General features: G+C 42.5%; 59 protein-coding genes and 4 riboswitches (1 of these 63 only partly in view). Of the genes, 11 read left to right on the top strand and 48 right to left on the bottom strand.

Annotated elements, in window-relative coordinates:
* On the top strand, window positions 1-74 hold the 3' end of the coding sequence (locus AC25Y5_RS11900; RefSeq protein ID WP_488140487.1) for a YsnF/AvaK domain-containing protein. It extends 856 nt beyond the left edge of the window; 74 of the gene's 930 nt are visible here — the last part of the coding sequence; its start codon lies off the left edge, out of view; its stop codon occupies window positions 72-74.
* 59 nt (window positions 75-133) lie between these two features.
* Here the strand turns inward: AC25Y5_RS11900 and AC25Y5_RS11895 are convergent, their stop codons facing one another.
* The 3 genes from AC25Y5_RS11895 to AC25Y5_RS11885 all read right to left on the bottom strand — a co-directional run bounded on the left by AC25Y5_RS11895 (window position 134) and on the right by AC25Y5_RS11885 (window position 2,573).
* On the bottom strand, window positions 134-1,324 hold the full coding sequence (locus AC25Y5_RS11895; protein WP_488140486.1) for an MFS transporter: 1,191 nt from the start codon (window positions 1,322-1,324) through the stop codon (window positions 134-136).
* A gap of 12 nt (window positions 1,325-1,336) precedes the next feature.
* Window positions 1,337-1,765, bottom strand: a complete 429-nt coding sequence (locus AC25Y5_RS11890) for a MarR family winged helix-turn-helix transcriptional regulator (RefSeq protein WP_488140485.1) — start codon at window positions 1,763-1,765, stop codon at window positions 1,337-1,339.
* Between the two features lie 256 nt (window positions 1,766-2,021).
* The gene (locus AC25Y5_RS11885) at window positions 2,022-2,573 is read right to left on the bottom strand and encodes an RDD family protein (RefSeq protein ID WP_488140484.1); all 552 of its coding nucleotides are present in this window, start codon (window positions 2,571-2,573) and stop codon (window positions 2,022-2,024) included.
* Window positions 2,574-3,024: 451 nt separating this feature from the next.
* On the opposite strand from AC25Y5_RS11885, the gene AC25Y5_RS11880 reads away from it, so the two are divergent.
* Window positions 3,025-3,501: a VanZ family protein gene (locus AC25Y5_RS11880; RefSeq protein ID WP_488140526.1), complete on the top strand. Its 477-nt coding sequence runs from the start codon at window positions 3,025-3,027 to the stop codon at window positions 3,499-3,501.
* Window positions 3,502-3,634: 133 nt separating this feature from the next.
* Here the strand turns inward: AC25Y5_RS11880 and AC25Y5_RS11875 are convergent, their stop codons facing one another.
* Window positions 3,635-6,454 carry a bifunctional diguanylate cyclase/phosphodiesterase gene (locus AC25Y5_RS11875; RefSeq protein ID WP_488140483.1) on the bottom strand — a complete coding sequence of 940 codons (2,820 nt, stop codon included), beginning with the start codon at window positions 6,452-6,454 and terminating at the stop codon, window positions 3,635-3,637.
* Between the two features lie 124 nt (window positions 6,455-6,578).
* Here AC25Y5_RS11875 and AC25Y5_RS11870 point away from each other — a divergent pair, with 124 nt between their 5' ends.
* Window positions 6,579-6,821: a hypothetical protein gene (locus AC25Y5_RS11870; protein ID WP_488140482.1), complete on the top strand. Its 243-nt coding sequence runs from the start codon at window positions 6,579-6,581 to the stop codon at window positions 6,819-6,821.
* A gap of 256 nt (window positions 6,822-7,077) precedes the next feature.
* On the top strand, window positions 7,078-7,821 hold the full coding sequence (locus AC25Y5_RS11865; protein ID WP_488140481.1) for an SDR family NAD(P)-dependent oxidoreductase: 744 nt from the start codon (window positions 7,078-7,080) through the stop codon (window positions 7,819-7,821).
* Between the two features lie 345 nt (window positions 7,822-8,166).
* Here the strand turns inward: AC25Y5_RS11865 and AC25Y5_RS11860 are convergent, their stop codons facing one another.
* The 5 genes from AC25Y5_RS11860 to AC25Y5_RS11840 form a co-directional block, all read right to left on the bottom strand.
* Window positions 8,167-9,012, bottom strand: a complete 846-nt coding sequence (locus tag AC25Y5_RS11860; protein WP_488140480.1) for a 3-hydroxybutyryl-CoA dehydrogenase — start codon at window positions 9,010-9,012, stop codon at window positions 8,167-8,169.
* Window positions 9,013-9,077: 65 nt separating this feature from the next.
* Window positions 9,078-9,977 carry an NAD(P)H-dependent flavin oxidoreductase gene (locus AC25Y5_RS11855; protein ID WP_488140479.1) on the bottom strand — a complete coding sequence of 300 codons (900 nt, stop codon included), beginning with the start codon at window positions 9,975-9,977 and terminating at the stop codon, window positions 9,078-9,080.
* Window positions 9,970-11,151, bottom strand: coding sequence for an acetyl-CoA C-acetyltransferase (locus AC25Y5_RS11850; RefSeq protein WP_488140478.1), 1,182 nt, complete (start codon window positions 11,149-11,151; stop codon window positions 9,970-9,972). Before AC25Y5_RS11850 ends, AC25Y5_RS11855 begins: the two co-directional genes overlap by 8 nt.
* Window positions 11,152-11,300: 149 nt before the next feature.
* Window positions 11,301-12,803, bottom strand: a complete 1,503-nt coding sequence (locus AC25Y5_RS11845) for a class I adenylate-forming enzyme family protein (protein ID WP_488140477.1) — start codon at window positions 12,801-12,803, stop codon at window positions 11,301-11,303.
* Window positions 12,804-12,817: 14 nt separating this feature from the next.
* A complete protein-coding gene (locus AC25Y5_RS11840) occupies window positions 12,818-13,402 on the bottom strand; it encodes a TetR/AcrR family transcriptional regulator (protein ID WP_488140476.1) in 585 nt (194 codons plus the stop codon).
* A gap of 781 nt (window positions 13,403-14,183) precedes the next feature.
* A riboswitch (cyclic di-GMP riboswitch) is annotated at window positions 14,184-14,264 on the top strand.
* A gap of 50 nt (window positions 14,265-14,314) precedes the next feature.
* Between AC25Y5_RS11840 and AC25Y5_RS11835 the strand changes: the two genes are divergently transcribed.
* The 4 genes from AC25Y5_RS11835 to AC25Y5_RS11820 all read left to right on the top strand — a co-directional run bounded on the left by AC25Y5_RS11835 (window position 14,315) and on the right by AC25Y5_RS11820 (window position 16,750).
* A complete protein-coding gene (locus AC25Y5_RS11835) occupies window positions 14,315-15,052 on the top strand; it encodes a sensor histidine kinase (RefSeq protein ID WP_488140475.1) in 738 nt (245 codons plus the stop codon).
* Entirely contained in the window at window positions 15,052-15,693 is a 642-nt protein-coding gene (locus tag AC25Y5_RS11830; protein ID WP_488140474.1) for a response regulator, read from the top strand. Before AC25Y5_RS11835 ends, AC25Y5_RS11830 begins: the two co-directional genes overlap by 1 nt.
* Before the next feature lie 399 nt (window positions 15,694-16,092).
* Entirely contained in the window at window positions 16,093-16,410 is a 318-nt protein-coding gene (locus AC25Y5_RS11825; protein ID WP_488140473.1) for a hypothetical protein, read from the top strand.
* 142 nt (window positions 16,411-16,552) lie between these two features.
* Window positions 16,553-16,750 (top strand): hypothetical protein, encoded by a 198-nt coding sequence (locus tag AC25Y5_RS11820; RefSeq protein ID WP_488140472.1) that lies wholly within the window; start codon window positions 16,553-16,555, stop codon window positions 16,748-16,750.
* Between the two features lie 23 nt (window positions 16,751-16,773).
* Here the strand turns inward: AC25Y5_RS11820 and AC25Y5_RS11815 are convergent, their stop codons facing one another.
* From AC25Y5_RS11815 to AC25Y5_RS11770, 10 genes are all read right to left on the bottom strand, one after another.
* Window positions 16,774-17,502 carry a CoA-transferase subunit beta gene (locus AC25Y5_RS11815; protein ID WP_488140471.1) on the bottom strand — a complete coding sequence of 243 codons (729 nt, stop codon included), beginning with the start codon at window positions 17,500-17,502 and terminating at the stop codon, window positions 16,774-16,776.
* Entirely contained in the window at window positions 17,495-18,280 is a 786-nt protein-coding gene (locus AC25Y5_RS11810) for a CoA transferase subunit A (protein WP_488140470.1), read from the bottom strand. Before AC25Y5_RS11810 ends, AC25Y5_RS11815 begins: the two co-directional genes overlap by 8 nt.
* A gap of 78 nt (window positions 18,281-18,358) precedes the next feature.
* On the bottom strand, window positions 18,359-19,117 hold the full coding sequence (locus AC25Y5_RS11805; protein ID WP_482104157.1) for a CoA-transferase subunit beta: 759 nt from the start codon (window positions 19,115-19,117) through the stop codon (window positions 18,359-18,361).
* A gap of 2 nt (window positions 19,118-19,119) precedes the next feature.
* Window positions 19,120-20,139: a CoA transferase subunit A gene (locus AC25Y5_RS11800; RefSeq protein WP_488140469.1), complete on the bottom strand. Its 1,020-nt coding sequence runs from the start codon at window positions 20,137-20,139 to the stop codon at window positions 19,120-19,122.
* 13 nt (window positions 20,140-20,152) lie between these two features.
* Window positions 20,153-20,806: a methionine ABC transporter permease gene (locus AC25Y5_RS11795; RefSeq protein ID WP_488140468.1), complete on the bottom strand. Its 654-nt coding sequence runs from the start codon at window positions 20,804-20,806 to the stop codon at window positions 20,153-20,155.
* Complete coding sequence (locus tag AC25Y5_RS11790; protein WP_488140467.1) at window positions 20,796-21,797, bottom strand: methionine ABC transporter ATP-binding protein; 1,002 nt, start codon at window positions 21,795-21,797, stop codon at window positions 20,796-20,798. Before AC25Y5_RS11790 ends, AC25Y5_RS11795 begins: the two co-directional genes overlap by 11 nt.
* Window positions 21,798-21,802: 5 nt before the next feature.
* Window positions 21,803-22,624, bottom strand: coding sequence for a MetQ/NlpA family ABC transporter substrate-binding protein (locus AC25Y5_RS11785; protein ID WP_488140466.1), 822 nt, complete (start codon window positions 22,622-22,624; stop codon window positions 21,803-21,805).
* A 111-nt stretch (window positions 22,625-22,735) separates the two neighbouring features.
* Window positions 22,736-22,906 carry a YezD family protein gene (locus tag AC25Y5_RS11780; protein ID WP_488140465.1) on the bottom strand — a complete coding sequence of 57 codons (171 nt, stop codon included), beginning with the start codon at window positions 22,904-22,906 and terminating at the stop codon, window positions 22,736-22,738.
* Between the two features lie 286 nt (window positions 22,907-23,192).
* Window positions 23,193-23,303, bottom strand: a riboswitch (SAM riboswitch).
* 69 nt (window positions 23,304-23,372) lie between these two features.
* The gene (gene msrA, locus AC25Y5_RS11775; protein WP_488140464.1) at window positions 23,373-23,933 is read right to left on the bottom strand and encodes a peptide-methionine (S)-S-oxide reductase MsrA; all 561 of its coding nucleotides are present in this window, start codon (window positions 23,931-23,933) and stop codon (window positions 23,373-23,375) included.
* 99 nt (window positions 23,934-24,032) lie between these two features.
* Window positions 24,033-24,143, bottom strand: a riboswitch (SAM riboswitch).
* An 829-nt stretch (window positions 24,144-24,972) separates the two neighbouring features.
* Window positions 24,973-25,932 carry a nuclease-related domain-containing protein gene (locus AC25Y5_RS11770; RefSeq protein ID WP_488140463.1) on the bottom strand — a complete coding sequence of 320 codons (960 nt, stop codon included), beginning with the start codon at window positions 25,930-25,932 and terminating at the stop codon, window positions 24,973-24,975.
* A 242-nt stretch (window positions 25,933-26,174) separates the two neighbouring features.
* On the opposite strand from AC25Y5_RS11770, the gene AC25Y5_RS11765 reads away from it, so the two are divergent.
* The gene (locus tag AC25Y5_RS11765; RefSeq protein WP_488140462.1) at window positions 26,175-26,360 is read left to right on the top strand and encodes a hypothetical protein; all 186 of its coding nucleotides are present in this window, start codon (window positions 26,175-26,177) and stop codon (window positions 26,358-26,360) included.
* A gap of 124 nt (window positions 26,361-26,484) precedes the next feature.
* Here the strand turns inward: AC25Y5_RS11765 and AC25Y5_RS11760 are convergent, their stop codons facing one another.
* The 9 genes from AC25Y5_RS11760 to AC25Y5_RS11720 form a co-directional block, all read right to left on the bottom strand.
* Entirely contained in the window at window positions 26,485-26,862 is a 378-nt protein-coding gene (locus tag AC25Y5_RS11760; RefSeq protein WP_488140461.1) for a hypothetical protein, read from the bottom strand.
* Window positions 26,863-26,933: 71 nt separating this feature from the next.
* Window positions 26,934-27,497, bottom strand: coding sequence for a hypothetical protein (locus AC25Y5_RS11755; protein WP_488140460.1), 564 nt, complete (start codon window positions 27,495-27,497; stop codon window positions 26,934-26,936).
* A gap of 428 nt (window positions 27,498-27,925) precedes the next feature.
* On the bottom strand, window positions 27,926-28,075 hold the full coding sequence (locus AC25Y5_RS11750; protein ID WP_488140459.1) for a hypothetical protein: 150 nt from the start codon (window positions 28,073-28,075) through the stop codon (window positions 27,926-27,928).
* The gene (locus AC25Y5_RS11745) at window positions 28,053-28,787 is read right to left on the bottom strand and encodes a hypothetical protein (RefSeq protein WP_488140458.1); all 735 of its coding nucleotides are present in this window, start codon (window positions 28,785-28,787) and stop codon (window positions 28,053-28,055) included. Before AC25Y5_RS11745 ends, AC25Y5_RS11750 begins: the two co-directional genes overlap by 23 nt.
* 279 nt (window positions 28,788-29,066) lie before the next feature.
* Window positions 29,067-29,780 (bottom strand): hypothetical protein, encoded by a 714-nt coding sequence (locus tag AC25Y5_RS11740; protein ID WP_488140457.1) that lies wholly within the window; start codon window positions 29,778-29,780, stop codon window positions 29,067-29,069.
* A 155-nt stretch (window positions 29,781-29,935) separates the two neighbouring features.
* Entirely contained in the window at window positions 29,936-30,256 is a 321-nt protein-coding gene (locus tag AC25Y5_RS11735) for a hypothetical protein (RefSeq protein WP_488140456.1), read from the bottom strand.
* 215 nt (window positions 30,257-30,471) lie between these two features.
* The gene (locus AC25Y5_RS11730; protein ID WP_488140455.1) at window positions 30,472-31,170 is read right to left on the bottom strand and encodes a hypothetical protein; all 699 of its coding nucleotides are present in this window, start codon (window positions 31,168-31,170) and stop codon (window positions 30,472-30,474) included.
* 328 nt (window positions 31,171-31,498) lie between these two features.
* On the bottom strand, window positions 31,499-31,876 hold the full coding sequence (locus AC25Y5_RS11725) for a hypothetical protein (protein WP_488140454.1): 378 nt from the start codon (window positions 31,874-31,876) through the stop codon (window positions 31,499-31,501).
* Between the two features lie 71 nt (window positions 31,877-31,947).
* The gene (locus AC25Y5_RS11720; protein WP_488140453.1) at window positions 31,948-32,511 is read right to left on the bottom strand and encodes a hypothetical protein; all 564 of its coding nucleotides are present in this window, start codon (window positions 32,509-32,511) and stop codon (window positions 31,948-31,950) included.
* A gap of 111 nt (window positions 32,512-32,622) precedes the next feature.
* Here AC25Y5_RS11720 and AC25Y5_RS11715 point away from each other — a divergent pair, with 111 nt between their 5' ends.
* Window positions 32,623-32,793 (top strand): hypothetical protein, encoded by a 171-nt coding sequence (locus AC25Y5_RS11715; protein WP_488140452.1) that lies wholly within the window; start codon window positions 32,623-32,625, stop codon window positions 32,791-32,793.
* Here the strand turns inward: AC25Y5_RS11715 and AC25Y5_RS11710 are convergent.
* From AC25Y5_RS11710 to AC25Y5_RS11615, 20 genes are all read right to left on the bottom strand, one after another.
* Complete coding sequence (locus AC25Y5_RS11710) at window positions 32,782-33,339, bottom strand: hypothetical protein (protein WP_488140451.1); 558 nt, start codon at window positions 33,337-33,339, stop codon at window positions 32,782-32,784. The genes AC25Y5_RS11715 and AC25Y5_RS11710 overlap by 12 nt on opposite strands.
* Before the next feature lie 28 nt (window positions 33,340-33,367).
* Entirely contained in the window at window positions 33,368-33,832 is a 465-nt protein-coding gene (locus AC25Y5_RS11705; protein WP_488140450.1) for a DUF5085 family protein, read from the bottom strand.
* Window positions 33,829-34,275, bottom strand: a complete 447-nt coding sequence (locus tag AC25Y5_RS11700; RefSeq protein ID WP_488140449.1) for a hypothetical protein — start codon at window positions 34,273-34,275, stop codon at window positions 33,829-33,831. Before AC25Y5_RS11700 ends, AC25Y5_RS11705 begins: the two co-directional genes overlap by 4 nt.
* Window position 34,276: 1 nt before the next feature.
* Window positions 34,277-35,080 carry an ABC transporter ATPase gene (locus AC25Y5_RS11695; protein ID WP_488140448.1) on the bottom strand — a complete coding sequence of 268 codons (804 nt, stop codon included), beginning with the start codon at window positions 35,078-35,080 and terminating at the stop codon, window positions 34,277-34,279.
* The gene (locus AC25Y5_RS11690; RefSeq protein ID WP_488140447.1) at window positions 35,071-36,669 is read right to left on the bottom strand and encodes a ribonuclease YeeF family protein; all 1,599 of its coding nucleotides are present in this window, start codon (window positions 36,667-36,669) and stop codon (window positions 35,071-35,073) included. The genes AC25Y5_RS11695 and AC25Y5_RS11690 overlap by 10 nt, the downstream gene beginning before the upstream one ends.
* On the bottom strand, window positions 36,666-36,968 hold the full coding sequence (locus AC25Y5_RS11685; protein WP_488140446.1) for a YwqI/YxiC family protein: 303 nt from the start codon (window positions 36,966-36,968) through the stop codon (window positions 36,666-36,668). The genes AC25Y5_RS11690 and AC25Y5_RS11685 overlap by 4 nt, the downstream gene beginning before the upstream one ends.
* Window positions 36,968-37,333, bottom strand: a complete 366-nt coding sequence (locus AC25Y5_RS11680; protein ID WP_488140445.1) for a YwqH-like family protein — start codon at window positions 37,331-37,333, stop codon at window positions 36,968-36,970. The genes AC25Y5_RS11685 and AC25Y5_RS11680 overlap by 1 nt, the downstream gene beginning before the upstream one ends.
* A gap of 11 nt (window positions 37,334-37,344) precedes the next feature.
* Window positions 37,345-37,860 carry a type VII secretion protein EssA gene (essA, locus tag AC25Y5_RS11675; RefSeq protein WP_488140444.1) on the bottom strand — a complete coding sequence of 172 codons (516 nt, stop codon included), beginning with the start codon at window positions 37,858-37,860 and terminating at the stop codon, window positions 37,345-37,347.
* Window positions 37,861-37,864: 4 nt separating this feature from the next.
* Window positions 37,865-40,681, bottom strand: coding sequence for a type VII secretion protein EsaA (gene esaA, locus AC25Y5_RS11670; protein WP_488140443.1), 2,817 nt, complete (start codon window positions 40,679-40,681; stop codon window positions 37,865-37,867).
* On the bottom strand, window positions 40,678-45,159 hold the full coding sequence (gene essC / locus AC25Y5_RS11665; RefSeq protein ID WP_488140442.1) for a type VII secretion protein EssC: 4,482 nt from the start codon (window positions 45,157-45,159) through the stop codon (window positions 40,678-40,680). Before essC ends, esaA begins: the two co-directional genes overlap by 4 nt.
* Window positions 45,160-45,193: 34 nt before the next feature.
* Window positions 45,194-46,516 carry a type VII secretion protein EssB gene (essB, locus tag AC25Y5_RS11660; protein ID WP_488140441.1) on the bottom strand — a complete coding sequence of 441 codons (1,323 nt, stop codon included), beginning with the start codon at window positions 46,514-46,516 and terminating at the stop codon, window positions 45,194-45,196.
* Window positions 46,517-46,529: 13 nt separating this feature from the next.
* On the bottom strand, window positions 46,530-46,769 hold the full coding sequence (gene yukD / locus AC25Y5_RS11655; RefSeq protein ID WP_488140440.1) for an ESX secretion system protein YukD: 240 nt from the start codon (window positions 46,767-46,769) through the stop codon (window positions 46,530-46,532).
* A 76-nt stretch (window positions 46,770-46,845) separates the two neighbouring features.
* Entirely contained in the window at window positions 46,846-47,139 is a 294-nt protein-coding gene (locus tag AC25Y5_RS11650; RefSeq protein WP_488140439.1) for a WXG100 family type VII secretion target, read from the bottom strand.
* Window positions 47,140-47,285: 146 nt separating this feature from the next.
* The gene (locus AC25Y5_RS11645; RefSeq protein WP_488140438.1) at window positions 47,286-47,636 is read right to left on the bottom strand and encodes a hypothetical protein; all 351 of its coding nucleotides are present in this window, start codon (window positions 47,634-47,636) and stop codon (window positions 47,286-47,288) included.
* Window positions 47,637-47,653: 17 nt separating this feature from the next.
* Window positions 47,654-49,609: a DUF6792 domain-containing protein gene (locus AC25Y5_RS11640; protein WP_488140437.1), complete on the bottom strand. Its 1,956-nt coding sequence runs from the start codon at window positions 49,607-49,609 to the stop codon at window positions 47,654-47,656.
* A gap of 48 nt (window positions 49,610-49,657) precedes the next feature.
* Window positions 49,658-50,320, bottom strand: a complete 663-nt coding sequence (locus tag AC25Y5_RS11635) for a hypothetical protein (RefSeq protein WP_488140436.1) — start codon at window positions 50,318-50,320, stop codon at window positions 49,658-49,660.
* Window positions 50,321-51,261: 941 nt separating this feature from the next.
* On the bottom strand, window positions 51,262-51,795 hold the full coding sequence (msrA, locus tag AC25Y5_RS11630) for a peptide-methionine (S)-S-oxide reductase MsrA (RefSeq protein ID WP_488140435.1): 534 nt from the start codon (window positions 51,793-51,795) through the stop codon (window positions 51,262-51,264).
* Window positions 51,796-51,842: 47 nt separating this feature from the next.
* On the bottom strand, window positions 51,843-52,355 hold the full coding sequence (locus AC25Y5_RS11625) for a 1,2-dihydroxy-3-keto-5-methylthiopentene dioxygenase (protein ID WP_488140434.1): 513 nt from the start codon (window positions 52,353-52,355) through the stop codon (window positions 51,843-51,845).
* A 24-nt stretch (window positions 52,356-52,379) separates the two neighbouring features.
* Entirely contained in the window at window positions 52,380-53,054 is a 675-nt protein-coding gene (locus tag AC25Y5_RS11620) for a 2-hydroxy-3-keto-5-methylthiopentenyl-1-phosphate phosphatase (RefSeq protein WP_488140433.1), read from the bottom strand.
* A gap of 396 nt (window positions 53,055-53,450) precedes the next feature.
* Window positions 53,451-54,701: an MFS transporter gene (locus AC25Y5_RS11615; RefSeq protein WP_488140432.1), complete on the bottom strand. Its 1,251-nt coding sequence runs from the start codon at window positions 54,699-54,701 to the stop codon at window positions 53,451-53,453.
* Window positions 54,702-54,826: 125 nt separating this feature from the next.
* Window positions 54,827-54,917, bottom strand: a riboswitch (SAM riboswitch).
* Window positions 54,918-55,080: 163 nt separating this feature from the next.
* Between AC25Y5_RS11615 and AC25Y5_RS11610 the strand changes: the two genes are divergently transcribed.
* Window positions 55,081-57,117: a molybdopterin oxidoreductase family protein gene (locus AC25Y5_RS11610; protein WP_488140431.1), complete on the top strand. Its 2,037-nt coding sequence runs from the start codon at window positions 55,081-55,083 to the stop codon at window positions 57,115-57,117.
* Window positions 57,118-57,252 lie beyond the last annotated feature (135 nt).

Genomic DNA, 57,252 nt, shown 5'->3' with positions numbered 1-57,252 from the left:
AGCGAAGTGATTTAAATGACAATCCTTTGACCGATCCTTTGAATGATCCTTTGAATAAGCGTAATCGACTTTAATCTTTTGAAAAGGAGTTTGCTTAGGCAAGCTCCTTTTTTTGCGTAATCAAATTTGGTTCCTATGTGAGAGTTCTTCTTTCTGCACTTTCTTTTTTACCATGCAAGAAATAGTACAATACGGCAGTCCCCAAAATGACAAAGGCTAAAATGACAAATAACATTCTGTAACCCGTAACTGGTATGACGAAGCCCAATAAGAATGGTCCAAAACCAAGGCCAGCATCAAGGGCAATGAAGAATGTCGATGTGGCAAGACCTAATCGATGTGGTGACGTTAATTTAACAGCGATGGCTTGGGTGCTTGATTGCATATTACCGAACCCAAGGCCAATCAGGCCACCTGCTATAAGTAATGTAGCCCCCGTACCAACTGAACTTAGTAATAACATTCCAGCTGCAAAGAGGATGAAAGCGGGATACATCACGAAATTGGCACCTTTATTATCCATTAAGCGGCCCGTGAATGGACGGGATAATAGAATCACGACTGCATAGACAACGAAGAAAAAGCTTGCAGTTTCTACTAAATCAATTTCGATGGCATAGAAATTGATGAACGAAAGGATGCTAGAGTAGCAAAAAGAAACCATCAATGTGATGAATGCGATAGGTAACGCTTTGGGTTCAATGAAATTCGAGAACTTGAATTTTTTGGATTCTTTCACTTTAGTTACTTCAAGTTTCGGTACATGTACGAAGAATGCAACAATTAAAGAAATGACTCCTAAAATAAGACAGAAAGTAAAGATCATTTGGAAGCTCGTAACCCGGCTCATATAAAGCCCTATAAAGGGTCCAATCGCGGTAGCCAGTGTCGCACTCATGCTGAAGTAGCCAATCCCTTCTCCCCTTCGTCTTGCTGGGATAATCTGTGCCACAATGGTGCCGGCTGCCGTACTCGCCATCCCAAGTGACATCCCGTGGATTAACCGGTTAAACAACAGGAAAGGAACGCCTAGATTTATGAAATACAATGCTGTTGTCAAAGTGAACAGGACTAACCCGATTATCAAGGTTTTCTTGCGTCCGATTATATCAATGACACGTCCGATATAGAGCCTTCCAAATAAAGTCCCAACAATAAAAACACCTGTAATGAGTCCGGCATCACTTGTAGAAGCACCTAACTCCGTGACTGCATATACGGCGATCGTCACCATTAATAAATAAAAGATTAGCATTAATAAGAAATTGGCAGAGGACACAATCAAAAAATCCTTTGTCCACAGTTTTTGTTTAGATTGATTCAAAACGCTATCCCCTTATTCTCTCAAATTATTCTGTATTTCTTCCATAATTCTGATTGTCTCAAGTTGTTCTTCTTCTGAGATTCCTTTTAAAATAACTTGTTCGAATTGATCAATGGTAGCACGGATATCTATATACACTTTTTCCCCAAGCTCTGTTAGCTGCATCCTTTTTTCTCGTTTGTCTTTGCTTGGAGCATGGCTAATATAACCCATCTCCTCCAAACGTTGTATGGTCCTTGTAACGGTAGGTTTTTCTACGCTTTGATAATTGGAAATCTCAACGAGTGTTCCTGAGCCATTATTGTATATGTAGAACAAAGTAGACCATTGCGCTCTGTAAAGACCATACTTACTTAGTTGAACGTTAAGGTGATGCTCAAAGCGCCGGTACAATAACATGAATTGTTGAAAAAACGTTCGATATGTATTTATGAGTAACACTCCTCTTAAATAGTTAGCGTAGATAACAATTACCCTAGGTAACTACTTTAGCTTATCAGAAACAAATTACATTGTACATAAAAATTGGTACCCACTAGCGTTGCATAGCTGTAAAAACACTTACAAATAATGATGTTTGAAAATGCAAAAAGGAGCTCCGCCTGTAAAATAATAACTGACGATTAAACCAGTTTTTATCATATAGAAAGGAGACTCCCCATGGGAAGCATCAATATAGTACTTATGCGTCAGAAAATCAGCGAACCACCCTCGTACCTACAACCCAATCATAAACATTTTTCCTTTTTTTATTCGTAAGAGGAATGATTAGATAGATTACGATTGCAAGATTGACTGCATTTAAAATCACAAAAATGGTAATCTCAGAAAAAACAGTTGGGAGCATTAATCGCCATATACCAAAGTGAGCAACCTCCCAAGGAAGAAACTTGATAGCCGTTCGTAAAGCGGAGCGACCGATTCCAATACGCTGACCGACGCCGTCAACAACACGGATGCCCATTTTCCGCTTCCCCCATGTCCCCTGCCATCTAGAGGATTCACATAAAATAAAATAGAGCGAAACGGGTAACGTGATCATAAAAAATCCTGTCAGTTGAGCTGTTACTGGGGAACTTGAATATAAGGGAGTAATAGATGACCGAAATACGAGAGAAATCGTACCTACAATAAAAACACCGTAACTAACAATAACGAGATAATCCAACAAGAAAGCGTAAATACGGGTTTTAAATGAAGCATAATCCATCGTAATCATCTCCTCTACTTTCATTTTATAATCTCCCAAAAAAAATCCCTCTCCAATTAGATTACCAAAAAGTGTGGTGAACTAGTTAACGTTATTTGTCCATCATTCGCTTATAAAGATCAGGGAAAAAGCGCTCTTTCTTTTTATAATGAAACAATAGATTCCCCTCTAACACCATTCAAAGCGCCCGAAGATACAATTTCGGGCGCTACCCCCACTTCTATGGCTTGCTCATTGCCATTTAATTACGTGCGATTCCTTCTGTGGATCAATCAAAGACCTTCCGTACTACTTGTTCTGCTAAAAGCGCATTGGAGTTATAGACTCGTCCGGAGCTTTTGTAGCCTAAATCAGTATCCCCGATTGCAGTAACGGTTTGGAGATTTCTTTTGGGTTTTAATAAAACCTTCTTGCACAGACGGTATTCATTTTTGATGTTTAGCCTATTAACGTATATGTATTCTCGCAAGTAGTATGGTATAATTTGTCTATGAGAAAATTACTTGTTTTGATAATTCTATTAGGTGTTTTGTTCTTTTCATCGGGGCAAACGTATGAGCAGCAATCGCTAATCCCAACTTTGGAGAAGTGGCTGCCGGGCGAGCCGTTTGCATCATTGCTATCGAATTTGCGCATCCCGTATTGGGGTGAGACGATTTCAGTTGATGAGCGTGGCTATTACGCATTTGTAGAGTTTCTGCTTCGAAAGAGTGCGCATTTCTTCATTTTCGGCTTCATCGCTACTGCAATTTATCTCGTTTTGCCGAAGCATCTGTTTCGTTTCATGACGGCTGCTTGGCTGACACTGTTTGTCGCAATTGGCGATGAGTACCACCAGTCCTTGACGGGTGGACGGACGCCAGCGGTTCAAGACGTACTTCTCGATATGGCGGGCGCGGCTACGTTTCTCATCATTTTACGGCTAATTTTGTTTATGAAACGACCTAAAAAAAGAAGAAAACGCTGAGACGAAATGTCTCGTGCGTTTTCTTCTTTTTTCTTGATTAGAAGCTATTTGATGTACTGCTATCTTAGCATTGCAATCCTCTACTAAACATTGTGCTAGCCATAACTGACGCTTTCACCATTCACAATCCTTGTCATATATTCTGTTTCCATAGAGTTCCTTCAGGATTTCCGAAGTGTTTTTGTTCGAATTCTTCTGCTTTCATTGGTGCGTCGAAGTAGAAGCCTTGCATTAGGTGACAGTTTTTTGAAGCTAGGAACTCGGCTTGTTCTGTGGTTTCGACGCCTTCTGCGATGACGTCGAGGTTTAGGTTGTGCGCTAGCGCAATGATGGTGTTTATGATTGCATTACTGTCGTCTCCGCTTCTTAATTCTGAAATGAAGGATTTGTCGATTTTTAATAAGTTAATGGGGAAATCTTTTAAATAGCCTAGTGATGAATAGCCTGTGCCGAAGTCGTCGATGACGATTTTGATGCCGATTTCTTTTAACTGTTCCATCGTTTGTAGCGTTAACGCTGTGTTTTTAATGATTTGATTTTCCGTGAGTTCTAGGTGTAAAAATTCTGGGGATAGCCCGACTTTATCCAAAATCGTTTTTACGGTCATAAATAAGTTATTTTGTTCGAACTGGCGGACTGACAAATTGACGGCGACGCTGAGATGCGGATAGCCTTGTTGCTGCCATTGTTTCATTTGTCGGCAGGCATTTTCAAGCACCCATTCGCCAATAGGGACGATTAAGCCCGTTTCTTCTGCAATCGGGATGAATTTTTCAGGTTGTATCACCCCTTCAGTGGGATGGTTCCATCGGATTAACGCTTCCACGCCGCTGACGATTTTCGTTTTATAGTTGATTTGCGGTTGATAGACGATCTCGAGCTCCTCGTTATCAATGGCTTTATAGAGCGCGTTTTCGATGATTAGGCTGTCAAAAGTGACCGTATTCATACCTTCTTCGTAGAAGTGGTGGCTGTTCCCTGCCATTTTTTTAGACTGGTACATTGCAATATCCGCATTTTTTATCAACTGCCCGACTGTATCGCCATTTTCAGGGAATAGGCTGACGCCAATGCTGATGTTAATGTAGACTTCATTCTTCATTAGTTTGAAAGGCTTGAGGAATGATTCATTGATGCAGTTAATGACTTGTAATACATCATTTTCACTTTTAATCATTGGTAGAAGAATGATGAATTCGTCACCGCCTTGCCGCGACGCTGTGGCACCTTTCGGTAGACAGCTAGTTAGTCGTTTTGCCACGGAAACGAGCAGCAAATCCCCACAACTATGTCCAAGTGTGTCATTGACGGCTTTGAAGCGATCTAAATCCATAAACAGTAAGGCCAATTTGCCTCTGTGGTTTTTGGAATAAGTCAGGCCAGTTTCCAGTCTATCTTTTAACAGAACCCGATTCGGCAAATTTGTTAAGCTGTCATAATAGGCATGGTATTTTATTTCTTCTTCCATGCGCTTCCTTTGTGAAATGTCTTTGAACGTCACGACGTACCCGAGGATTTCGTCGCGCTCGCGAATGGTGGAAATGACGTATTCAACGGCTAGGCTGGTCTTGTTTTTTCTGATGAAGTGACCTTCTGAGCTGTACTGCTCTTCTTTTGCTTCTATATAAGCTGCTATTAAATCCTCGTCTGCTGGTTTGATTTTATTGAAAATCGTTTTGTACGGTTTGCCGATCAGTTCGCCTTTTGATTCATAACCGAGCATCGATTCACCTGCCGGGTTACAAAATGTAATCTTCCTCTCCAGGTCTAAACCGAATATGCCTTCCCCCGCTGAGTTCAGAATCAGCTCTTTTTCGCGGCTAAGGTGGCACAGCTCTGCCACTACGTCTTCTAGTTCTTTGTTTTTTTTCGTTATTTCCGACGTTCGCTCTTCGATAATGGCATCCTGCTTTTCCATATACAATAGATTCGACAGCGTGGAAGCCATTGCGTCAACGATTGACTGTGCCAGTTGTTGGTCGGCTTCTGAATAAACGTGACCTGTGTCATTTAATTCGAGGACGGCAATGATGCCTAACCCCTTGCCCATGGATACCAATGGGAGGAGAAACAGTCCTTTAATGCCAAAGTTACGGCAAATTTCGTGGTTTGGTCGTTCATCCGCAAAAACGTCCGGAATGAGAAGCGCTTTTTTCGTTCGAAGGACTTCCTGTAGTGCAGTGTCCGTTTTAGCCTCGAATTTTGTTTGGCTGCGGGCCTCTGTCCACTGTTCTACCGTCCAATCGCTATTCTTGCTTAAGTGCGTCGGCTTACTAACCAGTTCTGCGGAAAGATCGAGTAAGTGTACCGCAATATTGTTGGTATTCAGCACTTTTCCAACGTAGAAAAAGCATTTCTCAATCCCCTCTTCCATCGTTGAACACATGGATAGCTCACGCGTCACATCCAGCAGCAATTGCTTTTCGGCAATCAAGTTTTCCTTGTGTTTTAAGTTCGCCGCGTTTTGAATCGCGACAGCCGCCATGTTGACATACGCCTCAACCGACTGAATCTCCAACTCTGTTAAATTCATAGGGGTTCCATAATCGAAAAGAAAAACAAGCCCAAACAGTTCCGTTTCATAAGAGATCGGCAGCGCGAGTAATGATTTAATGTGAAAGGCTTCTACTGCTCGCGGATCGGGACGGTTGTCCTTAGAGGCGTCGGCTATATAAATCGTTTGTTGTGTCTCAATGACTTCTTTCGCCAATAAATCGTATTCCGTTTCGATAATTTGATTATTGAGCGCCAATCCATTAATGATTGCCGGTTTCCCAACAAACCCCCTGAATGTTCCGTCTTCCTGCGGCAAAAAGATGCCGACTGAATCGCATTGAACGATTTCTTCAGAAATGGCGGTCACTACTACTTCGAGTACGTCTCGCAGTTCGAGTTTCGTATTGATTAACTTGGTTAAATGAGCGAGTCTGGAGTATCTTGTTTGTTCTTCCATTTTGGTTACCCCCTTCTCCCTTGATGCACGTTGTCGGATGGTGTTTGGTGTTTGGTGTTTGGTGTTTACTTTATAGTACCATGGGCGGGGGTTTGTTGGATATTTTTTGGGGGTTTTGTCGGTTTTGGGGGGTTTTGGTGAGTGGGGTTGGACGGTTGGGGGCGGTGTTCGGGCGGTTGGGCGTGGGGATTGGGCGGTTGGCGGCGATATTCGGGCGGTCGCGGGTGGGGATTGGGCGGTTGGAGGCGATGTTCGGGCGATTGTGCGTGGGATTGGGCGGTTGGAGGCAATATACGGGCGGTCGTGCGCAGGATTGGGCGGTTGGAGGCAATATACGGGCGGTAACGGTTGGTTGAAAAAACTTTAGGGATTAATTGGAAATTTCTACGCGTAAGTTGGACACTTCGATGGGGTTTGTTGGACACTTTTTGATTGGTTGGATACTTCCGCGCGTAGAGATTGGGCGGTCGTGCGTTGAGCTTGAGCGACGCATGCGGGAGTATCAACAACTTGAACTTGATGGTTTTCTTTTGACATTTTGATTAAAACCTATTATCTTGAATACAAGATATATTCTTAATTTTATATCGAATTCAATTTATTATTCTAAAGGAATGTTTTACATGACCGATTTGAAAAATAAAGTAGCAGTTGTAACAGGTGGAGCAAGCGGAATTGGATTGGCAACGGTTAAAGCTTTTGCTAAAAAAGGTGCAAAAGCAGTTATTGCTGATTTTAATGTAGAACTTGGTAAAGCGAAAGAAGTAGAATTAAAAGCAGAAGGCTTAGATGTTCTATTCGTTAAAGTGGATGCTGGGAATGAAGAATCTGTGGCTAATCTTGTCTCTGAAACGGTTAAACATTTTGGAAAAATAGATGTAATCGTTAACAATGCTGGAATTGGCGGGATGACAGATACGCATGAACTTACGTATGAAGCATATCAAAAAATCATAAAAGTAAACCAAGATGGTGTGTTTTTCGGGATGAAATATGCGATTCGTGAATTCTTGAAAACAGGCGGCGGTTCTATTATCAATACTGCGTCTATTTTAGGCTCTGTTGGACAAGAGGGTGCTTTCGCTTATGCCGCTTCAAAAGGTGCCGTCAACCAAATGACGAAAGCAGGAGCTCTTGAATACGCAAAGCGTAATATCAGAGTAAACGCTATTGCGCCAGGATTCATCGAGTCAGGACTTGTAAACAAAGAAGCTTTAGGTGAATTCTATGACGGACTTGTTGCCAAGCACCCAGTTGGAAGACTTGGAAACCCTGAAGAAATTGCGCATGCAGTCATCTTCTTGGCTGAAAACGATTTTGTTACAGGTACAACAGTCTTCGTCGACGGCGGATATACTGCGCAATAATGAATGAAAAAAGAAGATACTCTGTAACATTAAGGACAAGTGATTGTCCATGAGGTTAATTAAAATCATGTCTTGTTTATAATGCTGCATATATTATTAACAAAAGCACATCACTCAGATATTTTAGTGGTGTGCTTTTTGTTTTATCAGAGCATAAATATAGTAAATTTAAGGGAAGAATAGCAGTCTCTATTTCATCATCAGTTTACCCCTATTCTGGTTCGGTGGACATTCTCCAACTGCATGAAGTCCAGATGTTTAATCTAACAAATTCACCCGATTGAATAAAAACAAAATGAAGATTAGCTATTTATCCAAATAGCCAATCTCCATCAGATGAAACACTCAGTATTTAAAAAAGCCTTCCCCTGTTTTCCTTCCGAGACGTCCGGCGCGTACATATTTTCTGAGTAAAGGAGCTGGGCGGTATTTGGAATCGTTGGTTTCGTTGTAAAGCGTTTCTACGACAAAAAGCAACGTATCCAGACCAATTAAATCAGCTAGCGCAAGTGGACCGATTGGATGACCCGCTCCAAGCATCAACCCTTTATCAATGTCTTCCGCTGAAGCGATTCCTTCTGACAAGACAAAAATCGCTTCGTTGATCATCGGTGTTAAAATGCGATTTACAGCGAACAATGGTGCTTCTTTTACTGAAATGGCAACTTTATGGAACTCTTCAGCTAGTTCATGAGCGGTTTGAAAGGTTTCATCACTCGTTTGTTCGCCTCTGATGATTTCAACCAATTCCAAAACAGGGACGGGATTGAAGAAATGCATGCCGATAACCTGCTTACTTCGGTTAACTGCACTCGCCATTTCAGTAATGCTTAGCCCAGACGTATTCGAAGCAAAAATGGTCGAAGGCTTACATATTTGATCCAGTTCTTTAAACAGTTCTTTTTTAGGCTCAATCTGTTCAATAATTGCCTCTATGACAAAGTCTACATCTTTAAGGTCATCTATTGAAGTAGTCGGCTGAATGCTGTTTCTAATTTGATCGGCTGCTGATTGTTCTAGTTTCCCTTTTTCTACATTGCGCTTTAACGTTTGTTCGATTCGCTTAATTCCACGGTCAAGACCTTCTGGGTTTTTATCCAACAAAATTACTTCGTGACCTGCTTCCGCTGCTACCTGAGCAATCCCATTGCCCATTGTACCTGCGCCAACTACAGCAATTTTCCTTATCATACTGTCACTCCTTTTGTTACTCTTTTAAAATGTCTTGGTCATCCTGTTGCTTTCATTTAAGAAATTCAGGCTCTGCTAAGCAGGGCGACCCCGTCCTCATACTCCTTAATTAGCAAATCCACAATTTCTTTTGTTGTTTCACGTTTCGTAACGGTTGTTACGCCTTGACCCGCGGACCAAATATCGCGCCAGGCTTTGACGTTAACCAAATGGGTTAAATCTACTTCATCTTTTGGTTTTAGTGTCGCTAGGTCGATTCCTTCTTTTTTGATGCTCGGAATTAGATAATTTGCATGGACGCCGCTAAATGAATCTGAGTAAATGATGTCCTCAATTGTTGAATCGATGACCATTTGTTTGAATTCCTCTTGTGCGCTGCTTTCTTCTGCCGCTAAGAAACGCGTACCCATGTAGGCATAATCTGCCCCCATTAACTGTGCAGCCGCAATGTCTGCGCCTGTTGAGATTGTTCCGGATAATATAATTGTCCCGTTATAAAAACTTTTTACCGCTGCAATAAATGCAAATGGATTTAATGTTCCACCATGGCCCCCTGCACCAGCGCACACTAAAACTAAGCCATCTACTCCTGATTGCGCCGCTTTTTTCGCGTGTTTCACATGTGCCACGTCTGAATAAACGAGACCCCCATAGCCATGAACGACTTCTTTCACTTCCCCTGGATGCCCGAGCGAAGTAATGACAATGGGAGGTTCGTATTTCCGAATTAATTCCAAATCATCCTCATAGCGTGTATTTGTTTTTTTATGGCAAATAAAGTTCACTGCCCAAGGAATATCATTTAACCCTTCCTTCACTTCTTGCAGCCATTCCGCACACTTCTCTATTGGACGTGCATTTAATAGAGGGAATGAGCCAATGACGCCTGCCTTTCCTGCCTCAATCACCATTTTTGGTGTAGAAACTAAAAACATAGGGGCAATAATCACAGGGATTTTAAGCATTTTCAAGCACCACTGCAATGCCTTGTCCGCCGCCTATGCACAGGCTCGCCACAGCATATTTCGCGTTACGCCGTTTTAATTCATAAGCAGCTGACAATAAAATCCTTGTGCCACTTACGCCTACTGGATGTCCCAGTGCAATCGCGCCGCCATTGACATTTGTTTTCGAACGATCGAGTCCCAACTCTTTTTCGACGGCTAGGTATTGTGCTGAAAATGCTTCATTCACTTCCACAATATCCATATCTTCAATGGTCAGATTCGCCCGTTTTAACGCTTGTTTGATGGCGGGAACTGGACCTATCCCCATAATTGTTGGATCCACTCCAACGACTCCCCATGAAACAATACGTGCGATTGGCTTTAATCCATTCGCTTGTACAGCTTTTTCACTGGCGACAACAACGGAAGCCGCGCCGTCATTAATCCCAGAGGCATTTCCGGCTGTTACCGTTCCCTCTTTTTTAAATGCAGGTCGGAGCTTGGCCATTCCGGCACCATCCACATCCGGTCTAATATGCTCATCTTTGTCGACCAACACTGTATTTCTGCGTGTTTTCACTTCAACGGCAATAATTTCCTCAGCAAACAAGCCGTCCTCAACTGCTTTCGCTGCACGTTGATGGGACTCGACGGCAAATGCATCTTGTTCTTCCCTGGATATCGAATACTGTTCAGACAGTTTTTCTGCCGTCATGCCCATACCGCTTCCTGTGTGTTGATCTGTCAATGTCGCTTGTAACATATCTTCAAATTGCAAATTCCCAAGCTTTGAACCACTAAAACGTTGTTCAAAATTGGCGTATGGAGATTGCGACATATTTTCCGCTCCACCTGCTAAAACAATCTCTGCTTCGCCCAATAAAATATGTTGTGCCGCTGTTACTACGGATTGCATACCTGAACCGCATAGTCGGTTTAACGTCAGTGCAGGAACTTCTTCAGGAACGCCCGCTTTTAATCCAATGTGGCGCGCAATATATGCGGCCCCTTTTCCTGTATGAATCACATTGCCATAGATGACATGATCGACTTGTTCAGGTTGCACATTCGAGCGCCTCAATGCTTCAACTGCGGTTGCTGTACCGAGCTCCGTCGCACCTACCTTCGCAAAAGACCCTCCAAACTCTGTAAATGCCGTTCGTGCTCCATCGACGATGTATACATTACTCATATCTCATCTTCCTCTCCCCATAACTCACAATTTCCTGTGAGTTTTATTTCTCCCAATGAATCGACTAGCTCAAGATTTCCTTTATTTATAGTTGCTTTCATGTAATACCTATATCGTTATCCAATCCCGCACTTCATATAGGACCTGACTTACGCCTTGGTCTCAACTTTCGGCCAAAGTGTGTGCTTCAACACTTTTCCGGATGCATTTCTCGGCAGTTCATCCAAAAACTCCACTTCGATTGGCACTTTGTACTTCGCGAGTTGTGTTGCACAGTAGTCAATAACCTGCTTTTCAGTAATCGATTTCCCCTCTTTCATCACTGCAAATGCTTTTGGTACTTCGCCATAAACTTCGTGCGGCACACCGACTACTGCCGCTTCCATCAACTCTTGAATTTGATACAATACTTCTTCCACTTCAACTGGATAGACATTTTCTCCACCGCGATTGATCATATCTTTTTTCCGATCAACGATATATAGGAGTCCATCTTCATCAAATCTTCCTAAGTCGCCCGTGTAAAGCCAGCCATCTTTAATTGCTTGTCGGGTTGCTGCCTCATTTTTCAAATAACCTTTCATGACTTGTGGTCCTTTAACGACAATTTCCCCCACTTGACCAACAGGAAGCGACTTTCCGGTTTCATCAACTACTCTGATTTCAGTTTGTGGAAGTGCCTCGCCTACCGAACCTATTTTTTCAAGTGCAAGATGATCTTTTAATGTCGAAGCGGCTGGTGCATTTTCTGTTTGACCATATAGATTTTGTACTTTGACATTCGGGAAAGTTTCTTTCAGTTTCTTTACTAATTCATAAGGCATCGGAGCGGCACCGTATGCAAATAATCGAAGTGTCGGAAGCTTCACATCATGAATGTGAGGTAAGTTCAAAATGATTGTGTACATTGCCGGTACACCAAAAAACATCGTCGGGCTTGCCCCTTGTAAAAGGTTAAGCGTTTGGACAGTGGAAAATGTTTCTTCGATAATGATTGAACCACCTTTATATGTTACCGGAACAACAAAACAATGACTTGCCGCACAGTGGAATAATGGCGTTGAGACTAGCATTCTATCTCTATCCGATACACCCATTGCTTCTGACCAAATCTCTGCAGTTGCAAGAATGTTTTGATGTGTCAACATGACACCTTTTGGTTTACCTGTTGTGCCCGAAGTGTACATCACAACGGCTGTATCGTTTGCATTTAATTGGACAGGAGAAAATTCAAGGGAGGACTCTTCTAAAATCCCCCCTAGTAGGTCTCCCCCGTCAATTGTTAATTTCTCTTGAAATACGTGTTCTATTTCATTAATGATTTGTTCAATCCTGATATCATAAATGAGTACTTTTGCTTCTGATTGATTGCAAATATATTCCACTTCAGGAGCAGCTAATTTCGTGTTGATGGGCATGACAGAAAATCCACCTAATTGAATACCGAAGTAACATACAAGAAATACATCTGAATTCAGTGAATAAAGCGCAATAATATCGTCCTTTTTATATCCTTTAGATTGAAAGTAAGCGGCTACTCTTTTCACTTTTTCGTAAAATTCGCCATATGTCCATTCGCGCCCGTTATAAAAAGTGAAGACTTTACCCGGTTGATTTTCAGCATAATTTGCTAAAACTTCTGGCATGAACATTTCTTCCCATCCCCTCATTTCAATAATTTAACAATGTAATCTCCAAAGTAGATTTTCAACTCATCTTTCGGGATTCTTCCACTTGGGTTATACCACTGTTGAATCCAGTTCATCGCGCCGAGTATCATCATTCTTACGATGATTGTCTCTGTTGGGTGAAACTCCTTTGAATTGATACCCCTTTCGATGATCCGATCGAATAACTCCGCGTAATCTTTACGAAGTTTTAAAACCTCTTCTAATTGATCCGCGTCGTAGATTTGTCTAGGTTCCAAAATCATATTGAATGTCTCTTTTTCTTCAATTGCATAATCTATATGCATTGCAATCATTCTTCGAAGGACTTCTTCCGCCGACCCTTTTCCACCTAATTCATTTTCAAGTTCAATTGTTGCTTGAGAGAGTACGAAACTATGACATTGATACATCAAGTCGCTTTTATTTTTAAAGTAATAATACAAAGAACCTTTCGTCATCAAAAGCTCTGCTGCAATTTCCTCCATCGTCGCTCTGTCATATCCTCTTTGATTTACAACAGTGATTGCTGTCAATAATATCTGTTCTTTCTTCTTCAATGTTCTTTTCTCAGAGAGCTTCATTTTTCCACCTCTACGTAAGCGTTTTCATTTTGGTAATGGTTTTTTGGATGGTACCTTTTTGGATGGTACCTTCTTGCTATTTTATATTCTATCATTTAAACGTTGTTAAATTAACTGATAATTCTAACCTTATAGTTATTTTAGCAATCTACTAATTAGATTGCAAGTCCTTTTTGAACATTGTTAGAATTTTAAATTGAAGTTCAAATGTGTGTGTAACGGGCGGTTGGAGGCGATATTTGAGCGGTCGCGTGTGGGGATTGGGCGGTTGATGGCGGTATTCGAGCGGTCGTGTGTGGAGATTGAGCGGTCCAAACTGATTTCCGGGCGGTAGCGCGTAGAGATTGAGCGGTCCAAACCCATATTCGGGCGGTCCGATTTCTCGTGGCAATCCTCACTCCAAAGTGCACTTTTCAGTTCTCCTTGTCTCTCTGTTGTTCTACTTTTGTGTAGTGTTGGTACACTTTAGTACCAGCTCAATGTTCTTTTGAATGTACTTCTATAGAAGAAACTCTTATCATTATTTGCGTTTGGGCAGGTATTAAGTAACAGAATAATCTTAAAACGATAAAATATATGTTAATAGTACAAAATTAGAACCTGCTCAACCGCAACAGGTGACGTAATATTCAACCTAAGTTGGTTATACTGAACTATATAAAGTCAGCGAGGGATTCCCCCCCCCACTGATGGGTAATTGAGTCATTCGGGCAGTTATGGGCAGTGGATTCCCTACTGTTGTTTTCATTCCCGAGAATACTAGAAGTGGGGATTGAAGAATAGAATGAACGGAAACTGTGAAATACATCCTCTATGTGGGCACCTTGGATGTATGGAGTTATTGGTGCAACCGGCCTGATTTGAGTTGGACATTATGTTCAATTTAATCGGGTTTTTATTATGATGGGAGGAATGAGTGGTATTAATAAAATCCTAGATAATAAGGTACAAGCGTACAGTACAATTGGTCCCTCTATTGCTATAGAACAGGCAGATGTCGATGGAATTATTCGTGATGAACAGAACCGGATTGCCAATGAAATCCATGATAGTGTCTCGCAAAGGTTGTTTGGTCTGTCTTGTTCCCTGCTCAGTTTGCAGGCGAATGGTCAAAATATGACATCTGATGAGTTGAATGAAGAGTACCAGTTTTTATCACAATCGGTGAATTTGACCATTATAGAACTTCGAGCGGCAATCTTTCGACTCAGTTCCATCAAGAAAGCTGAGGACGACTTTCTTATCCGCCTTAAAAGTTTTTTGGACGAGTACGCACGTCTCGTTGATGTACGGATAGAATACCAAATTACGGGTGACGGGGCGTTTATTTCAGAGGAATTAAAGCAGGCGCTTTATCGGATTATTTCTGAAGCGTGTGGCAATGCGGTTCGTCATGGTGAGTGCACCACCATTGAACTAAGGTTGTTTTTATTGGAAGAGAAAACGGTGTTGGAAATTAAGGATAATGGGATCGGCATTAATGTAGACACGCACGAGAGTCAGCAAGAAAAAGGAATCGGTCTAGCTAATATGAAAGAGAGTGTTCGTTCTTTCTTTGGTACATTTTCGATTGGTGGATTACAAGGCATTGGAACAGAAATTCAAATTGAAATTCCCAATTTAAATATGAAAAATGAGGTCATCGGATAATGCGAATTGTTAGTGTTGACGATCATCCACTGGTTAGAAAAGGGCTAGCGTCGATCCTTTCTTCAGACGATGCAATGGAAGTTGTTGGAGAAGCAACGAATAGCCAAGAGGCGCTTATCCTTTTTCGCACGGCTACGCCTGATTTAGCGATTGTCGATCTTCGATTAGGGAAAGAATTCGGTTTGGATTTGATCGCAGAAGCGAAACAACAAGGCATCACTTGCAAGTTCGTTGTGCTTACTTCATCAATGGATGCGCTCGATTTTGAACGAGCCAAAGAAATAGGTGTCGATGGTTATGTGCTAAAAGAGGCATTCCCCGAGGAACTCCTTCATGCTTTGCGAATTATTGACAAGGGCAGGAAGTATTATGACCCTGGGGTGCTTGACTTTGTTACGAAATCTGAAGTACCTGTTGAGGAAGATGTACATATCGAACAGCTGACTCCAAAGGAAAAGGAAGTCTTGCTTGAACTCGGCATGGGCCATTCCAATAAGCAAATTTCACAGGCATTGTATATCACCGAGTACACTGTAAAAAAACATGTATCCCAGGTCTTGGCGAAGTTGGAGTTGGCTGACAGGACGAATGCCGCGCTGTATGCCAATGTGAAGGGGTTGGTGACTTATCATGCGAATTGAGTGAGTCATCGACTAAAAATTGTCCATACGCATTTTCCATTTGGGCGGTTGATACCGAGATTCGGGCGGTCGAGCGTGGGGATTGGGCGGTTGATGGCGTTATTTGGGCGGTCGTGTGCGGGGATTGGGCGGTTGAAAACGATATTCGAGCGGTCGTGCGTCGGATTTGAGCGGTCCATAACGATATTCGGGCGGTCGTGTGTGGAGATTGGGCGGTTGATAACGATATTCGAGCGGTCGCGCGGAGATTGGGCGGTTGAAACCAATATTCGGGCGGTCATGCGTGGGATTNGCGGTCGTGTGTGGAGATTGGGCGGTTGATAACGATATTCGAGCGGTCGCGCGGAGATTGGGCGGTTGAAACCAATATTCGGGCGGTCATGCGTGGGGTTTGAGCGGTTGATACCGATATTCGGGCGGTTGTGTGTGGAGAATGGGCGGTTGATAACGATATTCGGGCGGTCGCGCGTGGGATTTGAGCGGTTGATACCGATATTCGGGCGGTTGTGTGTGGAGATTGGTCGGTTGATAACAATATTCGAGCGGGCGCGCGTGGTTGGACATTTTTGGGAATTAGTTGGAAACTTTCATGCGTTAGTTGGCTGCTTCGATGGGTTTGTTGGACACTTTTTGATTGGTTCGACATTTCCGCGCGTTGGGTTTGAGCGGTTGGTGGCGATTTCCGGGCGGTTGTATGCGAGATTCGGGCTAGTCTAGCATCATATTCGGGCGGTCATCCGCGGGGTTTGAGCGGTTAAAACCAATATACGGACGGTCGTGTGTGGTTGGACATTTTTAGGGATTAGTTGGAAACTTTCATGCGTTAGTTGGCTGCTTCGATGGGTTTGTTGGACACTTTTTGATTGGTTGGACATTTCCGCGCGTTGGGATTGAGCGGTTGGTGGCGATTTTCGGGCGGTTGTATGCGAGATTCGGGCGGTCATCCGCGGGATTTGGGCGGTCCAATCCATTTTTCGGGCGGTCGCCTCTGCGCCGTCCCCCGCAATTCAACTACAAAAAAATCGCCTACACGGAAAATACGTGTGGACGATTTTAATAGACTATTTAATTGCCTATTTCTCAAAACTCACTAAACCTAACACCATTGCCATCAATCTCACTCAACAGTTGAATCTCTTCTTCTGTCACTGGGACAAACGATTCAAAGTCTTCGTGTTTTTCGACGGTGAAACCTGTTTTTTCGATGACTTCCTCATATGTAACTGTTGGAAATAGGGACAACAACTTCAAACGCTTATCTGTTTCAGAGATTTTGAATACGCCGAGTGGTGTGATGACGGTTTCTGTATTTCCGGCAGCTGTAACGACGTCGAGTTTGTCGACAAGCCCTCGTTTGTCGTGGGTTGTTTTCCACAAGATGCCTCTTTTCACTGTCGGAAGCAATGCTGCACTTCCCGCTCCGCCTGGTAAACGGACTTTTGGTTTATCGAAAGTACCGATGGCGCTTAAGTTTAATCGGCCTTGGCCGTCAATTTGTGCGCCACTTAAAAACGCGACATCCAGTCCACCGCGTGCCGACAAATCGAAAATATCCGAGAGTGGAAAATCGACGATTGCGCCTTCACTTAACGATGCATCCGCTGTCGAAACGCTTGAGTAATTCGAAGGTTTCGCGTCCACGCCGCCTGCGATGCTTAGATAAACGGCGTTTTTAGCGTGCAATCTTTTCGCCAATTGAATGGCGATTGCTGGCATCGGTGAAGCGACACCATGGAAAACGCGCTCCCCGTCATTAATGAGCCGCGCCATGGCCACTGTTATATAATCACCCGTTTGTAAGTTAGACATGCGTGACGGCCCCCTTTGCCTGTTCCAAATAGCTTGCAGGATCTTGTAGATAGCTAGCCACTTCAACTTCATCAATTCCGTAAAACGGTGCACAACTTCCCGGCGCCGCCCCTTTCTCAGCAAGGACAACACTTTCAACAAGGAATCCAGGAATTTGCGGTTTATTTTCCCAACTACTAGAATCAATGATCTTTTCTGCAGTTACAATTACTCTTTTAGCTGCTTTGACCATGATCAAGTCTTCGAACAATGCGCCATTTACATAGGCATTCCCATTTTCATCAGCGATATTGGCATGAATAATGGTGACGTCAGGCTGTAATGCAGGAACGACAGCTGTTTCTTTATTGGTAAATGGACAGGTTACGTAACGTACCAATCCCGTCAATTCGGGTAGCTCGCTTCCTTGAAAGCCATTGATTGGCTGGAAGGGAGCGCCGTAAATGCTTGCCCGAAGACCAGCGATTACACTAGCACAGGCGTGTTCATGAACGGTAATTTCTCCATTTTGAACGCCTTTTCGGTAATTTTGCGCCAGACCGAGCATTTCAAAACCGATATAGCCCGCGTACACCGAACGGATTGATTTTGCCAAAGCAAGTAAATCGATATCGAGTGCACCCGCTGTTTTAATGATTGAAAGGTCTTTTTTCTCCTGCCGAATTAATTCCACAACAAAAGCGAGCGGAGAGCGATGCAATGCATTACCACCGAGTGCTAGAAGCGAGCCATCAGTAATCGAGGCGGCTGCCTCCTGTATAGATAATTGTTTAGACAAATCAAATCCCCCATTTCAATTTCCCTTAAAATGATACGTATAAACTTGGAGCAATTTCTAGCTTCATTCGCTTTTCAATCAACCAATTACAATCCCATCAGGATCCAAAGCATACAATGTATCCAACTCAAGTTTGGTCGGTGCATCAACATACGTCCAATCCTTGCTAATTGCAATTGGGAAACTGCTTTGCTCCTGCACATCGTCTAACGTAAATCCTTTGAACAGTTGCAGTAATGTCATTTTCTTCGTTTCATCGTCAAATCCGTAAATCCCTAGCTGTGTAATGACACGGTATGGGCCTGTATTTGCTGGCAATCCAGCTTTTTCTCTTTCGCCTTTACCTGTTAAGTATCCCGGACTCGTTAGGAAATCGAGTTCAGCAACAAATTTCTTACGGTCTTGTCTCATTAAAATAATTGTCCGTTCACATAACGATGCGATATCCGCTCCTCCGCCTGAACCGGGGAGTCTTACTTTTGGATTTTCCCAGTCACCGATGACGGTTGTGTTTAAGTTTCCATAGGCATCAATCTGTGCCCCGCCTAAGAAACCATAGCGGATCCAGCCTGCTTGCGCTAAACTCATGACGTAATCCATCGAACCTACTGTTACGCCATTTTCATATGTTAATGATTCGCTTACTTGAATCGGTAATCTGCCGGTTGGTTTCCCACCGACACCGCCTCCTTCATAGACGAGTAGAATGTCGGGTGCGTGCGTATTGAGTGCCAGCACGGATGCGAGTAACGGCATCCCTGTTCCAACGAAAACAGCCGTGTCTTTCGGCAATACGCGAGAAGCCGCGATGATCATTTTTTCAGTTTCAGTTGCCATCTTTACCCTCTCCTTTTCGCTACTTTTGGATATGGAGCCAGTTTCTTTTCGATCTTTTTCAATTGATTCACAACACGGACGCCGCCGATTTTCTCCAAGTACTGATAATGATCTTTGCTTCCGTGGACGTATGTTTCCAAGTAATCTGCAACGCCCTCATCTGATACAGATGCGTCGAGCCAGATTTGCCAATGGTCTTCATCGAATGAATACAAGCCTGGAACTTGATTTGGGTGGGAACCGTATGGGGTTTCGACAACCGCATCAACGACGAAATAAGGAATTTTCGTCAATGCCGGATCATTCTGGATGACTTCATCGTGCACGATTTCTTCCGCAGTGATCAAAACGAATTTCGCAGCATGTGCAATTTCGATGTCTTCCGCGATATTGCCGTCTATTTGACAATTTCCGTACCGATCTGCACGGTGGACATGAATGATGGCTACATCCGGATAGCATGCAGGTAAGAGTTCCACGGGTTCATTGGTAAATGGATCGACAATTGTTTTAGAACCGCTGTACTGCAATGTATCTGTTCCAAGAGATGACCTGGTCGGATAAAATGACAGTCCTTTCATCGCAGCTGTGAAACGCCATTGGAATCCTGCATTCGTCGTTTCCGATAAGACTTTAAGGCGTCCCGATTCAACCGCCGCTCTTGCAGGCCTGGCCAATCCGCGCACTTCATCCGCAAATCCGTAAGATACTTCTGCTTTCGTTACGTTGCCTGATGCCGCGAGCAATTGCCAGTCATGCTGGGATCCTTTCGTTCCGATTGTTAGGTCTCCAACTTTTTGGCGAATGATTTCGTGGACCGCCGCAAGTGGGTTACGAACAGAACCCATGCCGCCGAACACGACGTAATCGCCTTGTTTGACACCGCGCGATACCGCCTCTTCAATTGTCGTCAATTTATCTCTTTTCACCATCGATTTATGCTGTTGACGGAAAGCCCTCATTTCGTCTGGGTGCGCCCATCCGTATAACTTGGATGAAGCTGTTTCTTGTGTAGTAGTCATTTTTTATTCCCCCTTATCTTCTATCGACTGCTTTTGCCGAGCGGTCTCCGGCGAATTGAATAAGCTGTACAATGATGATTAAAATGATGACAGTTGCCAGCATGATTTCATTTTCAAAACGATAGTAACCGAAGCGAATCGCTAAGTCTCCGATACCACCTCCACCAATCATCCCGGCCATTGCCGAGTAGCTCAGTAAGCTAATAACTGTGACAGTAAGTCCGGCAATCATCCCGGATCTCGCTTCTGGAAGCAACACATCTTTGATGATCAACCACGCGGATGCACCGGTAGATTCGGCTGCTTCAATGACGCCTTTGTCAATTTCCCGCAAAGACGTTTCTACCAAACGGGCATAGAATGGGATTGCCGCAAAGGTCAGTGAAACACTCGCGGCAGTGGGTCCCATCGTCGTACCGAGAATAAGTTTCGTCACAGGAATCAAAACGACGAGTAGTATAATGAAGGGAATCGATCGAATAATATTGACGATTGTCCCTGCGACACTCTGTAGGACTCGGTTTTGCCAGAACATCCCTTCACTTGTTACAAATAGGCCAACGCCTAAAGGAACACCGATGACGATTGCAAATGCGACAGCAATCCCCATCATCCAAGACGTTTCAAGAAAAGCATTTCCGAAATCAGTTATAATATCAGGCGGCATTTGCGAGCACCTCCAATTGGTTTGTCCGTGATGTAATATAGTCGATTGCGCTCTGTAATTCTGTTGTTTCACCATCGATTTCAATGATGAGCGTTCCAAGCGGACGGTCCTGTATGTACGTTATCTGACCGTGAAGAATATTGATGGCGACGTTGTATTTCTTCAACGTTTCTGCAATGACGCCTTCTTCAGCAGATTCCCCGCGGAACACGATTTGGACGATTGACCCTTTTCGACCCGTTAGCAAGCGATCCGGCAATGTTAAAGAATGGACCGTTTGCACAAATTGCTTTGTTAAAGCTGTTGCTGGATTCGCGAATAGGTCATAGACGTCACCTGTTTCAACGACTTTTCCGTTTTCCATCACTGCGATGCGGTGGCAAATCTGTTGTACGACTGCCATTTCATGCGTGATCAAGACAATCGTAATGCCTAATGTCTGATTGATTTCCTGTAGCAATTCTAAGATGGACGCTGTCGTTGTCGGGTCAAGAGCCGATGTGGCTTCATCACACAGCAACACTTTCGGTTCATTTGCCAGTGCACGTGCAATGCCGACACGTTGTTTTTGTCCGCCCGATAATTGAGCTGGATAGTGTCCCGCACGATCCGTCAAGCCAACCATGTCAAGTAATTCTGCGACGCGTTTCTTGATTTCACTCTTGCTTTTGCCCGCAGCTTTCAATGAAAATGCGACATTATCTGCAACTGTTTTCGAGCTGATCAAGTGGAAATGTTGAAAAATCATGCCAATCTTCACACGTTCTTTCTTTATCTCTCTCTTCGTCAATGAAGTCATTTCTTTTCCGTCGATGAAGATTTGCCCCGCCGTCGGTGCTTCCAACATGTTCAAGCAACGCAACAATGTACTTTTCCCAGCGCCACTGTAGCCAATAATTCCGAAGATTTCACCTTGCTGAATGGTCAAGGTGACATCTTCAACAGCCTTCACGTCTTTATATTGTTTTGTCACATTGACGATTTCAATCATTTAAGTCACTCCTTTTCTGCTTGATAAGGTGGTAGCACATAACCCGCTGCATTTTCTTTCGTGTATTCATAGAACTCGTCGGAATGATACGCTGCTTTCAATGCTTTGGCGAACGGCTTGTCTTCGTCTTCTTTTCGTATCGTCAAGTAAATCAAGTAATCTTCAGATGTTTTCTCCACATCGACCGCTTCTGTTAATTTCAAACCTGATGCAAGTGCAAAGTTACCATTAACGAATGCGAAGTCAGCATCGCCGAGTGACCTTGGTGTTTGCGCCGCATCCAGTGGTTGGATTTTCAAGTTGTATTTATTGGTTGCCACGTCTTTTTCGGAAGCTGTTATCGGATTAACATCCTCAAAGATTGTGATCCAGCCGTATTCTTCCATCATGTTCAAAGATCTTGCCAGGTTTGTCGGGTCGTTTGGCAACGTCACCGTCATGCCTTCTTTCACATCCTCAAGAGCTGTATGTTGGTCGGAATAAATTGCAATTGGAGCAGTCGGAACGCCATATGCAGGAACGAGGTCCATGTCATGGGATTCATTGAAATTCACTAAATAGTTTCGATTTTGGAATAAGTTCGCGTCGATATTTCCTTCATTCAGCGCATTGTTCGGCTGGATATAATCATTGAACTCGACAATCTCAACTTCGAAGCCGTCTTTTTCAAGTATAGGAATAATCCCTTCCTTCAATTGATCACTATAAGGACCCGCTGTTGCGCCGATCTTAATCTTCTTTTCATCATCCGCAGATGCAGACCCGCAACCCGCCAATACCAGTACGCTAATTGCAATTAGCAATAAATTTCTAAACACTTTTTTCATCTTCTATTCCTCCTAAATTTCTATATTATATACAAAAAAGGCCTCTAGCACTTCGCAAAATTGTCTTAAACAATCTCGAATGTCAAGAGGCCTCCGGTTGTCCGGTCAGCTTCACTTCTTATATTCAGTTTTCAATACTGGGAACCGTTTTTTCTCGGTTCGATCGATTTGAACGATTTGTCCTTCATGGATGGTAATGTGTACCTCTCCAAAATCCAAACCCTTCAGTGCCTGCGTAACCGCATCGATATTAACTACATCCTCATTCACTTTCAAAACCATTGCGCATCCTCCTTTTTTTAAACTGACGATTGGCAATCAATTACGCCTCGGCGTAATTGCGTCCAGATTTTGAATCGAGCTTGCTCGATTAACTCCTTTCAAAATCTGTGACATCCGCCGGAGGCTTTATCTTTGTTCAGCGGGCGTTTGGACACCTATTGAACAGGATAACAAAACCGCATTCATCTCCCACCTATGGAGGTGAGTGTCTTCTGCTGAATAAAGATAAAAAAAAGACCCCTTGAGAACGAAGAGGTCGCCGAAACACGTAGTTTGTAGGCAAAACCTCTCATCTGTCAGATGACGAACGACATCTGCTGGAATTGGCACCGTTTGAATGAATTCAATGGTTGCTGAGGCGTCAAAGGGCCAGTCCCTCTGCCTCTCTTTATAAGAGTTTTGTTTATGTAATTGATATTCATAATAATCCATCTATTCCGATGTGTCAACTATACTTTAAAACTATTTACTTTTTAAGTGACGCCTCTACCAACTTTTCATTCCAATTCTCGCGAATGAAGGGCGCTCTTCCCGACTCTTCTTTGAAGACTTTATACTTTTCCGGGTTCTTTTGATAATAGTCTTGATGATAGTCCTCGGCAGGATAAAAGATAGTTGCTTCAACGATTTCAGTAACAATTGGTTTTTCAAAGCGACCACTTTCGATCAAAGCCTCTTTTGAGCGTTCCGCAACTTGTCGCTGTTCCTCATTATGATAGATGATCTCCGTGCGGTAAGAAGTTCCCCGACTGCCAAACTGTCCGTCTGCATCCGTTGGGTCAATTTGCTGCCAATAAAGTTCTACTAGTTTTTCGTATGAAAAGAGAGTCGGATCGTAGGTGATTTGCACCGCTTCTGTATGTCCCGTAACCCCTGCACGCACTTCCTCGTACGTCGGATTTTCAGTGACGCCGCCAATATAACCAGAAACTACTTTTTCAATACCGGGTTGCGTATCAAACGGCTGCACCATACACCAAAAACACCCACCCGCAAATGTCGCCAATTCAACTTTTTTCTCAGTCATCATAATCCCCCTTTTCGTAATAATAAACGCCCCTGCCATACAAAAACGACCCCTTTCTAAAAAAAGAGGTCGCCGCATGACAAATATCGCGTGCAAAACCTCTCATCTGTCAGATTCATAATAAATCTGTTGAAATTGGCACCGTTTGAACATAGTTCAATGGTTGCCGAGGCTTCACAGGGTCAATCCCTCCGCCTCTCTTTATAAGAGTTTTAGCTATGTAATTGATATTCATACTAGTCTATCCATTTAGATAAGTCAATGTCTGAAAATATAATTTCGTGATTTTTTACTATATTGAGTAAGATATACGATGTTTGTGTGTTTAATATCATGTGTTAAAAGAACTAGAGGTAAGCAGCATTGATAATTTTTTTAAGTAGGTAAGTAAGTGTGTGGAATTGGTGCTATTGGTGCTTTAGGATTATAGATAGTTAGCCGATTTAAATTTGGTTGGGTTTCTTTATTACTTCTTAATGGTTTTTCTGAATAGCGTTTGGTGTGACTTAGTGAGTGTCGGTGAGTCTATTTTGTGGGGTGTGGATATCGGCGGTTGGAAACCGTATTTGGGCGGCCTCACTCCATATTTGAGCGGTCTACCGCGGGGTTCGGGCGGTCGCTAAACATATTTGAGCGGTCCGATGCGGGGTTTGAGCGGCCGCAAACCAGATTCGAGCGGTCTGCTGCGGGGTTCGGGCGGTCTGCTGCGGGGTTCGGGCGGTCGCTAAACAGATTCGAGCGGTCCACCGCGGGGTTCGGGCGGTCGTAATACATATTCGAGCGGTCCGATGCGGGGTTCGGGCGGTCGCAAACCAGATTCGAGCGGTCCGCAGCGGGGTTCGGGCGGTCGCAACCGATTTTCGAGCGGTCCACCGGCGGCTTTGGGCGGTCGCAACCGATTTTCGAGCGGTCCCGGCGGCTTTGGGCGGTCGCAGTACATATTTGAGCAGTCTACCGAGGGGATTATTTCAGTATAATTATTGCGACTGTTTTATCTACAAAAAAAAGCGTTTCATCGTTCATGAAACGCCGATTCATGCTATTTGTTTTTTTCATTCATTATATAAAAGCTCCCTTTCCCCCTTCCTTTATGGATTAATCCTGATTGTGCAAGAAATCTCTTTGTTACGGATCGATCATTGAGCAATATGAAATTCCTGAATTCCCTGTTCGTTATTCGGTTGTTGATGAGACAAGTCCAATCTTCAAGCGCTGCGGTGTGATAATTAGTTCCGGAATGATTACAACTGAAACACAACCATTTTCTATCTTGCCAATGCATCCCTCTTGTTGCGCATTCCGGACAAATAACGCCAGGTAGGATATCAGTAAGTGGAATATCCATCAATTGACTCAATGGGAATGGATTGTATTCTTGATGGTTCTTTTTCATTTCAAGTGCAAGATTTCGAATTGCTTCCTTGCTAATTACTTCGTTATGGACTGGCAAGGAATACAGATACGTGGGGAGTTCGTAGGCAAATAAGATTTTTGTTTCCGGAATGGTTTCATAGTTTAATTCATTGGAATATGCAAAAGCGACAATTCCGCTAATCGGCACGTCAATTTTCCTTTGCTTTAGCCACTGATTTAGAAACAGTTGCTTACGTTCGAGTTCGGAAATGGGGTTTTTCAAGACTTTCCGTTCAGCTGTTGGGGATTCCTGAATGAACTGGGTGGGGTTTGATTTTACGATGATTTTCCCTGCTAAGTTTTTTGCTTCAATAATGAGAATAAACGTTGGTGTGATTATTATTGAATCCATTTGAAAGTAAATGCCGTTTTGTTTCAGGCAGATGTCATGCAGGATTGCGTGCGGGTATGGGGGTTTGAATTCGGCCAGATGCTTGTCAAGGTGCTGTTCACCGCCGAAGCCTGCTTTGCGAATCCGGAATTCCTCTTTGATTTTTTGGATTTCCGGGTGTGACGGATGCAATCGGGGGAGTAGTGCATTTAATCCAATAAGTTTTTCGGGTTTTGACCTTTGTTTGTAAATCACCTTTTATCACCTCATAGTGATTTTACCAAAATATTCGGCAAATTTATATGGTTTTTGCCATAGCTGAATTTTGGATGTGCTAAATAGCGGCATAATTGAGATTTGGGGGTTATTTGAGGATCGAAATTAGATTTTGAGGTTACTATTTTGTGAGGAGATTGGGTGGTCGCTCTTGATATATGGGCGGTACGCGGCGGGCATTGGGCGGTCAACCATGAGCTTCGGGTGGTCTGCCTCGATATATGAGCGGTCAACAGTGGGCTATGGACGGTCTGCCTCGATATATGGGCGGTCAACAGTGGGCTTTGGGCGGTCTCTCTCGATATATGAGCGGTCAACAGTGGGCTTTGGGCGGTCTCTCTCGATATATGAGCGGTCAACAGTGGGCTTTGGGCGGTCTCTCTCGATATATGAGCGGGCGACGGTGAGCTTCGGGCGGGCTCTTTCGATATATGGGCAGTCCCCCCCGTTTTATTGGCGGTCAACCACTTAGAGATGGGCGTGTGTAGGAATATAATCGGTCGGCAACCAAAAAGGCTGCCTTCGAAAAATTCATTCCTCGGTAGGCACTTGAATCGAATGTTTTGTTAAATAATCCTTTTTAAAGTTGGGATAGTGAGATTTCCACAAGGTATGTACGAAATACAAAAAGGGCAGCGCGGCTATTGGCAATAGGAATAATAAGAACCAATATGGACTTTCCGTAATTCCTAGGATTGCGCCGCCTATGATTCCAAACAGAATATAAAGAATAGAACCAGAACAAAGGCTTGCGTAGACAAGCAAAAAAACGATATTCATATAAACTAATACATACATGGTCATCTTATTCCTTTTACCTTCTACCTGTTGACTTAACTTCCAGTTCGCCTTTATTTCGGAAGCGGACTGTTTCAATACTTCTCTTATATTTTTCATTATTTTCTTCATTTATTCGAGGCCTCCATTACTTCTCGGAATACAAAAGTGCAACAGCTTCGTGAAAAGCTGTAACACTTTTCTTACTTTTCCAATTCGTATGTTGCGTTATCAATTTTCATGATTTTATTTTCCTTAGTCAACAATTTAAGAACTTTTTCCCCTTCTGGTGTTAGTGGTAGGGTAAATGGGATCGCATGGTTTGGCTGAATAACACCTGCATATCGCTCAGGTAGGAGTATCTCTTCACGATTGAATACATATTCTACTGTCCCTTCCGTCTCAACGCCCAACGTGTATTCCAATGTAATATCTTTGATTCCCTTTTCTAACCGGTTAATGCCTAAGAATAACATGACACTCCCACCTTCCTTTGTTTTTACAAGGTCAAGGGCGTGAATACTAAAGTCGTCCGCAACGCCAATAGTTGGATTAGCTTCTACAAGACCCGACAATTCTTGATATACCCCATCTCCCAATGTGATACCATTTTCCTCGTCTACTTTTAATACTTGCAACGAAAGCGCTTGTGGCTCTTTATTCTTTTTCACGTTTTCTTCATCCGTTGTCTTCTGTTGCTTGTCATTGGAGGCATTGCACCCCATTAATAGTAGTGCGACGAATAAAATTCCAAGTAACTTCTTCATTTTCAAATTCCCCAATCTTGAATTAACATTACTGTCGACTATGTATATACTTACTATAAAAACAGAGTTCCATATTGCAGATACCCATTTATATTTCCAATCTTCCTATCACTTAGTTACTGATCCGGTTCTATGGGCGCTTGCAATCGATATTTGAGCGGTACGCAGCTGTCTTCGAGCGGTTGCACGCGATTTATGGGCGGTACACCGCGGGTTTCGAGCGGTCGCACGCGATATATGGGAGGTACGCTGTGAGCTTCAATTACTTTTCGTTGTATAAGCTACCTTGTTCTTTAAAATTAAAGCTTTTACACTATCTTTTTCCATCTAGCAATTCCACTTTATTGTAAATTTCTAATTGCCAGTTGGTGACGTGAGTATGTGTAATCCGTCAATCTACCACTAACTGCCTTCTTTATAAAACAACATCAAACGGTTATTTTGTATCTAATTTCTGATGGAATGATTGCCTTTGTATTCAACGTTTGCAACATAACGAAAATATCATTTTCCGTAAACTCTGGAATCATATCTTCACTTCCTACTTTCACTTTTTTAAGATTCGTCTTGTCTTTCATTCAGTGGTAAACCAAACTCTGGATAAACCTGCTTTACACTATCTATAATTTTAACAATATAAAAATACCTATGGATATAAACAGAGAAATAGGCAGTGATAATCGATAGTAATGAAATTAGAACTACGATAATAAGCATTATTGTAGATTCACCGTAGACAGTTGATAAGATAATCTGACCTATTACATATCCCATTCCTGCAACTGAAATCCAGCGGACATTGATGTTCTTTTTTTGTTGTAATTCATGATATGTTCCCGTATAAAGCGCCTTTACATTTAGCCAGTTAACGCTCAAAAGTAACCCGACAAATAGAAACAGTCCTATAATAAAAGGTATTTTCCCCTCCGCTCCAACATTGTAATACAGCAATTTTTGCGCTGCTAAAAAATAGACATACGTATTGACAACACCGTATACACCAAAAAAGAGATAATAGGACTTTTCAAACTTGTATGGGGCGAAAAAATAAAGCAGTGCCCAAATTTGTATGATCGCTATCGGTACAATTGCCGCCATAAAATAGGTGAATGAAAATGGCATCCCTAAAATTGGAATCACACCAATTACATATAATAATATGGTGAAAAATGCGATGATGTTTGATCTATTTTCTTTAGGTGTTTGGAATTTCAAATAAGATAACGCAATCTTATCAATTTTTTTCTTTTCGATTTTAGGTTCTCTCCTATCCTTTAAACCAAGAAACATTATCGTTAATGTTTCTTACAACTTTTTTGATATCATCTGTTTCTCCGTCGTTATGCCGCGTGACACCGACCTGGGAAGAAATAACTTATCCTTTCTTATCTTATAAAAAAAGTATTTTTGCTGATTCACTATAAAGGAGTGATAAGGCAAGTTGGACAATTACATATCCCATTGAACAACTAAAAGCGTTACAATCCTGAAAATATCATTTTCCGTGAATTTAGGAATCATACCTTTACTTCTTTCTTCTCTGAATTTCTTGTTTACTTTGTTTATGTTTCATTCATTTTTCACTGGCAGGTTCCTTTGATTTTTCGGTAACCCAAAATGAGGATAAACTTTCTTGAGTGTTTCCTCATTATTGCTTAAAAAAATGTACCTATGAATGGATGTTGAAAAATAAGCGGTTAATACAGATAAAAGGGAATATAAAAATATAATAATAATCATCTTTATCGATTCACTAAAAATAAACGTCATTATCATTTGTGCCAATATATAACCCATTCCGGAAGTAGTAACAATCCAGGATGCATTTCCTGCTTCTTTATTTTGTAATTTATGATAAGTACCACTATGTAAAGCTTTATAATTTATCCAATTCATGATTAATAATAGACTAAGGAAAAATACAATCCCGAAGATGAATGGGTACTTACTTGAAACTTGGAGATGTAAATAGAGGAACTTTTGAATGACTAGAAATAAGACATACGTATTAACAATACCGTAAATTCCAAAAAACAAGTAATAAGATAATTCAAAACGGTATGGATCCACAATGTAAATAATCGCCCATATATGCAACAAGGCAGTCGGGATTATTGCTGCCATTAAAAATTCATGAGAGAATGGTTCAGCCAGTAAGGGGAAAATCCCAAAAAAATCTAGGAACAAAAGGAAAAATGTGATGATATTTCTCCGGTTTTCTTTAGGTGTTAGTAAATTTAAATAAGACAAGGTAATTTTATCTACCTCTGCTTGACTACTCATTTTCTCCATCTCCTAAAACATCATTTAAACCAAGATGAAACGTTATCAATCAATCCTTTCGTCCCTATCTTTATTGCATCACCAACCGAATCCTTTGCCCCGTCATTATCCACATCCATTATTTTTAATTCACTTAATAAATACGTGCTAACTACTCAGGCGACTAAACCTACGCAGGCACCAACATACACTCCCACCTGAACTCCGGCCCATGCAGAAGCTGCAATCGATGCTCCCGCAACAGCAAAGTCTCCAGTCACATTACCAGCAATTTCACTAGTAGACTCGCCATTGTTGACGCCATGATAGATATCGATGACGCCATTCCATGTGTCGTCAGGAGCCCCGTGCATATAGAGCGTGTAATTATTTCCCAAAGTTTTAGAGCATTCAACTACATTCTCTGTACCGAAATAAAATACGCTTTTCTTTTCCCCGTCAGTAAGAATTTCCACAGTCAAATTCGTTCTGGACATAATCCAGAGCGCATTGGCGAACACTTCCTCTAACTTAACTTCACCGTCGACGAGGTTAACAAGCCCGCGAAGATGAAGTTTCTTATACGTTTTCTCCCATTCCTTTTCAATTTCCTATTTTGTTAACTTTATGAATGGATTGGAAAAACCGATGATTGACTTTGTATTTAGTGTTTGCAACATAACGAAAATTTCATTTTCCGTAAACTCTGGAATCATACCTTCACTTTCTTTCTCTTACTATTTTTAGATTCGTCTTGTCTTTCATTCAGTGGTAAACCAAAAGAGGGGTATACCTGTTTTACGAGATCCATATTTTTACTAATATAATAGTATCGGTGAATGTAGACTGTAAAATAAGCCGTGAGTAGTGATAATAGTGAGAGTAATACTATGAAAATTATCATTTTTGCAGATTCACTGTAGACGAATGTTAATATGAGTTGGGCAATTACATATCCTATTCCCGCAAATGATAAATAACGAACGTTAATACTCTTCATCTGTTGCATTTTATGGTACGTTCCTGAGTAAAGTGCCTTTATATTAAGCCAGTTTATCGATACCAATAAGCCGATAAACAGTATAAATCCAATAATAAAAGGAGTTTTTCCTACTGATTCTAAATGGAGATACAGTAATTTTTGTATTGCTAAGAAATAGACAAACGTATTGACTACCCCGTATATCCCGAAGAAGAGATAATAGGACTTCTCAAACTTGTAGGGGGCAATTAAATAAAGCAATGCCCATATCTGGATTAAAATAATGGGTACAATTGCTATAGTAAAGTACAGGGCTGAGAATGGTACAGCAATGATTGGAATCATTCCAGCCACGTATAGAAAAATGGAAAAGAACACAATAATATTCTTTCTGTTTTCTTGTGGCGTTTGGAATCTTAAATAAGACAACGTAACCTCATCAATACCTTTTTTTTCGATTTTAGATTCGCTCCTATCCTTTAAACCAAGAAGACACATTATCGTTAATGTTTTTTACAAGTTTTTCATTGCATCTCCAATTGAATCCATTTCTCCGTCGTTATGCCGGGTGGCAGTGGTCTCTCTCGATATATGGGCGGTCCTCAGCGAGATTCGGGCGGTCTCAATCCATAGACAGGCGGTCCTCCGCGATATACGAGCGGTCTCAATCCATATACGGGCGGTCCTCCGCGAGATTTGAGCGGTTTCTCTCGTTATATCATCGGTCTCCCTGCACAATAGGGATGCATAGAAAAACTCATTCCTCTTGACGCACTTGAATCGAATGCCTTGTTAAATATTCACTTTTAAAGCCAGGATAGTAAGAGGTCCAAATGTTATGTACAAAATACAAAAATGGCAGTGCGGCGATTGGCAATAGAAATAACAAGAACCAATATGGGCTTTCCGTGAATCCTAGGATTGTGCCGCCTATGATACCAAACAGAATATAAAGTATGGAAATAAAACAAAGACTTGCGTAGACAAGAAAAAAACCGGTATTCATATAAACCAATACATACATTTCCATCTTTTTACTTCTTCCTTGTACGAGTTGACTAACCTTCCAATTCGCCTTTATTTCCGAAGCAGATTGCTTCAATACTTCCCGTACGTTGCTCATTATTTTCTTCACGTTTTTGAGACCTCCATAACTTCTTCAAATACAAAAGCGCTACAACTTCGTGAAAAGCTGTAGCGCTTTTTTTATTTTACCAATACAAATTTAGCGTTTTCAATTTTCGCAGTTTTATTTTCCTCGGTCATCAATTGAAGCAGTTCTTCACCCTTTGGTGTAAGCGGAACGGTAAATGGAACCGCATGGTTTGGCTGAATAACACCTGCAAATGGTTCTAGCAGGTTTATCTCTTCACTATCGAATATATAGTCTACTTTACCATCTATCTCAACGCCCAAGGTGTATTCCAACGTAATATTTTTGATTCCCTCTTCTAGCTTGTTAATTCCTAAGAATAGCATGACGCTCTCGCCTTGCTTCGTTTTTACAAGGTCGATTCCGTGAATACTAAAGTCGTCCGCAACTCCAATATCAGGATTGGCTTCTACAAGTCCTGACAATTCTTGATACATCTCTTCTTCCAATGTGACACCATTTTCCTCGTCCGCTTTCAATACTTGCATCGAAAGTGCTTGTTGCTCTATCTCTTTTTTCACGTTTTCTTCCTCTCCCGTCTTCGGTTTTTGGTCATTGTCGGCATTGCAACCCACTAATAGGATTGCGGCGAATAAAATTCCAAGTAGCTTCTTCATTTTCAAACTCTCCAATCTTGAATTAACATTACTGTCTGTGATGTATAAATTCACTATTAAAATAGCGGTCCATTTACACCCTTCTTACAACTTAGCTGCTGACTCGGTTTTATGGACGGTCAGACGCGGGATTTAGGCGGTTTTACTCGATATATGGGCGGTCCACCGCGAGCTTCGGGCGGTCACCAGCAAGCTTCCACCGCCCGCATCCACTATTCAGGCGAAACAGCTAAAAACGTTGCAATCATAAGTAGCATTGCAACGCTTTTATTATTTTACTGATTCAAATTTGAAATTTTCCATCTTCACGACTTGGTTATCCTGTTCAAGTGTGTCAATGAGTGCTTCCTGTTCAGGCGTTATGCCGAGAGAGAATGGAACTGCATGGTTTGGTTGAATGATCCCGGTATCTGTTTCGGAAAGGTTCACTTCGACGCCTTCCCATATGTTTTCTCCAGAATCGAGGCCCAACGTGTAATCGAATGAAATATTTTTCATAGGTTCATCCAAGCGGTTGATGGCTAGGAAAAGCAATGATGCGTTTTCTGTTCCACTGTCCACGATATCGATAATATTAATACTGAAATCATTGGCGAGTCCCATATCTGCATCTTCTGTAATCATTCGATCTAACTCTTTATAGACTTCACTATTTTCGATTGTTACGCCGGCCTCTTCGTCCGCTTTTAATAATTGTAACGAAAGTGCCTCTTGTTCAACTGTTTTATCCACTTTTTCTTCAGCCCCTTGTTTTTTATTATCGTCCTTCGAGGTACATCCTGCCAAAAGTAATAATGCTACTGTCAATAAAAATAATATTTTTTTCATGTAAATCCTCCCAATCTAATTTCAATAATTAACGCGTTGCTTTTTTTTCAGTGGTGCCTACAGACATCTCCACATTGGTTTGCCCTGCATTCGTTTCTTTGAACTCTACAAATATAGGCGTTTTCCGACTCATATCATGTTCTTCAATATAGGTGAGCAGTTCCCAAAACGTCGCCTGCGACTGGGCATCAAAGTCATCTGTTATTCGCGTCATAATCATACGTTCGATGAGGAAATAACTGCTAAAATCGACTTCCTCTTCTATAGGAATGGTAAAACCATTCTCTTCAATTGGAATGAACAGCTTGGCCGTCATCACTTCGGCAGTGGGATTGCTCAGAATGGAAAAGAAAAACTTTCCAACTGAGTGATACCCATGTCCGCTTAAGATCGCATCAAAATCTTTGATAGCTATCTCAATTTCTTCTGGGACAAAATTGTAGTATTTAGAAGCCACATTCTGGTAGGCGATTTGATGGTTTTCTACGATCATTCTTTACCACCCGCTTCTAGAATTGGACAAAACAAATCAATGATGTAGTCATCATATAATTCATGTACAACAAAAAAGTATGTATCTTCCAATTTGATTTCATTGAAATCTGCATAATCTTTTAGTTTCTGTACAGTTGGCGTCACGTCCATTACACCAACTGCCTGCCGCAAAAACAATGCTTTTTCCAGTTTAAAGCTATCCTGGAAACTGAAATCCGTTTCCTCTGGCAATTGGACAGGTGCGTTGATAGGTAAGTAATAGGTGAAATTCTCTTCTTGGTTGGCGTGTACAGAGAAAAAGATAGGTCCATTCTTGTAAACGTCTTGACTGACTATGAAATTTTCTAGCTTATGGAATGGCTTCAGCCAATCTTCCTTCTTTTGTCTAGTTTCATAGCGCAAACAATTGTCAAATTGCAATGAACGAGTGACAATTTCCATTTCACAACTTCCTTCCTATAGCTGAGTCTTCAGATTCCAAATAACCTCTTTTATTGAAATTAAAGCTTTTGAAGCGGAACTTGCAATACAAGATGACGAGCTGCTCGGGCAATACAAAAATCATCGTATAGAAGATACCGAAACAAATGAATGTTATGGTGGCCTCTTCAAAATCCGCCAAGTTGTAGGTTCTCACGGCAAATTGAACGATAAACACAAGTGCGGTACTTCCGATAATTGCTGCCGGAATATACGTTTTATTTTCGAAATTCGCTCGAAGTTCATCTCGTTTCGAGCCCTTGCGATACTTCCCTTTTCTCAATAAAATAGAAAATCGGATGACAGTAGCAACGAAAAGCAAGACTCCAAGTGACAATGTCACCATTGTAAATGTCAGTAGTGACTTTTCTGAGACTTCCTGGTTCTCTCCTAGTAAAAATAACCCGCTGATGTATAAGAATACTGCTGCAATGTTTTGTGAAGATAAAATAGATACTAGATATTGTGTTTTTTGACTTCTCATATAAATAAACGGAATTGCATAAATCACGGAGAGGATCACTAACACTACTGTAACCCAGAAATGAACTGTAAGTATCTGTTCTTTATACGGGAAGTTCGTCACTCTTCCCAGTACTGTATATTCCAGATAGTAAACCAGGATTTGCATGAAGATCCCCAAAAAAATTGCTCCGCCGAGTGCATTGGGGCTTTGCCTGCCCGATACCAGTGGTTCACGTAGTACAGATACATCTTCGATTGTTAACTTTTTCAACAAAACAGGGTTTCCTCCATTCATTTCCATTTTATACGACCTTTGAGTTTATCCAACAGCGAGTCCTTTTTCTCAACATCATCCTCGTCTTTTGATCGCTTAGCTAAGAAGTAGTTGATGGCTAAACCTACTCCAACACCGACTACGGTCCCAACTCCTGGGATTGGTATGGCAACTGTAAAAAGTGCAACACTAGCCGCTTGAACTGCTCCAGAGACTGCAGTATCAATTGCAGTGTCAACCGTCGCTTTAGTTGCAGCTACCTCAGTGCTTAAACCACTATCTTTCGCTTCATGGTAGTTGTTGTAATAGCTCAACCCCGCGCCTACGGGGCCAAGTGCTTTTGCGGAACCTTTTAACCAACCGCTCTTTGCAATGCCTTTCACGTCAACAATATCCTTGAAGGAATTGCCTGCGCCTTTAAGTCCTGCGGTTACGACCGTTTTCCCCTTTTGGCCTAGTGACGCCTCAGGATTAAAATAAGCAAGGGAAGGATGTTGTTTCAGTGCTTTATCACCGACGCTGGACCAGCCACTTTCACCTGGTTTTTTCGATGCGAACTTCAACATCGTCTGATTGGTCGCTGCAATATCAAAATGTTTAGGAGACCATTTTTGGCCGCCTTTTGGCAATCTCGAATTAAATGCACTTAGCGCACTTGCATCGGGTTTGACACGTAAATTATCCAATGCTTTTGCGGTTGCATTGATGCGGTAGCCATTGGCACCTTTTTGCAGATTAGGGTGTTTTGAAATACTTAAACCACCGGCTTTGCCCGCTTGGTACATCCCGTAACTCGAATAGAATCCAGATATACCTGTATTTGCTCTTTTAGCCCAGGTTACGGCTTTCTTCATAAGCAAAACATGTTCATTGGCAGAAGCAGTTGATACTTCTCCCGCCTCTTCCTCTGAGCCGTCTTCGACAACACCATCCATTACGTCAACACGGTGTGCCAATTCCGTCGTGAGCGGGTGATTTCCTGAGTACTCCGCCCACTGATTGGCTGGGAAGTCTATATCGGTCAGGCCCTCGTTCATCATACCCTCTATATCTAGCAACCACAGTTCCATCTTCAGCAGATCGGCCTCAATCGGCGTCAACGCTGTCGTCTGCGTTGTATCGAATTCATTCAAATCGGTAATTGTTTTCTCACGCTTCGTTTGTGCACTTTTCACGCCTTCATGCACTTCGCTGTCATCCAAATGCGGTAGGGCGACGATATCACGGACTTCATCCATGATACCATTCGCTTCGTCCGTCATAGTGAGCGTTAATTGATCAATCGTTGTCAACCCTTTATTAACGTCCGCTTCGAGAAAACTTTCTTGGATGAAACCGTTCGAAGCTGGTTCCAGCGTATCCAGCGCTGAATTCATTTGAGTCAGTACGCTGTTGTACGCTGTGTTAAACGTTGCAAAAAATTGCAAGAACGGTATGTGACAATCGTTGTAAAATGCCCGAATTGCGTCACCACCCTGCCCCTTAAGAGAATCATCCAGTGCAACTAACGCCCCTACGGCAGTCTCGATTGCTTTCATCTCACCTTCTAGACGACCGAGCATCGTAATATTCTTCTGCAATCCTTCTTCAAAGGGGCCAACGTCCAGTACCTTCATTGGGTCACCTTCTTCGGTCCAGACAGTGTGTTCTGCATACCTGATGCAACTGTTTCGTCGGATTCGCTCATGAATTGAACTGAATTGGTGGTCGTTGCGATATTCGCTTGGAGTACCCGTTGGTAATTTGTTAGGAGCGTTTCTAGCTTGGTTGAGAGCTCCGTCAATTTTGTCACGACATCCAACGTATTTCCTGTAATCGGCGGTTCTGCAGTTGGTTTCAGTGACGTAGTTGCAAACGTCATTTCTGCTATTTTGCTTTCAACATCTGCGTAGACTATTTTTACTTCGGTAGACATTATCTTTGTGCCTCCTCTGCTCTTGCCCTGGCTTCTTCCGCCGCCCGTAAACTCGCAATGGTTGCTTCGATTGAAGCGATTTCAGCAATGAGCGCATTTATTTTATCCGTAATTGCAGTGAATACGTTCGTGAACTGGGTTCCCACGATTTCCAGGTAAGGTGTATGGATTCCCGCTTCGCGAATGTCTTGGAAAGCCGTGGCGAGCGTGCCATGCCATGTTGTTGCCGATAGCTCGGGTTGTAGGCACTTTTGTTCATGCGATTGAAATTCCGATTGTTTTCCTGTTAAGGTTGTTTGGCAGGCAATGAGCCGTCTCAGATCCTCTTGTTTTTTCTTTAACAGGGCGATGTAATATGCAAGCAAGCTTTTTCCTCCTATCCTGTGGGTTTACTGCCGTCTGGTGCATTGACTAGCTTCGGTAAGAAAATCGTGAATACAACAACGAGGCCGGCCGCAATGATGGCTAGTAGAATAATGGTCTGCGTGCTATTGCCGGCAGTTTCCTCTTCAATGCTGTTTACAGGTAATCGCTCGTTTTTAGCAACTTCTGTCTTTGTGAAAAGATTGAGTTCAGCTGATTTCACCGCGACAGTACTTTTCTCTCCACGTTCTGAAGTCCGAAAAAGAGAGGAGCCGTCGCTTCTTTTCGGTAATTTCTTTCTTCCATCAAAGTAAATATCGAACTGTTTAGTCGGAATGGTGTTTTTCATTTCAACTTTTTTACTGTCATGCAAATAATCTGTGTTTTTTTTGAATTTTAGTTTCTCATAAATTACTGGTTCCAAATCGAGATTGGGTTCATCCTCAGCGGACGCCAGAACACTCGCCCCTCCAACAGTCCAAAAGAGTAGCAGCGTTAGAAGCAATAAGCCCCCTATTTTGTTTTTCATAGGCCTATTCTTCCATTACAATTTCATTCTTTTTATAGTTGCTGATTAAATAGGAGACTGCGAGCATCGCAATTGCAACGAGCCCAGTCACGATTGAACCTACTATGAAACTTGTTTCAGGTTCATACCTTATGGACATATAAACTGTCGATAAAATATCAGGAATATTCAATTCCGGGACAGCGAGAATGAGTAAAGGTATGATGTACAAACTCATCAAAGCAACACTTGCTATCCACCCTGCCGTTTGCCCAATCTCCAGTGCTGCACGGATAATCGCACTACCAGCAAGAAGCAGTAGAATCGTGAAGATGGTCCACTGGACTGCACGTTGGTCGTTTAAAACGTACATATTGATGCTATACAAGCTAATGATTAGCCCTACGAGCAACGAAAGAATTCCAGTCATTCCGAGACGGAAACCGATGGGTCCTTCTTTAATGCGGTAAGTGAAGAAACCGATTAGCAAACTGCTCATTAACAGAATGAGGAATAGAATGACGGGCGGTACTTTTTGCACTTCATCCGAAAATGCGGCTTCCCCTTTTACTTGCAGTGGATTGACAAAGTGATTAAAGACATAGCCATTCTCCTGACCGTCCACATAGGTGTTCCCTAGGAAGTCTTGAATGTCTGTATCAAATTCGGACATGGCACCCACATTTGTTTCCCACTTATCGCTGAATGCGGTGGATGTAGCTTTAATATCGTCTGCTTTGACAGTTAAATCATTGGCATAGTTGACAAGGCCATTTTGTCTGTCGGATAGTGAATTCATCATGCCGCTCAGCGCAACAAGCTGATTGCCCACTTCCCTTTGTCCTGTTGCCACTTCCCCCTCAGTTGTTGCGGGAACTGGTTCTCCTGACGTTTCTTGGATTTGACTCAGCAGGAGATTTGCCTGCTCATCAATCGAATTCAATTCAGTCAATAACGCAGCATGCTGTTCTTCCACAGTTTCTTTATGGCCGGACATGATGGCGGCAAACGTTGTACTCAAATCACTCATGCCAATTTCAGTTTCAGGGATACTTCCCCCTACTGAATCCCAGCCATCAAGTTCTGTTTCGTTTAGGTCAACAACGTTTTTCAATAATGCAGTTAAGATTTCATCTTTCAGAATGCCATCTTTAAGGGTGTTTTGCCCTTGTTCATCGAGCATGAATTCAAATTGTTCAAGTGTTGCATAATAGGACAGCAGTGCCGGTGTATCTTTGCTGGCAGCACCTTTTGCAAAGATCCCTTCCAATCGATTTCGCTGATCGGCTGATAAACTGTTGTGTTTAAGAAGAGAAGCTTCTTTTTCTTTGATTACGATTAATATTTGCGCCGTATCTGCAGGGTTGGATTTCACTAGTTGGTTAACAGTGTCATACTCGCCGTACAATACTTTGTAATTGCCAATCAAGTCATTATAGTCGGCGGATGCTTTGACATAATTATCTGCACCCTCTTTTTTTGAACTGTTCCAGATGGATTCTTTTTCGGACAGAATTGTATTCATGGATGAAAGTTCGTTTTCAATATTCGTCAGTTCGCTAATGAGTGCGGACTCTGGATCTGTTGCAGCCACATTTGCTTTCATAGTAGAAAGTGCTGCTAGAACTGCGTTGACTTTCGTTTGTTCTTCTTCTAGACCTGGTAGTGCCAAAGCCAGTTGATCCGCTGCTTTACGATCCATTTCTTCTTTTACCGCAAGCATCTGTGCTTCTTTAGCAGATGGGTTAGAGGTTCCTTCTGTGGAGCCGTTTTTCCCATTTGCGATGCCATTTTCTAAATTTCGTAAAATGGAATTATTATAACGGTCAATCGCTGTTCCTTGTACGACGAGGAGATCTTCCAATTGCCGGTCGACTTCGCTTTTTCGTAGTTCGGACAGTGCGTCGAATTTCTGTTTGTTGACGTCAATTATTTCATTCACTTTTTGAATTTCGCCGTTTAACTGTTCATTACTGTCTTCAAGCGTTTGGACCGATTGGTTAAATTGGTTCGCTTGGTTGGCAGCGGCTGCGTGAATCTTAGCCAGACTGTCATTTTGAACGGTTTGTAGAATGTCTTTCTGATTTGCTTGGAACTCTTTATACTGCTGTACATAAGTTATGAAACCGTCCATTTGTTGCCCGAACGCGTCTGCATTTTCAATTCGAGTCGTATGTCCGTCATTCGCATCACTCATGGCAGTACGTAAAACGTCCATCTGTTCTTTCTGAAGATTCATCTCTGCTGCTAGTTTCTCAGAACCCGGTTTGTAGTAGTCGGACATTGCGGTGAGAAATTCCGTTTCCTTACCTAAAATATTATTAAACTCTTGTTTGATATGATCCATTTCTTGTGCAATATAGCTCCAATACAGTGTCGACACTTTATCGTTTACACGGTTTGTAGCCGTTTCAATTTCATGCAGTACTTTTTCCTTTTTAGTACCCGCTTTTTGAGGCTGTACCTGATAAGAAAATTCTGCTTTTTCCGGATTCTGTTGATCGTAAGACATGATGCTATCCGAAAAGTCTGACGGGATGAACACAATTGCCTCATGCTGATTCGATTTCAATCCGTTAACGGCAGAACCACGACTCATTACTTTCCATTCATAAGGTGAATCTTCCCCGAGAATGGAAACGACTTCTTCTCCCATTGCGACATTTTCGTCATCCTTTGACATGCCTTGGTCTTCGTTGACAATCGCGATAACCCGCTTATTTGAGTTGTCAGCGTTTAAGAGATTGACGCCAAGGAGCTGGAAGAAAAGAATCGGAAGCGCCACGATGAGCACAATTCCCACAATCATTTTAATCATCTTCATATTCTTATTTGTTGTCATTGCAGAATCTTCCTTTCAATCTTACATAACGGGATTTGAATTTTAGCGGCATTGCCGTTCAAAATGTAATGAGCGAATCCTAACGGAAGTTCCGCTTCTTTACGCTCGTAAGCAACTGTGTATAAGGTCTGTTCCGATTTCTTCATGAAGATGAGCGCTTGGCGAACGAGTTTCAATTCGTTGGTAAATGCGTCATACCCTTTTGTAATCTCTGCGTTATTTCCAGAGACTAAGACATTGAATCCTAAGTGTGAATACTTTTTCATCAATTTCGATAAGCGGTCTTGTATCCCACTATCCGCAACTTGTAAGAACCGTGTATAGCCATCGATTATAAAATAGGAAGGCAATATTTTAAGGGTTCCTTGTCCTGCTGTTACAGATTCAAGATACTCTTTTTCTGCTTGTATATAGAATTGTTCAACCTGTGTGATCCACTCGACGAGACGTTCTTTCGTTTCCAAGTAGTCGACTTTTGATTCGCCAGCAAATAGTGACAATCCACGGTCGAATGAGTCGAAGATGGCGATGAAACCAGTATCTTGCTCTAGTAATGTCTGAAGAATCCACTTCAACGTATTTGTTTTCCCACGTTGGACTTGGCCCACGAGGAGGCAATGGCGGTTTTTCTTGAAATCAATCATTACAGGCTGCACGCTTTCTTCATCCAAACCAATTGGCACAACGCCTACTTGTTTTTCTGCCTGAATGAAGGAAGGGAAAATGGTTGACGTCAATTCAAGCGGCAACATCGGAATCGATTGAGGCATTTCGTCGTTGCGGTAGTAGTCCTTCAATTCGCGGGCTTTCACTTTTATGGCTTCCAGTACTTCGAAATCATTTTCCCCAGACGCGGGGAGAATCATTTGTGCAAAATACACATCCTCTTTCTTCACAATCGCTCTCCCAGGGAACGGCTCCAGTTCAAACGGTACGCGCCCAATGACTGTGAAAGATTCTGTGGAATCCATCAAATAATGAACCACTTTCGTTTTCAAATTATTCATGAGCGATTGTCTGACCGATTGAACCCTTGTCGCAGCGACGAAGAGGTAGATACCCAGCGACTGCCCATCCCGGCCGAATTGGATCAGTTGCATTTCAAGTTCTTCTATTTCCTCACGGATGATATCGTAATTATCGACAACCAAATAGATAAGTGGTAAACGGTGACTTGCTAATTCGTTGTACATCGTAATATTGCTGACTTCCGCTTGCTGGAAGGCTACTTTCCTTTTCGATATCTCGTCTTTCATCATTTTAATCAATTTTTCACGTTTCAACTCTTCGTCCATGGTGAAATAATCTGCCGTATGTGGCAATTGACGAAGCGGAAGCAGTGCGCCATTTCCATAATCTAGAATGTAGAAGTTCGCTTCACTTGGTGGCAGATTGTCAGCAATGCCCATAAGTGTCGTCAGTAACGTGTATGACTTTCCATAGCCTGAAGACCCGAAAACACCGAGATTGCCGTCTTTCATCCAGTCATAGCCAATGGGCGTTTGACTTTGTTTTTCCGGTTCATCAATCATGCCGATTGGGAAACTGCCTAGCTTCGGAAAAGCATCTTTCGGTTTTTCGATGCGCAGTGGCAGTGGCGGCAACCATGGACTGGCCAGTTTACGAATGGATAGTTCTTCTTGTGTCTGTGCAATTTTTGCGGTGACAGCTTCCATTTCGGTTAAACTGTTCTTTTTCTTGCTGACACTTGTTTCAATGCCTGAAAGCGGATATAGACCGAGGTCCGTGACAATGGCAATGTCATCTTCCCCTTCTAGCGTCTCCTCCATATACGGCGCGCCGCTCCAAGCGGACTGGAACAATTCATACACTTCGTTGTTCCCAACTTGTAAATAGCCGCGGCCCGTTTGGGTGATCGTAGCGGCATCGCTATTTTTCAAAATTTCTTTACTATCCGATGCATCCTGTACTTTCAAAGCGACACGGAAACGCGCATTACTCCAAATCTGCTCATCGATGATGCCACCTGGTTTTTGTGTAGCTAAAATGAGATGGACACCTAGGCTTCGTCCGATACGGGCAGTACTGACGAGCTCGCGGATGAATTCAGGTTCTTCGCTTTTCAACTCTGCGAATTCATCTGAAATAAGGAATAAATGCGGCAAGGGCTCCGCTGCATTCCCTTCTTTATAAAGGTTCGTGTAATCATCGATATGCGTGACAACGTATTGGTCGAAAAGACGCTGCCTGCGTTTCAGTTCACTATTAATAGAAGTAAGTGCGCGCATACTGAAGTTTTTACTGCCTTCAATGTTGGTGATTGTGCCTAACAGATGAGGGATATGCTTAAAGGGCTGTGCCATCCCGCCGCCTTTATAGTCAATCAACAGAAATGCGACTTCATGAGGATGGAAGTTAACGGCTAGCGATAAGATAAAGGTCTGAAGAAATTCACTCTTCCCGGAACCCGTCGTCCCCGCTAGCAAACCGTGTGGACCATGTGCTTTTTCATGCAGGTTCAAATGAACGAGCTCTTCTTTCCCTTTGAAACCAACCGGAACCGCGAGTGACTTCGCTGATTCATTGGTCAGCCAGTTGCGCGCAATCGGAACGTCTTCCACATCCTTCACACCAAACATTTCTAGGAAAGCGACGGAATCAGGAATTGAATTTTTCATGCCGATTTGATGATTGAGCGTTTTCAACATGCGGGCAAATCGCTCATTCGTCGAGCGGTCATTATCGTCAAGCTGGAAGGGTGTATTGACTGCCTTCCCAGCATTGATGAGGATATCCCCTTCCCGCTCATTGACGTATCGGACAAGCGTATGGACGTTCTCCGTCATACGCTCTTGAGCGGACTCTGCAAAGATCACGGAAATACCGAGATTCGCATTGTTTTTCCCTTCCAAATACTCCAAAATAACATGCTCCGCGATTAACGGATAGTTGGATACAATGAAAACGAGATGAGGTGTAAATTTCACTTTCCCTTTCATTTCATCTATATCGCGTTCGCGAATGATTTCATAAAGAGATGATAGCAACTGGTCACGGGTTTCTTCGTTATGGATTAACCCCTTCGCATGCATATTTGGCAATTGGAAATGCGGCAGCCACTTCATCCATTCAACGTCTTTGTAATCCTTATTCTTAAAGATATATATGAATCTCGTGTCATGGTAACTATGTGAAAAAGCGAGTTGACCCACAATCTGATTCAGTGCACGCTTGCTAACCGATTCCTTTCCGACAATCCCGAGAATTCCTTCTGATAAGTGAGCAGTAATGGGGGCATTCGGAATTTCTTTGTAAACACTCTCCATCCGCTGCGCTTGTTCGAGCAAATCATCGACTTCCCGATTCGCCAAATCTCCCGATGACAGCGAAATAGCGTAACTCGCTGGGACATTCCCCGTACCAAGTCTGAATTCTAGGAAATCGTGACTATCCAGCGCCTTCTCCCAAATCCTTCCCGACAACTGATCAGTCATTTGTTTCATCTCTTCAAATGGCGGGAAATGATAATCAAGCACTTCCTTCTGTTTCGTGGAAAGCGTATAAAGTTCCTCGCGCATATTTTGCAAATAGGCTGCGTACACACGGCGTCTTTTCGCTTCATTTAACTTACGGCGTTTCCGATCTTTGAAAAATTGAACTGTCGATGTAACGAGCGTCATTAAAAACATTGAAATAGAAATGATGATGAAGATTCCGCGTGGTATTAAGATTGCAACGAGCCCCATGACGATGAGCATCACTAAAGGCGGCGCAATAATGAGCAATAACCCACGGCCTGAATCATCACTTTCCTGCGCTGGAAATGACAACGATACTTTTTCTTCCGGAAGATCATAAATCATTCGCGGCGTCCGTCTATAATCAGGGTACATAGAGACAATTTCAGATGTCGGTACATCGATTTCTGTCAGATGGGTAGTGTAGTCAATTGCAGAAGTGACTTCTAAAATATCTTGTTCAATTAACTTCATCTCCATGAATGCCCATTGAAGTACATCCCCGATTTGAAGCACTTCATTGATATCCTCTTTTTGGCCGTTTACATACAAAGGACAACTGTAATTCTTTTTAATAATCCAGCCCTTTGCTGTTTTGTTCAAAGAAAATTGACCGGGCTCCGCTTCAGGAAAACGGGTTTCATTTCGATTGAACGTAGCCGCGTCATGTAATCTATTAAAGGAAACTTCATTTTCATAATCGAGATAGTACGTTTTAGAAGTTACAGGCGTAGTCACCACATACAAAACCAGTTCCAATTCTTTTTGCTCAATGGATAAACTCGCTTCAGGCGTTAGCAACCCTACATAATCAGCGCCGTCTCGCACCGTGAAGCCGCCCTCGTCTTTTGCCACGGTAAAAGGACCTGACTTAAAGGGAAAAGACCGAATCGTGACATCATTTTCGATGTCGGGTCCGATTGTAAGCGACGTAAATTCTTTTTCATGTAGATCGATACGCTGATAACTTTCCCCGTAAAACACCCATAGTTGTAGCACATGCACACCTTCTTTTTATAATTCGAGTTGAAGCTTAGGAACCTGCGTCTTTGTCCTTCGCTTTTTCTTGTTGCTTCTCTTGTTCTACTTGTTTCGCCGCTTCTTCGGCTGCTTTCGCTTTCTCTTCAGCTTGTTTTTCTTCCTCTTCAGCTTGTTTCGCTGCTTCTTCAGCTTCTTGTTCTTTTGCTACATTTTCTTCCTCTTGCTCCATTAACTCTTCATAAGCATCGACTTCAGTGTCCACTTCTTCCATGAGGTATTGTTTCTCTTCTCCTGTTAGATCTTGGTCCGCTTGAATTTCTTCGCGCCTTTTCAATAATCCAAAGGCAATGAGCTCGCCGTCTTCCATCGATCTGGCCAAATCCACGGCACTCGCAGCTTCTCCACGGCCTAGATAGATCCAGTACTTTAAGTAGTCCGTATCCGTCTGCAGTGTAATGTTAGACAACACATTCTTTTTCTGCTCTTCGTCCAATCTTTCATTGGTTACGAATGAATACGCCAGTTCATAGAGCATCACGTAAGGCATTGGCTTGATGCTATAAGGGCTTAACACGGTGACAACTTCACTGTAATTTCGCAACAAAAAATATTCATGGCTATCGATGTACGCTTCGTTTTTCGGCTTTTCGTGTAGTAAGTATAGTATTGCGAATAGAAGTGCGGGTATCAGTAGCACGCTAAGTCCGATTGATGTCCATTTTGCCATTTTCCATTTTTTCCGCGGAAGTTTTACAATCGTTGTCTCTTTCGTTTCCAACAGCTCAAGCTGCTGTTCAATATAATCTAGTAAGGATTGACTGTCTGGCATATTCATTACTTTCGCGCCGACTTCTTTCAACTCTAGGACCTCGTTATACTTTAAAAAATCTTCAAATGTGAATGAATCATCTACTGCCGCGGCCACCGCTGCTTTTGTTTCCAGCCAGACGCGCTCTTTATTAGTTCCAAATGGCGGCAAACTGCCCATCACACCGTAATAAATGAAGACCGGCGTCATTCCTTTACTGTAAACAATGTTTTCCGGACTGACGATCAGATTGAGACGGGGATACGGATGCACTTCGACGTTCGTTACAAGCTGATGCGCAAACATCCATCTTGACCTTACTTCTTCCGAATGAATTTCACTAAATCGTTTCAACGAACTTGGAATCGTTGCCTGGATGATCAATTCATCATCTGTACTGGTAATCTCTTTACCAATCTCAGGATTTACTTCTTGTAAAAAGAGAATTTCATTACTACTTTTCAAACCGATTCGTTCTTTTTGGAAGACGAAGGTGCTTTTGTTCTCTTCCTCATTGATCTCCGCGCCGATTAAATCTTTCAAATATGTATGTCCTTTTTCCGCCATCTTATTGACTCCTTCAAATGATTTCTATACGGTCACCTGTCGTGATTCCACAATGTGCTAGCGTTAAATGCCCCGGAAATCTTTTATCTTTATTAACCACCCGAATCCAATGACCTTCACGCGGATCTTTAGAAATCGAATTGGCCTGCCAAGCAATATCTATCATCTTTTTCATTGTATAATAGTCTGATAATCGCAGGTCGATGACATCCCCTTGATAATTTGACAGATCTACTGTAATTTCGATGTACATTCCTATTCACCTCAATGAAGGAAAGAGCGCCTTCCTATGAGGGAATGACGCTCCACTATTTTCTGACGCTGTACGATTAACCGCGGATTTGTCCTGCGATTTGCTGATCTGCGTCTTGCAAAGCTTGTCCTGCACGGCTAAGTTGTACGCCGACTTCGCTTAGCAATTCACGCATTTCATTGAAACTTGGCTTAAGGCGCTCATATTGTTCAGCAAACGCTGCACTAGAAGCCCCTTCCCACATCGATTGCAATTCACCAATCATCCCGTCCAAACGGCCGATTTGTGAAGCAACCTCCCCTGATTCATGGTTGTAGCGTGATGCCATTGCTTCCAGTTCTGCTGGTGTTACGCGAATAATTCCTGACATTCAAAACATCTCCCTTTTTGATCAAATTTTAGTACATTTATAAAATCACTGTATGGATAATGACAATTTCTCATTACGATACAGAAACTTCCTTGTTCATCGCGACAAATTTTGATGCATCACCTCCTTTTTGTATTCGGTGATGATTAGGGTGCTAGAGCCATCATTGGCGTCTGTGCTGTTTCTTTCAGCCTATAAGTGATTGTGATTGGTTGAGTCGCAATATCGTTGTAAATCGTGTTATATTCCCGTGTTGCGCTCGTCACTAAGTATTTTTGGAAGTTGCACGCATTTACTTGTTCGACAAATCGTTCATCGACTTCAGCTATTATTTTCTCTACAATCGTCCCTTTGGCATGCTGTAATTCCGCATCGACCAAACGTTTCAATTTGAGCGCCAATTCTTCCATTTCGCCCAATAGATTATTGACATATACACCACTGGGCATCATGTCCTCGCTTGATAAAAAACAGTAGTCCATATTGATTTGCCCCAATTTCAACTCCCCTTTCATTAGCGAAGCTCAAACATCACTGTAAGTTGCTGATCTTCAGAAAAAAGTTCGATAATTGCTCCCTTCATTTGACTGAATAAAAGCTTCCCTTTTTCGATATCAGCGTTGTAGAAATTTTGAATGCCATCTATCGCATTTGTTATTTGTGACGGCATGGGCGGAATGTGTTCTTGAACGGAAATCCCGACCATCTCGCGATCACCACCGCCCAGCAAATAACTGAACGAATGAGGATTCGTTTCCATATAGCCAATTTTGGTTAGTAAGTCTTTTCGTCTAGTGTCGTAAGGTTGTTCAAACTTGTCTATATAAGCACGTTGAATGCGCTGATTGACTTGGATCTTTTCTTCGTAGTTATCCAATCCCATCCAATACAACCGGGTCGCAGAAGATATATTCACCTTGATGACGGAAGCCCCCCCTCCTGCGGAATAAATGAGGTCATTCCCCACATAGTGCCGATTCGGTTGAGAAAGCCCGTTGATAAGGGCCTCTAATCCATGCGCATCGAACGATCCTAGTATATCTGACAGAAGGTCTTTCCCCGACGCCCATAAAGAATGAAAGTCAGATAGGATGCCGTCCAATTGTTGAATCGCATACATAATCCCCTTGAAACTATCACTGAATCCTTTTGCTGTTTTGATATCAAAAGTCGAAATTGCAAGTAACACACCCGACACATTCTCCACACGTTCTTGTATGCTTCTCAAATAATCGGAAATCCGTTGCCCCTCTTCCCCTGTCATTGCATCGGCAATCACGATGAGGGTCGGAAGTTGCTTGGTCAATGTTTGCAGCCGTTCTTGAATGACAGGAATTTGGTTAACGATTCCCTTGAAAGCCTCATACCGATTCATTACCGCCTTAAACGGATTGGAGAATGTAAATTTCGCAATGTTTTTCAGGCTCAAAGCCCTTTCACTTTCAGGATCTCCAGTCAGTAAGACATTCATATTTTTAAGGAAGTCATTATCGATGCCTGTTGCAAAGTGAAAAAGCCCGTCCATCCCCGCCTCTTCGTAGTAAGGGGATGCTGTCGCTAAAAACTTTTGCAGGGATTGCAACTCTTTGTCTGGTATTCTTGTTATTACATTATCTAGGCCTGTTAAGTCAGGGTTCGTATTGACTACTTGTTCATTCCCGAAACGTATAAAACCTCTAGTAAGATGTAAAGGATAGAGCGCATCTTCTTCGGACGTAATATGCTCGATGTGTATGCCTTTTGATTTGTAGTAGTTTAATGTGAATGTACGGAGTTGATTAGGGTCGAGTTTGTAAAGTTCATCGACATCTTGGAATGGTTGTCTAAACTCTCTTCGGATATCCCTAAAAAATTTAGGATCATTTGCGGCAAGCTGATAGACGGTTGGTGCCGCATCATTTAATGCATAGACTCCGTCAAAATCTGCCCCCAATAAATGCAGCATTTGAATGTGGTTGCCGCCTAGTGAATGACCAATGCCATTTTTTTTCAGTTCAGGAATACTTAGATCATTTTCGGTTTCAATAACCTTATTTATTTCTTCACTTGCCCATTTCTCGAAATCCTTCGCATCTTGCAATTGATCATTTACTTTCCCAGTGAAAATCCCTAATCCATTGTATATCCAGTCGAGCGGTTGCCCATCTCCCTCTCCACCACTCTCTACTTGCTCAGAGCCACGAGGTATCGTATAACTTTGATTAATGCCCTTCTCTGGATCAAAGAAATGAATGACCGTCCCATCGAAACCGCTATCTCTTCCCTCACTTTTGAAGTCATCGGATTTATATAAAGTAATCCCATTTGGCGGTTCCAGACCTGTTTCTTCTATATAAACGCGACGTATTTCCTCTATCGAAATTGAAGTGAATTCGCCATCCTCTACAGTTCCATATTCTAATTTCGCAATGCGCGCTTTAAGAATAGCGGAGTCGAGTACGTCTAGTTGTTCGTCATTTGATTTACGCATCTTGTCCTCCCTTCTAGCAAGACTTCGATAGTGCACTCATCATCTGCTTTAATCCTCAAATTTTACTGATTTGACTAATTTCCAAAAATAATCTTCAATACTTTTTGTATCTGCATTACAATTTGTTGTCCAATCACTGCAATGGTGATCAAACATTAGCCCTAATGCTTTATCACTGTTTTTATGTTTGATGAAGCCTATATGTGAATAGACGGGAATTTTTTCTTCCCCTTCTTGTCCAGTCTCATGAACACTTTTGCCATAATAATAGATATTGTTTTCATCGTCGCTTTTACTATATTCACCCTCATACTGAGCGTAGTCAGACAAGTGTTGTAAACCTACCTTCTCAGAGTCAGGTCGATCTTCAAATTGGCCAAATAAGCCATAGGATAGATTTTCTTCGTTATCTAGCCACGCATATGAAAATCGTTCCCAGTGCTTTTCTCGTTTTTCATAAAGCCCTTCGGATAGTTTAGCATCCACAGGTATCCACATCGTATATGCCTCTGTCCATGGCTTAAAAGCATAATGCCCTTCTGCAACTTCGTCTGTTGAAACGAGGAATGAGCGTGTGTATTCGTCTTGTACGGCAATTGTATCCGGAAGTTCCTTTGTTGTTTCTTCATTAGCGCCTGATTTCTCCATACCTGTGCATCCCCCTATCAAAATCGCAAATACTATCAAGATTGGAATTAGTAATCGTTTCAACTCATAGTCTCCTTTCAATTGTACCCTTCGTTTGTAAGTTGGTTTGTATTTTTTTGTAAATTATTTGTATGTGTTTTTCATGTAGGCATTTAATCTCGGTGGAATACGGCTTCGCAAAATAAATCTGACAACTCCGGAGTACGCTGCATAGATTGTCCAGGCAATTTAAATAAGTCATTATCACTAGCCGACAAATTTAAGTATTGCGTGATTTTCTCTGACTCTTTTATTAATAAGCTAGTTTCATTCTAATAATAAATAACACTCGGCTAACCTACTGTCAAATAACACCAATATCTAACGAATTAGGCCTAGATAATTTAGCCCACTTAAACATGTAGTCTCTATTTTATAAAGTGATAAAAAGTTGTTTAAACTCTAGTAAACTGGTACTTTTTTGATAAAATACCGATATACCCACTCTAGACTTGTTACTTTGGATACATTTTAAGTTTTTGAATATTTAATATATACCTCGATATAAAGATGCTTGAAATGAAGGGATTTATTTGGTACTGGAATTAGGTGGGGTTTTTGTTTTTGGAATAGTGGAGTGGTTACTTGATTTGGTGTGGTGTGTTTGGGCGGTGGTGTGGGTGGTTCGGGCAGTTGTACTCGTTATATGGGCGGTCAGATGCGGGGTTCGGGCGGTTAGCGGCCATATTCGAGCGGTCCACTTCGAGCTTCGAGCGGTTGCATGCGATATATGAGCGGTCTGCCACGGGGTTCGGGCGGTTGCATACCATATTCGGGCGGTCGGCCACGAGCTTCGGGCGGTTGCATGCGATATATGAGCGGTCTGCCACGAATTTCGAGCGGTCGCACGCAATATTCGGGCGGTCGTATGAGCGATTCCCACACTCCCACAGCGTCATCCCCCCATTCCCCAACAAAAAAAGGCAGAGCGCCAAGCAAATGTCTGACACTCTACCCAATCCTTATTATTTTCCCCAGTGCTCCGCGATGAATTCAGTGCGGCCAGAACGGGCACGGTTGTCTGTGTAATGTTCTTTTTCCTTTATGTAATAATCTTGATGGTACTCTTCTGCCCGGTAGAAGGTTTCTGCGGGACGGATTGCTGTGACGATGGGTTTAGAGAAAATGCCGCTTGCCGCTAGGTTGGCTTTTGATTTCTCAGCAATTTCCTGTTGCTCTTCTGTGTAGTGGAAAATGGCGGTTGTGTAAGATGAGCCACGGTCGTGGAATTGACCTTCTGCGTCTGTTGGATCGATTTGTTGCCAGAATACTTCGAGCAACTTTTCATATGAGAATAAGGCAGGGTCAAAAGTGATTTCAACGACTTCTATGTGGCCGGAATCGCCTTTTTTCACGTCTTCATACGTTGGATTATCGAGATGTCCGCCCATATAACCTGACACGATGTCTTGGACGCCTGGCCATTCTTTAAATGGTTTCACCATGCACCAGAAGCATCCGCCTGCAAATGCAGCTTTCTCAAACTTTTTTTCAGTCATTGTCAACATCTCCCTTCATTATATAGCGAGTGTACAAAACTCCTCTTTTAGTAAACCGGTACCCATCCTTCTTGTGTTACGAAGATGCGTGCAGCTACTACTTTGCGATCGGCAGCGAGTGTGAAGTAGTGGCGGATGTTTTCCGGAACGGAGATTAAATCGCCTGGGTTAAGATGCACTTCAAAGAAACGGTCGTCTTTTCCTTGGATGATGAATACGCCGTGTCCGCTGACAATGTAACGTACTTCATCGTCTGTATGATGGTGTTCTTGTTCGAAGTTTTTCAGAAGCTCGTCCAAATTAGGTGTCGCATCTGATAGTGAGATAATGTCTGCTGTTTTATAACCGCGACGTTCTGAAATGTCGTCGATTTCTGTTTTAAAAGCCTTTAGAATTTCTGCTTTTTCTTCATCCGTTAAATTGAATTTTTCACGAAGGTTTTCGGGTAGCTTTGCGATATCCCAGTGCTCATAAACGACTTCTTGTTGCTCCAGAAATGCTGCAACCTCTGTTTGTGTTTCAATAACTTCGTTTGTTCCTTGAATTGTAATTGTCGCCATTTTTATCTCTCCTCTGACATTTTTTTATACTTGCACATTCAAGCGGGCTTCAATGATCCGAATACAGTCATGAAAGTTAGTAAACGGGGAGTAAGGAATATTCAATTCCACGCATTTTTCGATTAAGAAATCCCTAGCAATAACGATATCGGCAAGCTTTGCCGCTTCTAGGTCTGTAATCGAGTCACCGATGACAATGCTCGTTTGCTGTTCGGTCGTGTTGTCGCGAATAATTGTCGGCTTACAGCAACCACAGCCTTGATTTACACAGTTCTCATCACATTCATGCGGGTAAAGGATTTTGATGTGTTCTCCTGAAAAATCGCTTTCGTTGCAATAGACTTTATCGAACGGCCCGAATGGTTCAAGCAATGGGTGAATGAAAAAGTCGATGCCGCCGCTTACGATATAGAGCGGGATGTTTTTCTCGCGGGTGAACTGAACAAATTCACCAAAACCTTCTCTGATTTCCGCGTCCTCCAAAACGAACGACACGATTTGTTCTTTTTGGGAAGTGGGCAATAAAGCAAAGAGTTCTTTGACCCCTTTTTGAATGGACACCTTTTGCGCCATAATATCGTCCTTTATCGCTTCCCATCCCGGTGGAGCAAACTTGTCCATAATATTGATAATATTATCTTTCATCGTAATTGTACCATCGAAATCACAAAAAATTACTGGATTGAACTCTGCACTCATCTATATATCCTCCTTGCTATCTATCAATCAATTACGCCTCGGCGTAATTGCGTCCAGATTTTGAATCGAGCTTGCTCGATTGACTCCTTTCAAAATCTGTGACATCCGCCGGAGGCTTTATCTTTTTTCAGCGGGCGTTTGGACACCTACTGAACAGGATAACAAAACCGCATTCATCTACCACATATGGAGGTGAGAGTCTTCTGCTGAATAAAGATAAAACCCCTTCTATTAGAAGAAGAGGTCATTGATACATCTTCTTATCTACAACAACACAAAGCAAGAAGTAACGCCGTGTCCCTCTACCTAGATAAGAAATCTAGTATTTATTTCAATTAATTGTGATTATTTCATCTACCCATAACTTTGTCAATCAATGCCTACCCGACATTGGTTTTACGAGGTAACCAGCGAAGCTTTTTCCTGTGCCTTTCGCTCTTCCTCTTCCGGTATACGAATGAATTTCACGATGATCGCACTCACTACATAGAGTGCACTGAAAATCCACACGACCCCTTCCGCTCCAACTAACCCGATAAATGCTAAAGCGATTGCTGGTGCTACGAATGTAGACAGACCCGCGGCAAAGTTCAACACGGACATTGCTGCGCCTTTATCCTCACCTGCAACGGATGGTACCAGGGCACCGATTGGAACGTAGCCCGCTACCAAGCCGCCCCAGATGAACCCAACAATGCTCGTCATGAGAATACTACCATTTGTAATCACTGGTACATAGAACAGAAGTGGCGTGAATATCGCACAGCCGATTCCACCAAACCAAATGATTGTGTTTTTCCAACCGAATTTATCGCCAATGAAGCCGAAGACTAAATTGAAAATGATGTTTCCTAAGAAAAACGTTCCCCATAATTGCAGCCAAGCAGTAGTTTCAATGCCATGTTGCGCCATATGCATCGGTAAGAATACCGGGAATCCATAGACACTTAAACTATTGATAACGCGGACAACTCCACCTGCAGCAACCCGTTTGTTTGTTTTCAAAATGGTGATACCTTTCAATAATTCCGTGACTGCTTCTTTTTTGTTCGCGAGTTTTTTCTTTTGGAACTTGTCTTTATTGAGTACTAAAGCAAAGAAAGCACCGAGACATACCCAGAAAATAGATGTCCACATTGTATTGATGTAACCAAGGTGCTGGATAGCGAAACTTGAATAGTATGCGCCCAGCACCATCATTCCCGCACAAAACGCAAACCAGAACCAACCAACGGCAGAACTCAATTTGTTTTGTGGAGTTTTATAAATGACCCATGTCAAGAAAGAATAGGCAAATAACGGATAACCGAAACCTTTAATGAAATAAGTGAGAAGCATAATCGGATAATTCATCGTTGAAAAACCGAACGTGATAAACCCTGCGGTACCGATAATATAGACGGCTAACCCGATTGCCATTGTACGTTTTGGACCAAATACCTCTACACAGACGCCTGAAAACCAAGAAGACAGCGCGATTGAGATTCCGTAGACTGTGAAAATAGCAGCTGACTGTTGAATGGTCAACCCGCTTTCAACTAAAAACGGACTTAGCCAGCCGGCTTCAATTCCGTCCCCCATCATGAACAGCATGACTCCGAAAAAGCCCCATCCTAAATTTTTCGTAATTCCAATTCTTTCTAACATACTGTTCTCTCCATTTCTATTTATAGATGTTGGACAAATTGATTGAAAAATAAAAAAACCCTTTCTGTAAAGACAGAAAGAGTTGGTGGCATACATCGCTAGCGCAATATAAATATGCTTTACCCTTTCTATCTCTCAAGCTACGCTTGCTGGATTTGGCACAATTATGTTGCCGAAGTTTCATAGGGCCAGTCCCTCAACTTCTCTCGATAGAAAAAAAACTATGAAATTGGTCGAACAGTGTCGGAAGTTAAACTAATGAGTTAACTGTATAGAATAATTAATCTTAAGTCAACCACTTATCGAAACTTTCTAAAAAAATAGTTTGATATGTGTTATACTGTCTAGCATAAATCGTTTGTTTGAAAGGATTTTTGCTATGAAATCGTATATTGATATAAAAAATGGTGTTGTCCCTTCGGTTTGTGCACTGGATTGTCCAGACCAATGTGGATTGCTTATTCATAAAGAAGACGGGGAAATCGTTAAAATTGAAGGTGATCCCGATCATCCCATCACAAAAGGCAGTATTTGCAACAAAGTTCGACATATGACTGAACGCCTTTATGACCCAAAAAGGATTACTTCCCCTTTAAAACGCGTCGGGGAAAAAGGCGATGGACAATTCGTTCCAATCAGTTGGCAAGAAGCCATTACAACCATCACAGATCAATGGAAAAAACTGATTTCTGAAGAAGGTCCGGAATCGATTCTTCCTTACAGTTTCTATGCCAATATGGGGAAACTCAGTTCCAAAGGGATGGATCGCCGTTTCTTCAATCGCCTTGGTTCGAGTCAACTGGACCGGACAATTTGTTCAGTCGCTGGCGAGGTTGGCTACAATTACACGATGGGCGGACGTTTTGGAACGGATCCGGAAGAGATGACGGAAACGAAGTTATTTGTTTTCTGGGGCATCAATGCCGTCAGTACCAATATGCACCAAATCATGATCGCGCAAAAAGCGAGAAAAAACGGTGCTAAAATCGTCGTCATTGACGTCCATAAAAACCAGACCGGACGCATGGCTGATTGGTTCATCCCCATTCTTCCCGGAACTGATGGAGCGCTTGCACTCGGAATCATGCATGTTCTTTATAAAGAAAAGCTGGTCAATCAATCGTTTTTGGAACAATATACAATCGGCTATAAAGAGCTCGAGGAACATGTATTGCACTACGACCCGCAAACGGTTTCCGCCATTACGGGCGTGCCAGAGGAAGACATCTATGAACTCGCACGCATGTACGGGACCGTCTCCCCTTCCATGATTCGCATTGGCAATGGGCTGCAACATCATGATAACGGTGGAATGATGGTCCGGACGATTTCCTGTTTGCCTGCTTTGACAGGCCAATGGGCATTGAAAGGCGGAGGGGCGCTCAAATCGAATTCCGATTATTTGACGCATAATACTGCCGCACTCGAACGTCCCGAACTTCAGGTAGTGCCAACGCGCAGATTCAATATGAATTTATTGGGACAAGCATTAATGGAGGAACAACAGCCGATTCGCTCATTGTATGTCTACAATAGCAACCCCGCCGTTGTCGCACCGGAAGCCAATAAAGTACGGAATGGCTTAGCCCGTGAAGATTTATTCACAATTGTTCATGATCTGTTTTTGACAGACACTGCCATGTACGCGGACATTGTTCTGCCAGCGACATCCGCTTTCGAAAACACGGACATCTATACATCCTTCTGGCATCACTACATTCATTTGCAGGAACCCGTCATCGAAACTTACGGGGACAGTAAATCCAACCCGGACGTTTTCAGATTACTGGCGCAAGCAATGGGCTTTGACGAGCAACCATTTCTAGATAACGATGAGGAAATGGTTGATCAAGCGTTAAGCCATCTGTCCAATCCTCATTTATCCGAAGTGTCGTATGCTGCCTTAAAGGAAAAACGCTATATGAAAGCAAGCGGCACCGGCGATTTCTTGAACAATTTAAAGACACCTAGTGGAAAAATCGAGTTGTATTCGGAACAGATGAAATCAGCAGGATTCCCGGCCCTTCCTACGTATATCCCGATTATTCAGGATTCCGATCATCCTTTGCTTTATGTACCTGCAATTAATCATAACTTCATGAATACGATTTTTTCGAACAATGAAAAACATATCAAGCTTGAAAAAGCGCCTAAGTTGTTCATGAATCGGTTGGATGCGGAAAGTCGAGGTATCGAAGACGGGGCGGCTGTCCGCATATGGAATGAGCGCGGAGAATGTGAGTTTACTGTTTCTGTCGGTGAGCAAGTCCTTCCTGGCGTTGTTGTGAGTCAAGGGATTTGGGGAGATCAATCGGGTCAAAAACGTCTTGTGAATGCCTTGACGCCAGATCGGATTGCGGATATGGGCGGCGGCGCAACGTTCTTCTCGGGGCGTGTTGAGGTGGCGGGATTATAATTAGATGTATTGAATTAAAGAGTCCCACTGAATCCACTGCGACTACCCCTTTAGGGTGAACATTATTGAGAGTGAGTTGTGAGTCGGAGTGGACATTTTAGATCGCTTGGCGCTTTGGGGATGCCTCTCGCCATG

The organism is Sporosarcina sp. Y1011, assembly GCF_057669885.1.
The sequence above is the reverse complement of the archived record's forward strand: the minus strand, read 5'-3'. Positions and strand labels throughout refer to the sequence as shown.

What these genes read in the sequence shown, in the direction of transcription:
- AC25Y5_RS11845 (WP_488140477.1), bottom strand. Translation starts at nt 12,803, where the DNA reads ATGTTCATGCCAGAAGTTTTAGCAAATTATGCTGAAAATCAACCGGGT.
- yukD (WP_488140440.1), bottom strand. Translation starts at nt 46,769, where the DNA reads ATGTACATCGAAATTACAGTAGATCTGTCAAATTATCAAGGGGATGTC.
- AC25Y5_RS11735 (WP_488140456.1), bottom strand. Translation starts at nt 30,256, where the DNA reads ATGTCCAGAACGAATTTGACTGTGGAAATTCTTACTGACGGGGAAAAG.
- AC25Y5_RS11800 (WP_488140469.1), bottom strand. Translation starts at nt 20,139, where the DNA reads ATGACTACTACACAAGAAACAGCTTCATCCAAGTTATACGGATGGGCG.
- AC25Y5_RS11835 (WP_488140475.1), top strand. Translation starts at nt 14,315, where the DNA reads ATGAGTGGTATTAATAAAATCCTAGATAATAAGGTACAAGCGTACAGT.
- AC25Y5_RS11755 (WP_488140460.1), bottom strand. Translation starts at nt 27,497, where the DNA reads ATGAAGAAGTTACTTGGAATTTTATTCGTCGCACTACTATTAATGGGG.
- msrA (WP_488140464.1), bottom strand. Translation starts at nt 23,933, where the DNA reads ATGACTGAGAAAAAAGTTGAATTGGCGACATTTGCGGGTGGGTGTTTT.
- essA (WP_488140444.1), bottom strand. Translation starts at nt 37,860, where the DNA reads ATGAAAAACAAAATAGGGGGCTTATTGCTTCTAACGCTGCTACTCTTT.
- AC25Y5_RS11795 (WP_488140468.1), bottom strand. Translation starts at nt 20,806, where the DNA reads ATGCCGCCTGATATTATAACTGATTTCGGAAATGCTTTTCTTGAAACG.
- AC25Y5_RS11745 (WP_488140458.1), bottom strand. Translation starts at nt 28,787, where the DNA reads ATGTTTCTTGGTTTAAAGGATAGGAGAGAACCTAAAATCGAAAAGAAA.
- AC25Y5_RS11640 (WP_488140437.1), bottom strand. Translation starts at nt 49,609, where the DNA reads ATGCGTAAATCAAATGACGAACAACTAGACGTACTCGACTCCGCTATT.
- AC25Y5_RS11855 (WP_488140479.1), bottom strand. Translation starts at nt 9,977, where the DNA reads ATGCTTAAAATCCCTGTGATTATTGCCCCTATGTTTTTAGTTTCTACA.
- AC25Y5_RS11785 (WP_488140466.1), bottom strand. Translation starts at nt 22,624, where the DNA reads ATGAAAAAAGTGTTTAGAAATTTATTGCTAATTGCAATTAGCGTACTG.
- AC25Y5_RS11760 (WP_488140461.1), bottom strand. Translation starts at nt 26,862, where the DNA reads ATGAAGAAAATAATGAAAAATATAAGAGAAGTATTGAAACAGTCCGCT.
- msrA (WP_488140435.1), bottom strand. Translation starts at nt 51,795, where the DNA reads ATGACTGAAAAAAAGTTTGAGAAAGCTGCATTTGCAGGCGGATGCTTC.
- AC25Y5_RS11700 (WP_488140449.1), bottom strand. Translation starts at nt 34,275, where the DNA reads ATGGAAATTGTCACTCGTTCATTGCAATTTGACAATTGTTTGCGCTAT.
- AC25Y5_RS11690 (WP_488140447.1), bottom strand. Translation starts at nt 36,669, where the DNA reads ATGAAGGTACTGGACGTTGGCCCCTTTGAAGAAGGATTGCAGAAGAAT.
- AC25Y5_RS11740 (WP_488140457.1), bottom strand. Translation starts at nt 29,780, where the DNA reads ATGAGTAGTCAAGCAGAGGTAGATAAAATTACCTTGTCTTATTTAAAT.
- AC25Y5_RS11710 (WP_488140451.1), bottom strand. Translation starts at nt 33,339, where the DNA reads ATGAAAAAAATATTATTTTTATTGACAGTAGCATTATTACTTTTGGCA.
- essB (WP_488140441.1), bottom strand. Translation starts at nt 46,516, where the DNA reads ATGGCGGAAAAAGGACATACATATTTGAAAGATTTAATCGGCGCGGAG.
- AC25Y5_RS11620 (WP_488140433.1), bottom strand. Translation starts at nt 53,054, where the DNA reads ATGAGTGCAGAGTTCAATCCAGTAATTTTTTGTGATTTCGATGGTACA.
- AC25Y5_RS11720 (WP_488140453.1), bottom strand. Translation starts at nt 32,511, where the DNA reads ATGAAGAAGCTACTTGGAATTTTATTCGCCGCAATCCTATTAGTGGGT.
- AC25Y5_RS11695 (WP_488140448.1), bottom strand. Translation starts at nt 35,080, where the DNA reads ATGGAAATGAATGGAGGAAACCCTGTTTTGTTGAAAAAGTTAACAATC.
- AC25Y5_RS11750 (WP_488140459.1), bottom strand. Translation starts at nt 28,075, where the DNA reads ATGAAAGACAAGACGAATCTTAAAAAAGTGAAAGTAGGAAGTGAAGAT.
- AC25Y5_RS11880 (WP_488140526.1), top strand. Translation starts at nt 3,025, where the DNA reads ATGAGAAAATTACTTGTTTTGATAATTCTATTAGGTGTTTTGTTCTTT.
- AC25Y5_RS11625 (WP_488140434.1), bottom strand. Translation starts at nt 52,355, where the DNA reads ATGGCGACAATTACAATTCAAGGAACAAACGAAGTTATTGAAACACAA.
- AC25Y5_RS11780 (WP_488140465.1), bottom strand. Translation starts at nt 22,906, where the DNA reads ATGGTTTTGAAAGTGAATGAGGATGTAGTTAATATCGATGCGGTTACG.
- AC25Y5_RS11610 (WP_488140431.1), top strand. Translation starts at nt 55,081, where the DNA reads ATGAAATCGTATATTGATATAAAAAATGGTGTTGTCCCTTCGGTTTGT.
- AC25Y5_RS11790 (WP_488140467.1), bottom strand. Translation starts at nt 21,797, where the DNA reads ATGATTGAAATCGTCAATGTGACAAAACAATATAAAGACGTGAAGGCT.
- AC25Y5_RS11615 (WP_488140432.1), bottom strand. Translation starts at nt 54,701, where the DNA reads ATGTTAGAAAGAATTGGAATTACGAAAAATTTAGGATGGGGCTTTTTC.
- AC25Y5_RS11840 (WP_488140476.1), bottom strand. Translation starts at nt 13,402, where the DNA reads ATGAAGCTCTCTGAGAAAAGAACATTGAAGAAGAAAGAACAGATATTA.
- AC25Y5_RS11850 (WP_488140478.1), bottom strand. Translation starts at nt 11,151, where the DNA reads ATGAGTAATGTATACATCGTCGATGGAGCACGAACGGCATTTACAGAG.
- AC25Y5_RS11715 (WP_488140452.1), top strand. Translation starts at nt 32,623, where the DNA reads ATGGACGGTCAGACGCGGGATTTAGGCGGTTTTACTCGATATATGGGC.
- AC25Y5_RS11860 (WP_488140480.1), bottom strand. Translation starts at nt 9,012, where the DNA reads ATGATAAGGAAAATTGCTGTAGTTGGCGCAGGTACAATGGGCAATGGG.
- AC25Y5_RS11650 (WP_488140439.1), bottom strand. Translation starts at nt 47,139, where the DNA reads ATGTCAGGAATTATTCGCGTAACACCAGCAGAACTGGAAGCAATGGCA.
- esaA (WP_488140443.1), bottom strand. Translation starts at nt 40,681, where the DNA reads ATGACAACAAATAAGAATATGAAGATGATTAAAATGATTGTGGGAATT.
- AC25Y5_RS11685 (WP_488140446.1), bottom strand. Translation starts at nt 36,968, where the DNA reads ATGTCTACCGAAGTAAAAATAGTCTACGCAGATGTTGAAAGCAAAATA.
- AC25Y5_RS11805 (WP_482104157.1), bottom strand. Translation starts at nt 19,117, where the DNA reads ATGGCAACTGAAACTGAAAAAATGATCATCGCGGCTTCTCGCGTATTG.
- AC25Y5_RS11705 (WP_488140450.1), bottom strand. Translation starts at nt 33,832, where the DNA reads ATGATCGTAGAAAACCATCAAATCGCCTACCAGAATGTGGCTTCTAAA.
- AC25Y5_RS11875 (WP_488140483.1), bottom strand. Translation starts at nt 6,454, where the DNA reads ATGGAAGAACAAACAAGATACTCCAGACTCGCTCATTTAACCAAGTTA.
- AC25Y5_RS11865 (WP_488140481.1), top strand. Translation starts at nt 7,078, where the DNA reads ATGACCGATTTGAAAAATAAAGTAGCAGTTGTAACAGGTGGAGCAAGC.
- AC25Y5_RS11765 (WP_488140462.1), top strand. Translation starts at nt 26,175, where the DNA reads ATGAGCGGTCAACAGTGGGCTATGGACGGTCTGCCTCGATATATGGGC.
- AC25Y5_RS11815 (WP_488140471.1), bottom strand. Translation starts at nt 17,502, where the DNA reads ATGTCTAACTTACAAACGGGTGATTATATAACAGTGGCCATGGCGCGG.
- AC25Y5_RS11830 (WP_488140474.1), top strand. Translation starts at nt 15,052, where the DNA reads ATGCGAATTGTTAGTGTTGACGATCATCCACTGGTTAGAAAAGGGCTA.